This window comes from Streptomyces sp. NPDC056486, from assembly GCF_042795295.1.
GTDB lineage: Bacteria > Actinomycetota > Actinomycetes > Streptomycetales > Streptomycetaceae > Streptomyces.
The window spans coordinates 1-57,671 of sequence record NZ_JBHTSF010000027.1 but is presented as its reverse complement, the minus strand read 5'-3'; the positions used below and the strand labels follow the sequence as shown (position 1 = coordinate 57,671).

Annotated in this window: 39 protein-coding genes, 3 pseudogenes and 2 CRISPR repeat arrays (1 of these 44 running past the window's edge); of the genes and pseudogenes, 21 read left to right on the top strand and 21 right to left on the bottom strand. The window is 67.5% G+C overall.

Features of this window, described 5'->3' with window-relative positions:
* A protein-coding gene (gene trxA / locus ACFQ7F_RS14130; RefSeq protein ID WP_383270170.1) for a thioredoxin crosses the window boundary here: on the bottom strand, window positions 1-60 show its beginning. 330 nt of this gene lie to the left of the window's left edge; the window shows 60 of its 390 coding nt (coding positions 1-60); it begins with the start codon at window positions 58-60; its stop codon lies beyond the left edge, outside the window.
* A gap of 142 nt (window positions 61-202) precedes the next feature.
* Between trxA and ACFQ7F_RS14125 the strand changes: the two genes are divergently transcribed.
* Window positions 203-1,630, top strand: a complete 1,428-nt coding sequence (locus tag ACFQ7F_RS14125) for a dihydrolipoyl dehydrogenase family protein (RefSeq protein WP_383270168.1) — start codon at window positions 203-205, stop codon at window positions 1,628-1,630.
* A gap of 117 nt (window positions 1,631-1,747) precedes the next feature.
* On the opposite strand, the gene ACFQ7F_RS14120 is transcribed toward ACFQ7F_RS14125, so the two are convergent.
* Entirely contained in the window at window positions 1,748-3,751 is a 2,004-nt protein-coding gene (locus tag ACFQ7F_RS14120) for a heavy metal translocating P-type ATPase (RefSeq protein WP_383270166.1), read from the bottom strand.
* Window positions 3,752-3,854: 103 nt separating this feature from the next.
* Between ACFQ7F_RS14120 and ACFQ7F_RS14115 the strand changes: the two genes are divergently transcribed.
* From ACFQ7F_RS14115 to crcB (ACFQ7F_RS14105), 3 genes are read left to right on the top strand one after another with little or no spacing between them, the layout of a single operon-like run.
* Complete coding sequence (locus ACFQ7F_RS14115; protein WP_383270165.1) at window positions 3,855-4,220, top strand: ArsR/SmtB family transcription factor; 366 nt, start codon at window positions 3,855-3,857, stop codon at window positions 4,218-4,220.
* A 51-nt stretch (window positions 4,221-4,271) separates the two neighbouring features.
* Entirely contained in the window at window positions 4,272-4,679 is a 408-nt protein-coding gene (crcB, locus tag ACFQ7F_RS14110; protein WP_383270163.1) for a fluoride efflux transporter CrcB, read from the top strand.
* A 22-nt stretch (window positions 4,680-4,701) separates the two neighbouring features.
* On the top strand, window positions 4,702-5,076 hold the full coding sequence (gene crcB / locus ACFQ7F_RS14105) for a fluoride efflux transporter CrcB (RefSeq protein ID WP_383270162.1): 375 nt from the start codon (window positions 4,702-4,704) through the stop codon (window positions 5,074-5,076).
* A gap of 101 nt (window positions 5,077-5,177) precedes the next feature.
* On the opposite strand, the gene ACFQ7F_RS14100 is transcribed toward crcB (ACFQ7F_RS14105), so the two are convergent.
* Window positions 5,178-5,525 carry a tetratricopeptide repeat protein gene (locus ACFQ7F_RS14100; RefSeq protein WP_383270160.1) on the bottom strand — a complete coding sequence of 116 codons (348 nt, stop codon included), beginning with the start codon at window positions 5,523-5,525 and terminating at the stop codon, window positions 5,178-5,180.
* Between the two features lie 176 nt (window positions 5,526-5,701).
* Between ACFQ7F_RS14100 and ACFQ7F_RS14095 the strand changes: the two genes are divergently transcribed.
* The 3 genes from ACFQ7F_RS14095 to ACFQ7F_RS14085 all read left to right on the top strand — a co-directional run bounded on the left by ACFQ7F_RS14095 (window position 5,702) and on the right by ACFQ7F_RS14085 (window position 9,330).
* The gene (locus ACFQ7F_RS14095) at window positions 5,702-6,667 is read left to right on the top strand and encodes a pirin family protein (protein ID WP_383270158.1); all 966 of its coding nucleotides are present in this window, start codon (window positions 5,702-5,704) and stop codon (window positions 6,665-6,667) included.
* A 1,204-nt stretch (window positions 6,668-7,871) separates the two neighbouring features.
* Window positions 7,872-8,951: an IS110 family transposase gene (locus tag ACFQ7F_RS14090; RefSeq protein ID WP_383270156.1), complete on the top strand. Its 1,080-nt coding sequence runs from the start codon at window positions 7,872-7,874 to the stop codon at window positions 8,949-8,951.
* 187 nt (window positions 8,952-9,138) lie between these two features.
* A complete protein-coding gene (locus ACFQ7F_RS14085; protein WP_383270155.1) occupies window positions 9,139-9,330 on the top strand; it encodes a hypothetical protein in 192 nt (63 codons plus the stop codon).
* A 16-nt stretch (window positions 9,331-9,346) separates the two neighbouring features.
* Here the strand turns inward: ACFQ7F_RS14085 and ACFQ7F_RS14080 are convergent.
* A pseudogene (locus ACFQ7F_RS14080) lies at window positions 9,347-9,560 on the bottom strand (IS110 family transposase); the annotation flags it as partial.
* 707 nt (window positions 9,561-10,267) lie between these two features.
* Window positions 10,268-10,972: direct repeats of the CRISPR family, unit length 24 nt; unit sequence CGGAACACCCCCACGCTGGTGGGG.
* 5,682 nt (window positions 10,973-16,654) lie between these two features.
* Window positions 16,655-16,984 carry a hypothetical protein gene (locus ACFQ7F_RS14075; protein ID WP_383270153.1) on the bottom strand — a complete coding sequence of 110 codons (330 nt, stop codon included), beginning with the start codon at window positions 16,982-16,984 and terminating at the stop codon, window positions 16,655-16,657.
* Window positions 16,985-17,709: 725 nt separating this feature from the next.
* Window positions 17,710-21,326: a CRISPR direct-repeat array (repeat unit 29 nt; unit sequence CGGAACACCCCCACGCCGGTGGGGAGGAC).
* Between the two features lie 582 nt (window positions 21,327-21,908).
* Between ACFQ7F_RS14075 and ACFQ7F_RS14070 the strand changes: the two genes are divergently transcribed.
* From ACFQ7F_RS14070 to ACFQ7F_RS14035, 8 genes are all read left to right on the top strand, one after another.
* Window positions 21,909-24,635: a CRISPR-associated endonuclease Cas3'' gene (locus ACFQ7F_RS14070; protein ID WP_383270152.1), complete on the top strand. Its 2,727-nt coding sequence runs from the start codon at window positions 21,909-21,911 to the stop codon at window positions 24,633-24,635.
* Window positions 24,636-24,700: 65 nt separating this feature from the next.
* On the top strand, window positions 24,701-26,311 hold the full coding sequence (gene casA, locus ACFQ7F_RS14065) for a type I-E CRISPR-associated protein Cse1/CasA (RefSeq protein WP_383270150.1): 1,611 nt from the start codon (window positions 24,701-24,703) through the stop codon (window positions 26,309-26,311).
* Window positions 26,312-26,339: 28 nt separating this feature from the next.
* A complete protein-coding gene (gene casB / locus ACFQ7F_RS14060; RefSeq protein WP_383270149.1) occupies window positions 26,340-27,023 on the top strand; it encodes a type I-E CRISPR-associated protein Cse2/CasB in 684 nt (227 codons plus the stop codon).
* 25 nt (window positions 27,024-27,048) lie between these two features.
* Window positions 27,049-28,224 (top strand): type I-E CRISPR-associated protein Cas7/Cse4/CasC, encoded by a 1,176-nt coding sequence (gene cas7e / locus ACFQ7F_RS14055; protein ID WP_383270148.1) that lies wholly within the window; start codon window positions 27,049-27,051, stop codon window positions 28,222-28,224.
* Complete coding sequence (cas5e, locus tag ACFQ7F_RS14050; protein WP_383270147.1) at window positions 28,221-29,045, top strand: type I-E CRISPR-associated protein Cas5/CasD; 825 nt, start codon at window positions 28,221-28,223, stop codon at window positions 29,043-29,045. The genes cas7e and cas5e overlap by 4 nt, the downstream gene beginning before the upstream one ends.
* Window positions 29,042-29,716, top strand: coding sequence for a type I-E CRISPR-associated protein Cas6/Cse3/CasE (gene cas6e / locus ACFQ7F_RS14045; RefSeq protein WP_383270145.1), 675 nt, complete (start codon window positions 29,042-29,044; stop codon window positions 29,714-29,716). Before cas5e ends, cas6e begins: the two co-directional genes overlap by 4 nt.
* 638 nt (window positions 29,717-30,354) lie before the next feature.
* A complete protein-coding gene (locus ACFQ7F_RS14040) occupies window positions 30,355-30,924 on the top strand; it encodes an SMI1/KNR4 family protein (protein ID WP_383270143.1) in 570 nt (189 codons plus the stop codon).
* Window positions 30,925-31,536: 612 nt separating this feature from the next.
* Window positions 31,537-33,864, top strand: coding sequence for a hypothetical protein (locus ACFQ7F_RS14035; protein ID WP_383270141.1), 2,328 nt, complete (start codon window positions 31,537-31,539; stop codon window positions 33,862-33,864).
* Between the two features lie 292 nt (window positions 33,865-34,156).
* Here the strand turns inward: ACFQ7F_RS14035 and ACFQ7F_RS14030 are convergent, their stop codons facing one another.
* Together ACFQ7F_RS14030 and ACFQ7F_RS14025 are read right to left on the bottom strand one after the other, a co-directional pair.
* Complete coding sequence (locus tag ACFQ7F_RS14030) at window positions 34,157-34,678, bottom strand: potassium channel family protein (RefSeq protein WP_383270139.1); 522 nt, start codon at window positions 34,676-34,678, stop codon at window positions 34,157-34,159.
* 128 nt (window positions 34,679-34,806) lie between these two features.
* Window positions 34,807-34,992 (bottom strand): hypothetical protein, encoded by a 186-nt coding sequence (locus ACFQ7F_RS14025; protein ID WP_383270138.1) that lies wholly within the window; start codon window positions 34,990-34,992, stop codon window positions 34,807-34,809.
* A 77-nt stretch (window positions 34,993-35,069) separates the two neighbouring features.
* On the opposite strand from ACFQ7F_RS14025, the gene ACFQ7F_RS14020 reads away from it, so the two are divergent.
* Complete coding sequence (locus ACFQ7F_RS14020; RefSeq protein ID WP_383270136.1) at window positions 35,070-35,714, top strand: SMI1/KNR4 family protein; 645 nt, start codon at window positions 35,070-35,072, stop codon at window positions 35,712-35,714.
* Between the two features lie 48 nt (window positions 35,715-35,762).
* Here the strand turns inward: ACFQ7F_RS14020 and ACFQ7F_RS14015 are convergent, their stop codons facing one another.
* Window positions 35,763-37,430, bottom strand: a complete 1,668-nt coding sequence (locus ACFQ7F_RS14015; RefSeq protein WP_383270134.1) for a hypothetical protein — start codon at window positions 37,428-37,430, stop codon at window positions 35,763-35,765.
* Window positions 37,431-38,151: 721 nt separating this feature from the next.
* On the opposite strand from ACFQ7F_RS14015, the pseudogene ACFQ7F_RS14010 reads away from it, so the two are divergent.
* From ACFQ7F_RS14010 to ACFQ7F_RS14000, 3 genes and pseudogenes are all read left to right on the top strand, one after another.
* Window positions 38,152-38,253, top strand: a pseudogene (locus tag ACFQ7F_RS14010) (DDE endonuclease); the annotation flags it as partial.
* Window positions 38,254-38,383: 130 nt separating this feature from the next.
* Window positions 38,384-39,976, top strand: coding sequence for a hypothetical protein (locus tag ACFQ7F_RS14005; protein WP_383270132.1), 1,593 nt, complete (start codon window positions 38,384-38,386; stop codon window positions 39,974-39,976).
* A gap of 161 nt (window positions 39,977-40,137) precedes the next feature.
* The gene (locus ACFQ7F_RS14000; RefSeq protein ID WP_383270130.1) at window positions 40,138-40,311 is read left to right on the top strand and encodes a hypothetical protein; all 174 of its coding nucleotides are present in this window, start codon (window positions 40,138-40,140) and stop codon (window positions 40,309-40,311) included.
* Between the two features lie 98 nt (window positions 40,312-40,409).
* Here the strand turns inward: ACFQ7F_RS14000 and ACFQ7F_RS13995 are convergent, their stop codons facing one another.
* Genes ACFQ7F_RS13995 through ACFQ7F_RS13980 form a run of 4 tightly spaced genes read right to left on the bottom strand, consistent with a single transcriptional unit; the run spans window position 40,410 to window position 48,222 of the window.
* Complete coding sequence (locus ACFQ7F_RS13995; RefSeq protein WP_383270128.1) at window positions 40,410-41,465, bottom strand: Wadjet anti-phage system protein JetD domain-containing protein; 1,056 nt, start codon at window positions 41,463-41,465, stop codon at window positions 40,410-40,412.
* Window positions 41,462-45,919: a hypothetical protein gene (locus ACFQ7F_RS13990; protein WP_383270126.1), complete on the bottom strand. Its 4,458-nt coding sequence runs from the start codon at window positions 45,917-45,919 to the stop codon at window positions 41,462-41,464. Before ACFQ7F_RS13990 ends, ACFQ7F_RS13995 begins: the two co-directional genes overlap by 4 nt.
* Before the next feature lie 24 nt (window positions 45,920-45,943).
* Window positions 45,944-46,762, bottom strand: coding sequence for a hypothetical protein (locus ACFQ7F_RS13985; RefSeq protein WP_383270124.1), 819 nt, complete (start codon window positions 46,760-46,762; stop codon window positions 45,944-45,946).
* Window positions 46,759-48,222, bottom strand: coding sequence for a hypothetical protein (locus ACFQ7F_RS13980; RefSeq protein ID WP_383270122.1), 1,464 nt, complete (start codon window positions 48,220-48,222; stop codon window positions 46,759-46,761). The genes ACFQ7F_RS13985 and ACFQ7F_RS13980 overlap by 4 nt, the downstream gene beginning before the upstream one ends.
* Before the next feature lie 228 nt (window positions 48,223-48,450).
* Here ACFQ7F_RS13980 and ACFQ7F_RS13975 point away from each other — a divergent pair.
* A pseudogene (locus ACFQ7F_RS13975) lies at window positions 48,451-48,663 on the top strand (IS30 family transposase); the annotation flags it as partial.
* A 437-nt stretch (window positions 48,664-49,100) separates the two neighbouring features.
* A complete protein-coding gene (locus ACFQ7F_RS13970) occupies window positions 49,101-49,997 on the top strand; it encodes a DUF5655 domain-containing protein (protein WP_383270121.1) in 897 nt (298 codons plus the stop codon).
* Between the two features lie 172 nt (window positions 49,998-50,169).
* Here the strand turns inward: ACFQ7F_RS13970 and ACFQ7F_RS13965 are convergent, their stop codons facing one another.
* From ACFQ7F_RS13965 to ACFQ7F_RS13925, 9 genes are all read right to left on the bottom strand, one after another.
* The gene (locus ACFQ7F_RS13965; RefSeq protein ID WP_383270119.1) at window positions 50,170-51,543 is read right to left on the bottom strand and encodes a DUF317 domain-containing protein; all 1,374 of its coding nucleotides are present in this window, start codon (window positions 51,541-51,543) and stop codon (window positions 50,170-50,172) included.
* 29 nt (window positions 51,544-51,572) lie between these two features.
* Window positions 51,573-52,691: a DnaB-like helicase N-terminal domain-containing protein gene (locus ACFQ7F_RS13960; RefSeq protein ID WP_383270118.1), complete on the bottom strand. Its 1,119-nt coding sequence runs from the start codon at window positions 52,689-52,691 to the stop codon at window positions 51,573-51,575.
* Window positions 52,691-53,962: a DNA cytosine methyltransferase gene (locus ACFQ7F_RS13955; protein WP_383270117.1), complete on the bottom strand. Its 1,272-nt coding sequence runs from the start codon at window positions 53,960-53,962 to the stop codon at window positions 52,691-52,693. The genes ACFQ7F_RS13960 and ACFQ7F_RS13955 overlap by 1 nt, the downstream gene beginning before the upstream one ends.
* The gene (locus tag ACFQ7F_RS13950) at window positions 53,959-54,720 is read right to left on the bottom strand and encodes a hypothetical protein (protein ID WP_383270115.1); all 762 of its coding nucleotides are present in this window, start codon (window positions 54,718-54,720) and stop codon (window positions 53,959-53,961) included. Before ACFQ7F_RS13950 ends, ACFQ7F_RS13955 begins: the two co-directional genes overlap by 4 nt.
* A gap of 151 nt (window positions 54,721-54,871) precedes the next feature.
* Complete coding sequence (locus ACFQ7F_RS13945; RefSeq protein WP_383270114.1) at window positions 54,872-55,366, bottom strand: hypothetical protein; 495 nt, start codon at window positions 55,364-55,366, stop codon at window positions 54,872-54,874.
* Window positions 55,359-55,790, bottom strand: coding sequence for a tryptophan synthase subunit alpha (locus tag ACFQ7F_RS13940; protein WP_383270197.1), 432 nt, complete (start codon window positions 55,788-55,790; stop codon window positions 55,359-55,361). Before ACFQ7F_RS13940 ends, ACFQ7F_RS13945 begins: the two co-directional genes overlap by 8 nt.
* The gene (locus ACFQ7F_RS13935; RefSeq protein WP_383270112.1) at window positions 55,790-56,095 is read right to left on the bottom strand and encodes a tryptophan synthase subunit alpha; all 306 of its coding nucleotides are present in this window, start codon (window positions 56,093-56,095) and stop codon (window positions 55,790-55,792) included. Before ACFQ7F_RS13935 ends, ACFQ7F_RS13940 begins: the two co-directional genes overlap by 1 nt.
* A 94-nt stretch (window positions 56,096-56,189) precedes the next feature.
* A complete protein-coding gene (locus ACFQ7F_RS13930; RefSeq protein WP_383270111.1) occupies window positions 56,190-56,534 on the bottom strand; it encodes a hypothetical protein in 345 nt (114 codons plus the stop codon).
* Window positions 56,535-56,547: 13 nt separating this feature from the next.
* Window positions 56,548-57,150: a hypothetical protein gene (locus ACFQ7F_RS13925; RefSeq protein ID WP_383270109.1), complete on the bottom strand. Its 603-nt coding sequence runs from the start codon at window positions 57,148-57,150 to the stop codon at window positions 56,548-56,550.
* Window positions 57,151-57,671: the final 521 nt, after the last annotated feature.

The following is a 57,671-nucleotide window of genomic DNA, read 5'->3' as shown; positions in this document are numbered from 1 at the left end:
GTTGTCCGTGACCGTCTGGTCGAAGTTTTCCTTGGTGAGCTCCACAGTCGTGCTGGTCATGGTGTTTCCCTCTTCCTGCTGTCAGTCGAAGCCGTTGTGCACAACGGCTCGGGCGGCAGACGTATTCCACGCGCTCACCCAAGCTCGTTCCGCGCGCGTACCCATGTGGCCACGCCGCACACCTGCGACCACACTGTCTTTCATGACGGATTCGAAGACGTACGACGTAGTGGTGCTCGGTGCGGGTCCCGTGGGGGAGAACGTCGCGGACCGGGCCCGCGCGGGTGGTCTGAGCGTGGCGATCGTGGAGAGTGAACTCGTCGGGGGCGAATGCTCGTACTGGGCGTGCATGCCCAGCAAGGCGCTGCTGCGCCCGGTCATCGCCCGGGCGGACGCCCGCAAGGTGCCCGGACTGCGCCAGTCGGTGCAGGGACCCCTCGACGCGGCAGCGGTTCTCGCGCACCGGGACGACTACACCTCGCACTGGAAGGACGACGGCCAGGTCAGCTGGCTGGAGTCGATCGGCGTAACCCTGTACCGCGGCCACGGCCGCATCGCCGGAGCACGCCAGGTGACCGTCACGGGCTCCGACGGAACCGAGCAGGCGCTCACCGCCCGTCACGCGGTCGCGGTGTGCACAGGAACCCGCGCCGCACTGCCCGGCCTGCCGGGCATCGCCGACGTGAAGCCGTGGACGAGCCGTGAGGCCACCAGCGCGGACCATGTGCCCGGCCGGCTCGCGGTGGTCGGCGGCGGTGTCGTCGCCGTGGAGATGGCCACCGCCTGGCAGGCGCTCGGCTCGCAGGTCACGCTGCTCGTGCGCGGCGACGGTCTGCTGCCGCGCATGGAGCCGTTCGCCGGGGAGCTTGTCGCCAAGGCGCTGCGGGAAGCGGGCGCGGAGGTCCGCACCGGCGTCTCGGTCACCGCCGTACAGAGGGAGAACGGCACGGTCACGGCCACCCTGACCGGTGGCGACACCCTCGAAGCCGACGAGATTCTCTTCGCCACGGGCCGCGCCCCGCGCACCGACGACCTCGGGCTGGAGACGATCGGCCTGGAGCCGGGCTCGTGGCTGTCGGTCGACGAGAGCCTGCGGGTGCGGGGCAGCACCTGGCTCTACGCGGTGGGCGACGCCAACCACCGCGCGCTCCTCACCCACCAGGGCAAGTACCAGGCCCGCATCGCGGGCGCCGCGATCGCCGCCCGCGCCCAGGACGTCCCCCTTCTGGAGACCGACCGGTGGGGCGCGCACTCCGCCACCGCCGACCTCGACGCCGTACCCCAGGTGGTCTTCACCGACCCGGAGGCGTCATCGGCGGGCCTCACCCTTGCGGAGGCGGAATCCGCGGGCCACCGCGTGCGCGCCGTGGACTACGACATGTCGGGCGTGGCGGGCGCGGGCCTCTACGCGGACGGCTACGAGGGCCGCGCCCGCATGATCGTCGACCTCGACCGGGAGGTCCTGCTCGGCGTGACCTTCGTGGGCCCCGGCGTCGGCGAGCTCATCCACTCGGCGACGGTGGCGATCGCGGGCGAGGTGCCGATCGACCGGTTGTGGCACGCGGTCCCGGCCTATCCCACGATCAGCGAGGTGTGGCTGCGGCTCCTCGAGACCTATCGCGGGGCGTAGCCGGTACGGCGCTCGGCGGCGCCCTGCCACAAGACACCGGGGTCCATCACCCATTGTGGTGATGGACCCCGGTGTCTTGTGGAGCCAGTGTCCGAAGGCCGCGGAGTGGCCGCCCGCTCAGACCCCCGCGTCCCGCCACGCCGCGTCCCGCAGCAGCCGCAGCCCGTTGAGCCCCACGATCACGGTGGAGCCCTCGTGGCCGAGCACGCCGAGGGGCAGCGGCAGGCTGCCGACGAGGTCCCAGGTGACCAGGACGGCGATGAACGCCCCGGCGATCACCAGGTTCTGCACCACGAGTCCGCGGGCGCGCCGGGACAGGGCGATCACCTTCGGTACGGTGGCGAGTTCGTCCCGCACGATGACGGCGTCCGCGGTCTCCAGGGCCAGGTCGGAACCGGCCCGGCCCATCGCGATGCCGGTGTGGGCCGCGGCGAGGGCGGGCGCGTCGTTGACGCCGTCCCCGATGACCAGGACCCTGCGTCCTGCGCCCTCCGCCTCGCGCACCGCCGCGACCTTGTCCTGCGGAAGCAGCCCGGCCCGTACGTCATCGATGCCGACCTCCGTCGCGAGCCGGACCGCGGCCTGCGCGTTGTCGCCGGTGAGCAGCATCGGAGCCCTGCCGGTCAAGGACTCCAGGGCGGTGACGGTCGCCGCGGCGTCCGGGCGGAGGCGGTCGGCGATGCCGAGAACGCCCACGGGGATCCCGTCGCGCAGCACGAGCACGGCGGTCTGGCCGCCGTCGCCCAACTGCTGTGCGTATGCGAGGACATCCGCGCTCGCCGTGTCACGGGCTTCGCTGCCGGGCGGGGTGCCGAGCAGCCGTGCCGGAGCCCCCACCTCGACGGTGGCGCCCCCGACCGTGGCGCTCACCCCGACACCCGGCGCCGAGGCGAAGTCCGTCACCGGAGCGATGTCCATGCCGCGAGCGCGCGCCGCGCCCACGACAGCGCGGGCCAGGGGGTGTTCGCTGCGGTGCTCGGCGGCTGCCGCGAGCGCGAGGAGGGTGTCGTCGCTCAGGCCGCTGCCGGGAAGTGCGTGGACGGCGGTCACCCGCGGAGTTCCCTCGGTCAGGGTGCCCGTCTTGTCGAGGGCGACCGCGTCGACCTGCCCCAGGCGCTCCATCACGACGGCGGACTTGACCAGGACGCCGTGCCGCCCCGCGTTCGCGATCGCCGAAAGGAGCGGCGGCATGGTGGCGAGCACCACCGCGCACGGCGAGGCAACGATCATGAACGTCATCGCCCGCAGCAGGGCCCCGGTCAGGTCGTCGCCGAGCGCCAGCGGCACGGTGAACACGGCGAGCGTCGCGACGACCATGCCGAGCGAGTACCGCTGCTCGACCTTCTCGATGAACAGCTGCGTCGGCGCCTTGGTCCGTGACGCCTCCTCGACCATCGCCACGATCCGCGCGATCACCGAGTCCGCCGCGTCACGCCCGACCCGCACCCGCAGCGCACCCGCCCCGTTCAGCGTCCCCGCGAACACCTCGGCCCCGGCCTCCTTGGCGACCGGCAACGGCTCCCCGGTGATCGTCGCCTGATCGACGTCACTGGAGCCATCGAGCACCTCGCCGTCGGCTCCGACACGCTCACCAGGCCGTACGAGGACGATGTCACCGACCCTCAACTCGGCCGTGTCGACCGTCTCTTCACCGCCTCCGTCACCGTCCCCTTCGGCCAGCCGCGTGGCCGTGGTGGGCGCGAGGTCGAGGAGGCCGCGTACCGAGTCGGCGGTACGGGCGGTGGCAAGGGCCTCGAGCGCGCCGGACGTGGCGAAGATGACGATGAGCAGCGCCCCGTCCATCACCTGCCCGATCGAGGCGGCGCCGATAGCCGCGACGATCATCAGCAGGTCCACGTCCAAGGTCTTCTCGCGCAGCGCACTCAGCCCGGCGAGCGCGGGTTCCCAGCCTCCGGCGACGTACGCGACGGCGTACAGCGCACCCCACGTCCAGGAAGCTGCCCCCGCCAGCTGGAGCGGCAGCGCGACAAGGAACGCGGCCGTTGCCGTCGCCGCCCAGCGGGCCTCGGTAAGGGCGAGCAGGCGGGTGCGGCGGCGTGGAGCCGACGCGGGGCCGGTGGAGGGCCTCTGGTCGGAGCGGGGGAGCAGGGCAGTGGGCATGGCGAAGGAACCCTTCACGGGCTGGGAAGCGGCAACGCCCACACCGTACAGGAATGAATGAACAGATTTTCATGCGTCATGACGGCATCGCTAGGATGACGCCATGGGCCACGGAGTCGACGACAAGAGCAGTGCCACCACGCGTGAACGCCTGGACAGCGTGGGGGCCGCCGATGTCGCCGCCACCCTCCAGGCCCTGGCGACGCCCTCACGGCTGCTGATCCTCGCCCGCCTGCAGGAGGGCCCCTGCGCGGCCGGAGACCTGGCCGAGGCGGTCGGCATGGAGCAGTCGGCCTGCTCCCACCAGTTGCGCCTGCTGCGCAACCTCGGCCTGATCACCGGCGAACGGCACGGCCGCTCCGTCATCTACGCCCTCTACGACCACCACGTCGCCGAACTCCTCGACCAGGCACTCTTCCACGTCGAGCACCTGCGCCTCGGTCTGCGGGACACACCGGCGGGCGGCTAGCCTGAGGGCGATCTTCAGCGGCGGTCTCTTGATTCCGTACAGGTGATTCAGGTGAGGGAGTACGGCGTGTGGCCCGTGGTGGCGGTCGTGGCCGTCGGCGGCGCGATCGGCGCGTCCGCCCGCTACGGCGCGTCCCTGATCTGGCCCACCGCCCCCGACGTCTTTCCGGCGGCGACGCTCCTCGTGAACGTCATCGGATGCGCCGTCATGGGCGTCTTCATGGTGATCATCACCGAGGTGCGGACGCCGCACCGCCTTTTGCGGCCCTTCTTCGGCACCGGCGTGCTCGGCGGCTTCACCACGTTCTCCACCTACGCGGTGGACATCGAGCGCCTGGTGGAAGGCGGCCACGTCCGCACGGGCCTGGCCTATCTCGGACTGACGCTGCTCACGGCCCTCGCGGCGGTGTGGAGCGCGGCGTGGGCGACGCGCCGGGTCGTGGCGTGGAGGCGACCGTGACCGGCCGGAACAGGGAGAGCCGGTGAACTGGATCTGTGTGATCGCGGGCGCGATGATCGGCGCCCCGCTGCGGTTCCTCACCGACCGTGCCGTGCAGGCCAGGCATGACACCGTCTTCCCGTGGGGGACGTTCACGGTCAACGTGGCGGGCAGCCTGATCCTCGGCGTGCTCACCGGCGCGACCGTCGCGGGCGCCGCCTCCTCCCACACCCAGCTGTTCCTCGGCACCGGCCTGTGCGGCGCCCTGACGACGTACTCGACCTTCTCGTACGAGACGCTGCGGCTCTCCGAGGGCGGTGCCCGGTTCTACGCGGCGGCCAATGTCGTGGCCAGTGTGGTCGCGGCGCTCGGGGCGGTCTTCGTGGGTGTCGCGTTGGCGGATGCGGTGTGGGTGTGACGGGCTGGGCCCGGAGATACGGCCAGGGCGCCGATGGCCGCTGCCATCGGCGCCCTGGGAGAGCGTGACCGGTCCATCTGCTGCCGGTCCCGGCCCGGGGATCAGGCCTCCGCGAAGTCCCCCGAGAGGGCCGCGGCCATCCGCAGGTGCGGGGCCGCGTCCGCGTCACGCCCCTGCCGCTCGAGCGTGCGGCCGAGGAGCAGCCGGGCGTACTGCTCGACGGGGTCGAGCTCGATGACCGCCCGCAACTCGGTCTCCGCTCGCCGCAGTTGCGCCGAGTGGTAGTAGGCACGGGCAAGGAGCAGACGCGGGGCGACCTGCTCGGGCACCTCGTCGGCCAGGGCGTCGAGGATGCGCGCCGCCGTGGCGTACTCCTTGGCGTCGAAGAACTGCCGCGCGCGCTCCCAGCGCTCCGCCGCGGTTCCGTGGTCGTAGTACGTCGTGTCCACTGTTGCCTCCTTCGAGCGCTCCAACGACCCCAGATAGTTAAAAATTCCACTAACCACTTCCGCCGACCGTTCCGCTGCCCCTTTCCACCGCTACGGCACTGGTGCGGCGGTTCCTCCGGAATGAGCCGGAGCGCGTGCCCTGACGGCAGGTGCTCCACGGGTCTAGGTTGTGCGGCATGAGCAATCTTGATCGCGAGCCGGTCCCGTCCCTGTGCGGCGGGCGCGGGTTCGTCGTCGCCGAACCGGTCCGGGAACTCCTCAGCCCCAAAAAGGTCAAGCTCGGCGAGTCCACGGAGGTCCGCCGCCTGCTGCCCAACCTGGGTCGCCGCATGGTCGGTGCCTGGTGCTTCGTTGATCACTACGGCCCGGACGACATCGCCGACGAACCCGGCATGCAGGTGGGCCCCCACCCGCACATGGGCCTGCAGACGGTCAGTTGGCTGCACGACGGCGAGGTCCTGCACCGTGACTCCACGGGCAGCCTCCAGACGATCCGCCCCCGCGAACTGGGCCTGATGACCTCGGGCAGAGCGATCTCGCACTCCGAGGAGAGCCCCAGATCGCACGCCCGCCTCCTGCACGGCGCCCAGTTGTGGGTGGCACTGCCCGACGTCCACCGCAACACCGACCCGCGCTTCGAGCACCACGCCGAGCTGCCCCTGGTCACGGCCCCCGGTCTGACGGCGACCCTCATCCTGGGCACGGTCGACGGCACCACCTCGCCCGGCACGACCTACACCCCGATCGTCGGCGCCGACCTCACCCTGACCCGCGACGCCGACGTACGCCTCCCGCTGAACCCCGACTTCGAGTACGCCGTTCTGTGCATGTCCGGCGAGACCCGGGTGGACGGCGTCCCCGTACTGCCGGGCTCGATGCTGTACCTGGGCTGCGGACGCACCGAACTGCCGCTGCACGCCGAGTCGGACGCGGGCCTGATGCTCCTTGGCGGTGAGCCGTTCGACGAGGAGCTGGTCATGTGGTGGAACTTCATCGGGCGGTCGAACGATGATATCGCACAGGCCCGTTCGGACTGGATGACCGGGGCCCGGTTCGGTGAGGTGAAGGGGTATGACGGAGATCCGCTGCCCGCCCCGGAGATGCCGACGGGACCGCTGAAACCGCGGGGTCGTGTGCGCTGAGCTGGGCGAATGTCTGCCCGGCTCGAGATCCGAAGGGATCTGGGCGCAGGGCGGCGACTAGGGGGCCACGATGTTGTGCAGCGCCTGGAGCCGGGTGCTGCAGAGGGGTTTCTCGGTCCAGGGTTTGATCTTCTGTGGCAGAGCTTGGCAGACCGAATGCTGACCCAATGCTGACCTTTCTGACGGGCCGTCAGGTCCGTTGGCTTGCAGGTAGGACGCACCTAGTTGCCCCTGCCGGTGATGAACCGCCGACCTGAATGCTGACCCCTGGTGGAGGTGAGATCATTTAAGCGCGCGGAGAGCTGGTGGTGCGCTGCGCCACTGGCCAGCTCTTTGTGGGGGTACGACAACCTCAGCGGTTCCAGGCGCTAATCGGCGTGCTGCATGAAGTTGAGGGCTGCCCCGCTTTCATTGCAGTCTTCGTCTCACGCGTGGCGTGGCGGAGTATCTGGTCGTCGGACTTGCGGTCATCTCTGTTCCGCGTTCTGGCGTGCGTGCCCGCTTTGTGTGGCACGGGGGACATGGGTGGCGACCTGGAACGTTCGGACGGTAACGCATTGCTTGCTCGCTGCGCGGGACAGTCCGACGGAGTGAACTTCGGGGCGCCAGCAGTACCGCCGCCTGAACCGGGAGTGATCGTCCGGCCGTTGGGCTACCCCGTCGCTTCGCGTTCCCTCTCCTCGGGTCGACGCAAGGATGCAGGGCTGTTGCGTGCAACGGTTGCAGGAGGGGGAAATCCGGCGTGTGATTGTCCGCTCCCGTAAGCGCTACGCGGCTCGGGGGTCCTTCCCCTTGGTGAGGGCCAGCCAGTGGCACGGACAAGCCTGCCGGCATTCACGCGGGGCGCGTTGAAATGCGCTGAAGGAACTTCTGCGGCGCCTGGTGGCATGCTGAGATTGGAGCGGTCGCCCTCGGGAAGCATGACGTCTAGCACTGCTCCTGCACCGCGGACTGGCTCCTGACGGTTTTGACCAAGGTGTCCTAACGATCCTGTGTCGACTCGGGCCGAGGCAGTGGGCTCGGACGCTGGTCCGGGCGAGCGTGTCTAGAGCTCTGCTATGCGGGCGTTCTCTGCACAGTGTCATCTGCGACCGCTTTCCGGGCCAGCGGCGAGGCTTGTGCGTGGGCCGACGGGGGTGAATGAACGATCGAACCGTCAGACTTTCACCAAGCCGCGGACCACGCTGCTAATGCAGGTGAGGTGGTGCTCGGGGTCGATTCGCATCGTGACGTCCACGTGGCGGCAGTGGTGTCGATGCTGGGGCAAGCCCTGGCTACTGAGCGCTTTCCTACCACGGCAAGTGGCTATCGGGACCTTGTCGAGTGGGCCTGTGGATGGGGTGTGGTCCACCGGGCGGGGGTGGAGAGTTCCGGAAACTACGGGGCGGCGCTGTCTCGGCATCTGCTGTCTGCAGGCATAGAGGTTGTGGAGGCTCCTGGCCCGGGTCGCTCGGCCCGGCGCCGGCGCAGCAAGTCGGATGAGGGCGACGCAGTCGCTGCTGCCCGCTCCGTGCTCAGTGGCCGCGCGCAGTTCCCGGTCAACACAGGCAAAGGGCCTATCGAGATCGCACGCATGTATGTGATGGCCAAGGACTCTGCCGCACGTGCCAAACGGCAAGCAATGAACCAGCTGCGAGCCATCCTGGTTACCGCAGACCCAGTCCTGCGCGAGGAGTTGCGGAGTCTGAAGCGCCGAGCGCTCATCCTGGCCTGCCTGCAGTTACGCGAAGGCGACGAGGAGACGGATCCGCTGGTACGGGCAACCCGATTCACGTTACGCGTGTTAGCTGAGCGCATCGAGCAACTGAGGGTGCAGGCTCTACTGCTGGAACAGCGCCTGGAAGGCGTGATCGTAACGCACTATCCTCGCCTACTCGAGGCGCTCGGAGTCGGCCCCCATAGCGCGGCAGTGCTGCTGATGGTCCTGGGAGACAACAGCGCGCGCATGCGAGGTGAGGCGTCCTTCGCGGCCTTGTGCGGGGCAAGCCCCGTCGAGTACTCATCGGGCAGCCGGCAGCACCGCCGGCTCAACCGCGGCGGCCACCGGCAGGCGAACGCTGCGCTTCATCGCATCGTGCTGTCACGGTTGCGCTGGGACTCACGGACTCAGACGTATTACGAGCGACGCGTGACCGAGGGGAGGACCCGGCGGGAGATCATCCGCTGCTTGAAGCGGTACGTGGCTCGCGAGATCTACCGCCTGATCAGCGCCAGCCGCAAGGAATTGAACGGAACTGCCTCGCGGGGTGCACTCCTTGCGGAGCACCCAGCGCTGACCAGGTGATCTTCTGGGGGGTGCCCCTATCTGTTTGGTCAAGGTGATGCGGGCTGCTGGTGGGTGAGGATGGGCGCATGACGACCTGGTTCCGTACCTACTACGAGGACGAAGATCTGTGGCTGTACTTCGAGGCCGATGACGAGGCTGGGCGGCGCGTCACGTTGAGGTTCGGGGAAAGGAATCAGGGCCGGTGATGGCTGCCTCTTTGGAAGAGGTGCTGCACTTGCGTGATCATGCCGATCGCGCGGCCATGGGCAGCTATGAACGGCACTACGGCGTCCTGGCCGAGGCCGTACTGGATGGCTGGCAGGACCCGCCGCAGGCATCCGAGATCTCTGCGGAGGAGTTCGAGCTCTTTGTGGGGCGAGGCCAGGCGAATTCTTGATTCTCCAGGCTGATCTGGCGGGCTGAGGTTCGTAGAAGGTGCCGTCGCGGAGCATCGCGAAGAGGACGTCTGCCCGCCGTCTGGCGAGGCAGAGCAGGGCCTGGGCGTGGTGCTTGCCCTGGCTTCTTGTCGTAGTAGGCCCGGGAGGCAGAGTCGCCCAGGGCCGCGAACGCGGAGACAGTTCGCTCCCGAGTCTTCACCAGGGCCTCGCGGGCCGGAACACCCCCACGCCGGTGGGGACGACACGGACCGTGTCATGCCGAGCATCACGGTGGTCGGACCACCCCCACGCCGATGGGGAGGGCCGCTACGCCTCCACGTTGAGGCGGGTCGCGCCGGGACACCCCCACGCCGATGGGGAGGACTGCGGCGTGCTCTCGATGTCAACGGCCGTGGCCGGAACACCCCCACGCCGGTGGGGAGGACTCCGAGGTCGAACTCACCCCGTTCCGCGTCCACGGAACACCCCCACGCTGGTGAGGAGGATGGGTGGCCCCAGATGTACTGACCATCGGCAGTCGGAACACCCCCACGCCGGTGGGGAGGACATTTCTCAACGCGCCGGATCACTCCAACTCGCCGGAACACCCCCACTCCCGTGGGGAGGACCAGTACCGTTCGGCGTTCCCCTTCGGCTCGACCGAACACCCCCACGCCGATGGGAAACCCAACTCCAGGACCACACTGCGGTCCTGCGTGTCGACCTTCCCCAAGCAGGTGGGGAGGACCGGCTCACTTGCCTCCGGCCGTTTCGATGGCCGGAACCACCACCCGGTGGCCAGGACACACCCGCCCCCAGGACTGGGTTGAGGAGGGAACACCCCCACGCCGGTGGGGAGGACGCCAACTCCACTGGGGAGGGCCACTGGAAGCTCGGAACACCCCCTCACGTCGGCGGGGAGGACTGGACGTCGCTCTACCCGGACGGGCACTTCCACGGAACACCCTCAAGCTGGTGGGGAGGACCGAACGTGATCGCGCAATGGCTACGCGCTGCGCGGAACACCCCCACGCTCGTGGGGAGGACGACCGTCGTCCGGTCCTTGCGGAGCGGGACGGGGGAACACCCCACGCTGGTGGGGAGGACGCCGTGTAGGTCAGGCAGTGGTGCAGAGGCATGCCGGAACACCCTCACGTCGGTGGGGAGGACCACGACGTCGGCTCGTGCCCTGAGCGCGCCACCGGAACACCCCCACGTTCGGTGGGGAGGACGTCGTCCGGGGGGTGCTCCAGGACGGGCGGGGCGGAACACTCCCACGCCGGTGGGGAGGACATCGCACGGGCCCGCAGCATCGCACGCGGGAACGGAACACCCCCACGCTGGTGGGGCTGGCGGGGAGGACTACGGCGTCACCGGTCACACGTCTGAGCAGTGCGGAACACCCCCACGCTGGTGGGGAGGACGTGACCTGCTCCAGGTCAATGCCCACCTCAGGTGGAACACCCCCACGCTGGTGGGAGGACGAAGAGGCTGAGCAGCGCCGTGTTGAAGAGGTCGGAACACCCCCACGCCGGTGGGGAGGACGGACTCCTCCAGGCGTGAGGGACCCACTCCCGCGGCACACCCCCACGTCGGTGGGGAGGACAACGCGGGCTTCAATCCCTTGTCGTACAGCCACGGAACACCCCCACTCGGTGGGGAAGACCTACGGCTCGGAGGCTTCCTGACCTTGGCCAACGCCCCCCCACGTCGGTAGGGAGGACTGGGAACGCATCAAGGAGCGCAACGCGTCCACCGGAACACCCCCACGACGGCGGGGAGGATGGCCTGCTCGTACGAGACGGCGATGGCGGCGGCGGAGCAACCCCCACGGAGGCGGGGAGGACCACCAGGCCGAAGCTCCCGCCGTCCCCGCCGATGGGACACCCCCATGCCGGTGGGGAGGACGTAGAACCTGGCCGGATCGCGATCCCTGAGGACGGAACACCCCCCCCACGTCGGTGGGGACGACGCCGTGTAGGTCAGGCAGTGGTGCAGGCACGCCGGAACACCCTCACGTCGGTGGGGAGGACACGATGCCCAGGCCGCGGCTGTCCGCGGTCCACGGAACGCCCCCACGCGGGTGGGGAGGACGCATACCGCAGGAGTACCACGTCCCCGATGGGCGGAACACCCCCACGCTGGTGGTGGGGGGACTGGCTGCGCGCCAACTTCCCGGACCTGGTCATCGGAACACCCCCACGCTGGTGGGGTGGACCGTCCGAAGTCGTCGGACAGGAAACTCGACTTCGGAACACCCCCACGCCGGTGGGGAGGACGCCAACTCCACTGGGGAGGGCCACTGGAAGGTCGGAACACCCCCTCACGTCGGTGGGGAGGACTGGACGTCGCTCTACCCGGACGGGCACTTCCACGGAACACCCGCACGCCGGTGGGGAGGACGTGGTGCCCGTCTTCCTCAACCCGGCCCGGAGCGGAACACCCTCAAGCTGGTGGGGAGGACCGAACGTGATCGCGCAATGGCTACGCGCTGCGCGGAACACCCCCACGCTAGTGGGGAGGACTCAGTCTCGGTGAATCCGTTCATCTCCTGGCACGGAACACCCCCACGCCGGTGGGGAGGACGAGGGAAGCGACGCGGCCACCGTCTACGACGCCGGAACACCCCCACGCCGGTGGGGAGGACGAGGGAAGCGACGCGGCCACCGTCTACGACGCCGGAACACCCCCACGCCGGTGGGGAGGACCCCGCCGTGCCCGCACAGGATTGATGTCCGCACGGAACACCCCCACGCCGGTGGGGAGGACAACCGGATCCAGTCCTTCGTACGCGCCTTCGTCGGAACACCCCCACGCCGGTGGGGAGGACAAGCCTCGGACCACAGGGCGTCGCCGGGCTGGCGGAACACCCCCACGCAGGTGGGGAGGACGAGTCCGTCACCGGCAACGCGTCCGGCCGCACCGGAACACCCCCACGCAGGTAGGCTGGACCCGAAGGCGGTCACCGACTCGATCCACAACTACGGAACACCCCCACACACGTGGGGAGGACTGCGGCGCCGAACGGATCAGCGTCGTCTCCTACGGAACACCCCCACGCAGGTGGGGAGGACTCACCAGGGTGGTACGGCGGAGCTGTCTGGATCGGAACACCCCCACACTGGTGGGGAGGACGAAGTCGAAGCGACGAACGCCGAGTTCGAGGCCGGAGCTCCCCCACGCCGGCGAGGAGGACTGCAGGGCAGGGTTCCACTTGCGGCGGGCGGCCGGAACACTCTATGTCGGTGGGAGGAGGGCTCCGCGCGGCGCCGTCCTCTCCAGCCTTCTGACGGGCGGAACACCCCCACACTGGTGGGGAACATCGGCTACCTGTTCGTCGACGATATCCACAACGGAGCACCCCCCCACGCCGGTGGGGAAGGCGAGGGCTGGAGCGACGCCGTTGCCTCCCGGACCGGAACACCCCCACGCCGGTGGGAGGACGCGGCCTCAGTGAGGCCGATCTTGCCGTCCACCGGAACACCCCCACGCCGGTGGGGAAGACGCCAGGATGTAGCCGGTTCTCTGCCGAAGATCGGCACACCCCCACGCCGGTGGGGAGGACAGGTCGATCACAGAGACCATGTCCCGGTCGCCCGGAACACCCCCGCGTTGGCGGGGAAGACGGGGTGCACGGCCCGGACCTATGGGCGACGGACGGAGCATCCCCACGCTGCGGGGAGGGCTCCGTCACCATGATCGGTGTCGTCCAGGATCAGCGGAACACCCCACGCCGGTGCGGGGTGGGGGGGGGACCAGCGTTTGGCCGGGCGCGGGTGAAATGAACTTTTCATGCAGCGGCGAAACGGAAACGCGAATCTGTCAGAGTGAGAATCTGTCACTGAATCCGGTGGCGTGGGACTGAAAGTGGAGACTCCACAAAACCAAATCCCTACAGTGGCAGTTGGTGGAGCATCCAGCGTGCGCAGCACGCCACGCTGTGGTCCACACAACGCAGCGGCCCGGCCTGGATGGCCGGACCGCCGCTACACAGTGATCAGTCGCCGGGCTCGCAGCCGGTCAACGGTGGATGAACTGGAGCATTTCCAGCTGGAACTGGAGGAGCGCCACCACCAGAGACCAGAGCTGCCAGTCCGGCGGCTCTTCCATCGGATCCACGGATCGTTCTCCTGGTGCTGTTGTCACCGCGGCTGGCTTGCCGAGGAACCGCGTGCCGGCCCTCGAGGAGCCGACAGGCCACACAGGTAACACGCCGTGGGATCGACTCTAGAGCCACCAGTGGCCTGCTCACGTCGATGCGCAAAAAGTTCAGCCCGGAGAGGTAATTCGGCATCACCTCGGCGCGATTGACTGGACAGCAGGAAGGGGAGGCATGGCCCCTTCCGGCCGCCCGTGCGTGATCACATGGCGCAGCGCCGTGGTGGGGAGGGACCCTCTGCGAGCCTCGAGTCAGTCGTCGTGGACGCTGGTCGTGGCTGAACTACAAGCCGATCTGCGCCGACCGGGCACACGCGTCCAAGGTGCTCGCCGGCTACGACAACAACCGGGCCCAGGCCCGGGAGATCGCGCAGACCCTTGACGGGGATTCCGCGCGCGAGCGCCGCGACCGAGCATGTGCATGGAGACGCTCGTCGCGCCTGTCCTAGGCCGCGAGCAGAACATCGTGGTGCCCGGCCCGCACAGACCGCCGGCGATGCACCCCCGACGTCAGCCCCACCGGCGAACGCGCCCAGCAACTGCTGCGCGACCGAGCGCAGGCGGAACTCTTGTCCATGCGGATACAGCAGTGCGAAGGCACGGCGGTCTCCCTGGGCGAGGGCGTATACCGGCTTGCGTGGGAGTCCGGCGAGCAGCACCCCACCGTACCGTCACCGACCTCGGCTTCTACTTCCCCGTACTCCCCGAGGACGGGGAGTACGGGGACGGCCCGGTCCGGGTGCACTTCGCGTGGGAGTGCCCGGGAACACCGCCCGCGGGATGTGGCCCGGCTGCGGCGCATCACCTACGAATTCGAGTGGATCCACGGTGGCGGGCCTGGATGAGTCAGGGCGCCGCTCGGTCCGCCCCCTGCCCCGCCCGCGCCGGGTGTGGAACGGCGAACCGTCCTTCCGTACCTGCCATATGACCGACGCGACCTGGACCCCCACGCTGGTGGGGAGGACGAGCACCGGCCGCCGTCACCGGGCATGCAGTGCGGAACACCCCCACGCTGGTGGGGAGGACGTCGTCGTCGACGTCGACCACCACCGTGATGCCGGAACACCCCCACGCTGGTGGGGAGGACCTGCCCCAGTCCCGTGACCGACTGGTGTGGTGCGGAACACCCCCACGTCGGAGGGGAGGACGGCGTCACCGAACCCGTCGAACTCGCCTTCGCCGGAACACCCCCACGCCAGTGGGGAGGACGCAGGCCGCTACGCCGCGATGTGCGGGCACACCGGAACACCCCCACGCCGGTGGGGAGGACGGCGCTCGGCTGGCGGCGCGGCGCCGGTATGCCGGAACACCCCCACGCTGGTGGGGAGGACGGCACCGTGGATGACCTGTACCTGTACCAGGACGGAACACCCCCACGCCGGTCGGGAGGACCCCATCAGGGCGGACAGCCGTGCGGCGATCACCGGAACACCCTCACGCCGGTGGGGAGGACCCAATACGCGCTGTGACCTGGCGGTTAGCCAGCGGAACACCCCCACGCGGGTGGGGAGGACGTGTTGACCCGCACGGAGCCCGGGGAGCACTTCGGATCACCCCCGCGCTGGTGGGGAGGACGCCAGCAGCGCCCGCGCCGAGTCCATGGCGACCGGAACAGCCCCACGCCGGAGGGGAGAACGGCATCGGACCCGGGCACGTCGCCACGTGCGGCGGAACACTCCCGCGCTTGTGGGGAGGACACATTCCCGCCCCCGATGTTCAGCGGCGACGACGGAACGCCCTCACGCCGGTGGGGAGGACGTACCCATCACCCCGGCCGGGGTGATGTAGAGCGGAACGCCCCCACCTCGGCGGGGAAGACAGAGGCGTCCACCAGCTGACGACGATCGGCAACGGAACACCCCCACTTCCGGCGGAGAGGACAGACATCCAGGTCCGGGACAACGGAACACTCCCACGTTGGCGGCGGACTCCAGTGCCCGCGCCAAGCCACGTAATCGGTGGAACAACCCCCCGTCGGGGGAGCACTCGAAGGACTCACGAGCACGCTTGCGCTGTGCCGGAACGCCCCCACGCCGGTGGGGAGGACGCCAACTCCACTGGGGAGGGCCACTGGAAGGTCGGAACACCCCCTCACGTCGGTGGGGAGGACTGGACGTCGCTCTACCCGGACGGGCACTTCCACGGAACACCCGCACGCCGGTGGGGAAGGCTCGACGAGGCAGGAGATCAGTGCGACCCAGGACGGAACACGACCCCACGCCGGTGGGGAGAACGAGATCGGCCGCGGCTGTGGGTCCGACGTCGACGGAACACCCCCACGCTGGTGGGGAAGACTGGGCGTGCTGACAGCACTGCGGACACTGGTTCGGATACCCCCACGCCGGTGGGGAGGACAGCGTCAACGCGGCGTTGAGCGAGGCCGATGACGGAACACCGCCACGCTGGAGCGGGGAGGACCTGGATGACCCGCGTGGATGGCGCCACTCGGTCGGAACACCCCCACGCCGGTGGATAAGACAGTTGCAACACCTCGAACTCGCGGGCGGTCAGTGGAACACCCCCACGCTGGTGGGGAGGACGCCGGGGCCAGCTTCTCCAGGGCCTTCTGGAACGGAACACCCCCACGCCGGTCGGGAGGACCCCATCAGGGCGGACAGCCGTGCGGCGATCACCGGAACACCCCCACGCCGGTGGGGAGGACGCCGCGACGTTCGGGACCACTACCGGTGCGATCGGAACACCCCCACGCCGGTGGGGAGGACCCACCGACCCCCCTCCCTCCGCCGCTAGCCGTCGGAACACCCCCACGCCGGTGGGGAGGACTTCGGCTTCAGTCGGAGGGCGGGCGCTGACAGCGGAACACCCCCACGCCGGTGGGGAGGACCGTCGCTCCGTGGGCCGGGTGCCTTTTCTATGCGGAACACCCCCCACGCCGGTGGGGAGGACGACCAGGACCAGCAGGCCCAGTGCGCGGAGGTAGGACACCACCGCGGCGGCGGGGAGGACGGTCACGCCTGCTCGGGGTCGTCGGCCGGGTTCGGAACACCCCCACGGCGGTGGGGAGGACCTATCGGCGCGGTGGCCATATCTCCAGGCTGCAGCAGGCGCGACTGCCGGACATGTCGATTTCTCCCGAGGAGTGGCAAGCCCGCCGCTTACGCGTGGACGGAAGAACGGGCGACAGATGGCGGTGACCACCCATCGCCCGCACTCATCCCCCGGCGGCTAGTTCAGCTTGCGCCCCATGTGCTTGGACGCCCGCTCTCTGTCCTTCGTGTGCCACCACTCGAAAAGGTGGGTACGCACGAGCATCGCGAGGTAGCTGACAGCTCTATCATCGAGGTCGCCGCTGACCATGCTCGCCTCCTGCCCCGAGAAGGGTAGAGAGACCCGCCAGTGATCGCCGCCAACCTGCACGTCAACTTCGACAACCAAAGACGGCTGGATTTCAGCAACGCGCAGTTCAAGAATCTCGATAGAATTCCCAGCGCCCTGACTTTGGATCCCGATAAGCTCGCTTTGAAGCCTCTCTTGGACTAGCTCCACCGTAGCCATGCTTTCCCCTTTTAACAAGCAGCGTGCGCGCTGCGGGGAGTGTACTCAACACTGGCTGTGATGATCCCCTGGGGCGTGAGTCCGCCGGGCCTCCCGCCGAGCGGGCCAGCGTTGTAGACCACCTTGAAGTTCTTCCTGGGGTTGGGTGAGCACCCTGTACCGGGCTTGTATCGGTAGACCACGCCAGGAGAGGTCGTGTAGCCCTTCCACAGAGTGTCGCTGATTTTGGTCTTAAAGGAGCTGCTCCACCTGCCGCGCGCGACTATGTGGTTGTACCCCCACGTACCCTTGCCGCAGCGGAGTGGGATCTTCGAAGGGCCGCGATTGAAGTTGTACGCGACCTTCGAGTAGTGCCGGTTAGTGCACTTATTCGCTCGCACCTCTACGGCCTGGGATGCACGGTGATGGATGTCTGCCTGAGCGCTCGAAATGGGCGCCAGAACAAGAGAGCCGAGTGCCCCTGCAGTGACGAGAAAGGGTATGGCTATTTTGCGCACTGAACTCACGAGTTCCCCCACGTTTGATTGGTCTATTTGATCTTCCATGGGGCTCATGGCGGCGTGCAAGTGAATTTGATGTGGGCATCGTCACAGTGCGAGTTCAAGCAACAACTGAGAGTAGTTGATTGCTGTATTAATGCGGCTGCCGCCATTCGAGAAGGCTGAGCTCGGCATCCGGACTACAGCGCGGGCAGGCATCGGCCCGGCCCTTAGCAGGCACGCGGAACACCCCCGCGTCGGCGGGGAGGACGGCCACGACGACGAACTCGCGGTCAACTCCTACGGAACACCCCCGCGGCGGCGGGGAGGACGCCGGTGACGATTTTCCGCAAGCCGTGCATGACGGAACACCACCACGCCGGTGGGGAGGACGCGGCACGCAGCAGCACGTGGTGGGCGGGCACCGGAACACCCCCACGCCGGTGGGGAGGAGCCGTGCGCCTTGCCGAGGGTGGTGAGCGTGCTCGGAACACCCCCACGCCAGTGGGGAAGACGTGGTGGCGCACGAGATCGGCCGTGGCTGCGGCGGAACACCCCCACGCCGGTGGGGAGGACGAGTCCGGGAATCCTCTCGGCCCCGGTCACCGCGGAACACCCCCACGCCGGTGGGGAAGACGCGTGCTCGCGCTCGCGGCGGTCCGCCTCCTTCGGAACACCCCCACGCCGGTGGGGAGGGCCCCGAATCCGAGTGGACCGAGGACATCCGCGCCGGAACACCCCCCCCACGCCGGTGGGGAGGACCAGAACCTGGCACTGCGCGCGGCGGCCACGTTCGGAACACCCCCACGCCGGTGGGGAGGACCCCGCCCAGGCCCCCTGGTCGTGGGACGCCTACGGAACACCCCCACGCCGGTGGGGAGGACGCCAACCTCCTGGAAGGCACCTACGACGGGAGCGGAACACCCCCACGCCGGTGGGGAGGACGGCGCCACACCACACCCTGGAATGCTCGGGCTCGGAACACCCCCACGCCGGTGGGGAGGACCACGTCTTCGAAGAGAAGCACGGCAGGCCCACCGGAACACCCCCACGCCGGTAGGGAGGACTCGGACGAGATGTCCGCCACCCACCAGGCCCCTCGGAACACCCCCACGCTGGTGGGGAGGACTGCGCCGCGGTGTCGTTCTGCGCGGCGAGCTGCGGAAGACCCCCACGCTGGTGGGGAGGACCAATGGCGCCAGCCGGACTCGCCCATCCACAACGGAACACCCCCACGCTGGTGGGGAGGACCTGATGCGCAACGGCGATTGATACCTGGGCTACGGAACACCCCCACGCCGGTGGGGAGGACGCGATGTGGAACCAGATTCCGGAGCGCTCACCCGGAACACCCTCACGCTGGTGGGGAGGACACCTCCACGTTCAGCGCGAAGGCGTCGCTCTGCGGAACACCCCCAGGCCGGTGGGGAGGACCGGATATCCGAGAGCTGCCGCGCCGCGTCCATCGGAACACCCCCACGCGGGTGGGGAGGACAACAGGGTGGCGCTGCTCCCACTCGGCCACACCGGAACACCCCCACGCCGGTGGGGAGGACCCTTGGTACCTCCAGCGCATGGCGGCCCTGGACGGAACACCCCCACACCGGTGGGGAGGACCTTGAAGCGGTCCGGGGGAGTCGGTGGAAGGCGGAACACCCCACGCTGGTGAGGAGGACCTTGGCTGGCCTTATCGGTGATCTCGACGGCCTTACCCGCCTCCGGATCACCCTCACGTCGGTGGGGAGGATCTGATCAACAACCCACGGGGCCGCCAGGTCGTGGGAACACCCCCACGCCGGTGGGGAAGACTGGGTCGGTGAGCGTGGCCCCGAGCTCGTCCGCGGAACACTCCCACGCTGGTGGTGAGGACCCGTCGTAGAGACCGACGAAGTTGAAGCTGGGCGGATCACCCCCACGCTGGTGGGGAGGACGCGAGCATGCCCAGGGACATGCCGGTGATGACCGGATCACCCCACGCTGGTGGGGAGGACCACCCGCGCGGCCTCTGCTCCGTGAGTAGCGCCGGAACACCCCCACACCGGTGGGGAGGGCATGGTCCTCGACGAGGCCATCGCGATCAAGAACGGAACACCCCCACGCGGGTGCGGAGGACGCCCGGGAAGCCGCCAAGGTCGCCCACGACGTCGGAACACCCCCACGCTGGTGGGGAGGACACGAAGCAGCCGTTGAAGCACAGGTCGGGGTACGGAACACCCCCACGCTGGTGGGGAGGACACGCCCCCGGGGGGTCGCGCCCGTGACAGCCCGCGGAACACCCCCACGCTGGTGGGGAGGACGCCGGGATCAGACCCGGCTCGACGGCTGCTCCGGAACACCCCCACGCCGGTGGGGAGGACAGCCCCATGGCGTCGGCACCGGTCAAGCCCGCCGGAACACCCCCACGCCGGTGGTGAAGCAGGACATGACCGAGAAGCGGAACACCCCCACGCTGGTGGGGAAGACATCCTGCGCCTCGCCGTCCGGTTGGCCGCCGACGGAACACCCCCACGCTGGTGGGGAGGACTGGCGCTCCGCGACGGGCTGGAACCTGATGGGCGGAACACCCCCACGCTGGTGGGGAGGACTACATCTCCGGCACGAGCGAGACGTGGCAGACCGGAACACCCCCACGCCGGTGGGGAGGACGACGACAGCTTCGTCCTGAACTTCCAGCAGGACGGAACACCCCCACGGCGGTGGGGAGGACTCATCGATCTTGCGGGGGAATCCCGGTGCCAGCGGAACACCCCCACGCTGGTGGGGAGGACGTGGAGTTCGAACGCACCGGTTCGACCTACATCGGAACACCCCCACGCCGGTGGGGAGGATGAGCCGATCTTCGATCCCGTGAAGTGGCAGGCCGGAAGACCCCCGCGTCGGTGGGGAAGACGCGCCCAGGCAGGCCCGGCCCGAGCCGGGCCGCGGCACACTCCCACGTTGGTGGGGACGACCAGGCGACCCTCACCCTGCAGCGGGCGGACGCCGGAACACCCCACGCCGGTGGGGAGGACGCCCTGACCGCCTTCGGCCGCGCCGCCAGCAGCGGAACACCCCCACGCTGGTGGGGAGGACCGCGATCACCCACCCGAGCCAGATCATCATGCCGGAACACCCCCCCACGCTGGTGGGGAGGACGTCAGCGTCTCGCCTGGCGTCCGCGCCGAAATCGGAACACCCCCACGCCGGTGGGGAGGACGAGTCCGCACGGTTCGCGTGTGCACGCGAACGGGGAACACCCCCGCCGGTGGGGAGGACCGCTGGCGGGAAGTGCCGCGTACGCTCTGGGTCGGAACACCCCCACGCCGGTGGGGAGGACGGGATGTAGTCATCCTTGACTGTAAGAACAGGCGGAACACCCCCACGCCGGTGGGGAGGACAAGGTCGAGGAGGCCCCGGCCGAGGCCGGCACCGGAACACCCCCACGCCGGTGGGGAGGACGTGTCGCGCATGTCCGCCTGCACGTAGTCGGTCGGAACACCCCCGCGCTGGTGGGGAGGACGAGCGTACCCAGCCCGGCCCCGTAGACGAAGGCGGAACACCCCCACGCCGGTGGGGAGGACCCTGCGCGGCGGCCCATGATCAGCAGGATTTCCGGAACACCCGCACTCTGGTGAGGAGAGCGAAAAGGATCTGCCCGGCGGCGTCACAATCCGCGGAACACCCCCACGCTGGTGGGGAGGACCACAACGAGGGCGGCCATTCGATCCACAACCATGGAACACCCCACGCCGGTGGGGAAGACCACGTCGTTGTACGGCTCTCTGCTGTTGTCGACGGAACACTCCCACGCCGGTCGAGAGGACTCGACGGGCTCGTCGACCGTGAGGTCGAGCCGCGGAACAACCCACGCTGGTGGGGAGGGCGGCCGGTCTCGGGGATTCGGCCGGTGTCCTGCGGAATGTCTCCGCCTGGTGATCGCAGTGGGGAAACGGGTCTGGTTCTGGTCACCGCACGTTGTTCGTTTGCCCGGGCGTATCCCGCGGGCATCGCCGTCATGAAAAGGGGGTGACGGACCCCTGGGATCCGTCACCGTTGGCTCAGATGAGCCAGCTGACGAGTTCGTTGATCAGGGCACGGAGTACCGCGCTGACCACTACGCGTGAGACCTCGAGGAGGACCTCGCGTCGCAGGACGAACTTGTGCAGGAACCGGGACACTGTATCTCCAGGCGCGCCACACAGCCGAGGTTGCGCCACGTCCCTCGGGAGGGTCGTGCGTTCGTCTCGATGTGCCGTCGGCTGGAGAGCCAATGAGGTTCCGCGCACCTCCCAGAGAGGCGTACAGCAGTAAGTATCCTACGGGCAGAACGAGTTGGAGTACCTGCGGTAGACCGGATTCCCCTCCGTCGGCCTTCAAGGGGGCGCGGCAAGACGACGAGGAGTCGCCGGTCAGGCTCTTCCTGCTGCGTCCTTCTGACCTACCCCGAACCCGCGACAAGGAGCGCCATGTCCCTGGACTCCCGCCTCTGGGGCAAGGCTGCCCGGCTGGGTGAGAACGCCCGCGGTACACACAACACGCACCCCCTGATCTGTCACCTACTGGACACGGCAGCCGTCGCTGAGATCGTCTGGGACGAACTGCTGACCGAGCACCAGCGGAGCATGGTGGCAGGGGCGCTGCAGGTTCCGGAGGCGCAGGCGCGGGCGCTCGCGGCGTTCTGGGCGGGGCTGCATGACATCGGGAAGATCAGTGTGCCGTTCCAACTGCACCGGGACGGACCGAAGTACGAGGGCGGGAAGCTGCTGGCGCAGGAGCTGAGCGGTGAGCCGGGGTACGGATTTGGTGCCGGCGCCGCGCAGGATGGGCAGTCGCACGAAGCAGCAGCGCACTGGTGGCTGGTGGGCGTCTTTGAGGAGATCGGCTATCCGTCGTCGAGACGGCGTCCGCAGTCCCAGCTCAGTCATGCGGTGGCCCAGCTGCTCGGTGGGCACGGTGGCCGGTATCACCCGGTGGTCTATGACAAGGACTCAAGGTGCCCCGTCGCCCGTCATCCTGGTCTGGGCGCGGGCAGCTGGGAGGCGCAACGGCGGGTCCACTTCGACGAGGTGCGCAGAGTCACCGGGGCGAAGCCGGTTTCGCACGGGCGGATGACGCCGGGGGCGGCTGTTGTCCTGACGGGGCTGGTGACCTTGTCGGACTGGCTGGCCAGTATCGAAGAAGAGATCCGGACCCGGCTCAGGGAAGAGGGATGGGCCGGAACTCCCGAAGATCTGGACGCCTACTGGCAGATTGCCCGCACGGCAGCTGTCCGTCTGGTGCAGCAGACGGACCTGCTGGGTACGGGGTTCGCCCGGCCGCCGCACCCGGCGCAGGATGCGGGCGAGACTGGTCTCGGGGCAGGTATCGCACGTCAGTTGCCTGATCTGGTGACCGGGCACGGGCCGGGCATGGTGGTCGTGACGGCGCCGCCGTCCGAGGAGCGTACGGAAGCGGCGCTTCGTGCAGCGGCGGTTCTGGGGCATGCAGCGAACGCGCGAGGGCTCTTCTACGCGCTGCCGACCGGTGCAGCGGCCGACAGCCACATGGCGCAGGTGCATGCTTTCGCGAAGAAGGCCCTGACCGGCCCCTGGCGCTCGCTCCTGCTCCACAGCTCCTCCCGGTTGAAGCCGGCGGAAGCCGCGGAGCAGTGGGCGCATGCCCACGCGAGTGACGGAGTCAGCGCGGAGCCTGGTGAGGAGTGGGCCCCGGCAGCGAACAGCTGGCTCAACTCCCATCACCGTGCGCTCCTGGCGCCGCTGGGCACGGGAACGGTGGACGAACTCCTGCAGGCTGTCATGCCGGTGAAGTTCAACGTGATGAGGCTCTTCGCCTTTTCCGGCAAGGTCGTCGTGGTGGATGAAGCCCATGCCCGCGGCGCCTGGGGGCAGAAGCTGATGCTGCGGTTCCTGGAGTGGGCCGCTGCGCTGCGCATCCCGGTGGTCCTGGCCGCGACGGCCGCGGACCAGTCGGTGGACGCGATGCTGGCGGCCTACCGCCGGGGCGCAGGAGGGGACAGAGAGCCGCTGATGCAGCCGCGTCGGCCCCCGGGGTGGTCGTTCGTGGATGCTCAGACCGGAGGCGGACACCTGCCCCGGCAGCCGGCCGGAGCCGTTCGTGCTGGCACGCTGAGCATCACGGTCGTCGACGGTGCGCCCTACGACGAGATCCGGGCGGCTGTCGCGCCGATGGCCGCGACCGGCACCGGAAGGGCCGTCGTCTACCGGTCGACGCCGACGGAGGCCATCCGCACGTTCCGCCAGCTCACCCGGGACCTGCCCGGCCTCGATGCGATCCTGGTCCACGAACAGATGCCCAACAAGGACCGATGGCAGCGTCTGGCAGCCTGCCGAAGTGCCTTCTCTCCCGACGGCGCAGTCTCTAGGCCCTCGGTGCTGGTGACGACGCCGGTGCTGGAACATGTCCGGGGCCTGCAGTTCGACCTCGTCCTATCCGGGCCGGCACCACTCGCCAACCTGCTGGCCCGTGCGGCGCAGAGCACGGGGGGCCGGTCACGGCTTGTGGTGCTCGGTGCGGACCACGGGTGCGAACTGGACGACGCCGCGCTGGTGCGGCGCACTGACCTGCTCCTGGGGACCGGCAGGAGGGTTTCTTGGCCCGAAGAACTGCCCCTGCTGCTGGATGAGGTGTACGCCGACGACCTCGTCGCCAGGCTGGAGGAGTCCGCGGCCCATGAGCTGCGGCAGCTCGACAACCGGCGCACGGTCCGCGAACGCAGGGCCAGCGGGACAGCGGGTTGGCTGGATGTACCCGGACCGGGGGAACTCGGCGGCGACCTCGGCCTGCTCAGCCGCGACCACCCCGGCATGGAGCCGGAGCTGCTCTCCTTCGTGCTCGGCGAGGAGATGGTGCACGTGGTGTGCCTGTACCCCGGGCGCAACCAGCAGGGGCAGACGGTGCATCTCCTGGAAGACGGCGTCCTCAAGAAGAAGCTCGAACTGGATTCCAAGAGGAGACCGAGGCCGGGCCAGCTCGTCCCCTACCTGATACCGGTACCGAAGCGCCTGGTCGAGGGTGTGGAGGGCGATGCCAACAATGCCTGGAGGGGCATGCCGGCCCTCAAGAACGTCCTGCGCCTGAACCTGGAACCGGAGGACGGTAAGTGGGTGCACACCAGCGCGAAGCACCGATTCCACGTGGGTGAACTCGGCCTGACCATTGATCAGTTGTCGTAACGGCCCCCGCGGCCCCCGTGCGTCCTTCTAAAATTCGGTGGATGTCCGACCACGGGGGGAGGGGCGTGACCACGCCTGCGTCCAATCTGATCGACCAGCCATGGATTCCGGTCGCCTGGGCGGTCGGGTACTCGGGCCCCCCGGAAGTGGGCCTGCGGGGCCTGTTTCTGCACGCCCGAGAGATTCGTACCCTCCTGATCGCGGAAGCTCCGGCTCACTCGGCGCTGCTGCGCCTGCTGTACGCGCTCACCGCCCGGATCACCGGCCTGGACGAGGCCGGGCCCGGAAGCTGGGGCGACCGGCGGGAGGAAATCCTTGAGCAGGGCCTTCCGGAGCAGAGCATCGAACTTCCCGACGGCCGCAAGGCCGGCATCGAAGGCTACTTCGACCAGTGGAGCCACCGCTTCGACCTGTTCGACCGCGATCGTCCCTGGCTCCAGGACCCCCGCCTGCCTGCCCAATGCGACAGGAACAGCACGGCCGGGGTCCACAAGCTGGTCATGAGCCGGGCAGCGGGTAACAATCTTTCCTGGTTCGGGCACTGGAGCCATGACAATCCCGTCCTCCCCAACCTTTCGCAGGCGGCACTGGCGCTGCTGACCTGGCATTACTGGGGAGCCCCCGGCGCCCTCTCGAGGCGTGCGGTCGGCCAGGTGTGCCACCACTATGCGAAGGCTTCACCCCTGCGGGCCGCGCTGTCCTATCACCCGGATTGCGACAACCTTCTGCTGACGCTGCTGGCCGGCTTGACCCCGCCCGACGGCGACGTCAGCCGGCAGAGCGACCTGTGCCCCTGGGAGCGCGACGACCTCCCGGACCCGCTCGAGCCGATGCCTACGCCGCAGGGCCCTTGCTCCCGGCTCACCGCCTGCTCACAGCACGCCCTCTACCTCGTCCCCGCCCCGGACGGCGCGCGTACCGCCGACGCGTACATCACCTGGGCTTACGATGCCGAGCGGATCCGGCCACAAGACGACTACCTGATCTGGGACATCGGCAAGGACGGGGAGACCTTCCCCCGGCCCGCGCGCTCCTCCCGTTCTCTGTGGCGCGACGTCGACGCCCTGCTACTCAAGCAGCTGGATGACGCAAGCCCCATCCAGCCGAAGGTCATGGACCATGCCTTCGACGTCAGCGAGTACCTGCGGATCCGCGCGCTCGGCTTCGAACAGGACGCCAGCCAGGCGGCCAACCACCAGTACGTCGACTCCGCGACCCCGGTCCTCCTTTCCCGGGTGGAGGAGGACGTGGTCAGTGCCGAGCGGCCCGTACGCCAGCTGCGCGAACTGGGCGAGCTCTTCGGGGAGCGGCTGGAGCAGGCGACCAGGGAAGCCTGGCTGAAGTACACGGATGACAAGAAGAACGATCCGGGGGCCTGGCTGGACGCGGTCGCGGCACGCTACTGGCCGGCGGCCGAGGACGAGTTCTGGTCGCACTTCCGGCAGTTGACCCGCTCCGGCGCCGCCGTGGACGCTGGCTTCGACTTCGAGGCCGCATGCCGCGCCTTCGGGCGGCACGCGCTTAACGCCTACGAGACGGTGACCGGCTCGGTGACACGCACCCCGCGGGGCGCGAAGGCCGCCACCGGGGCGAAGGCGATCATCCTCGCCGCGCTGAAAGACCCGCACAAGGCGATGGCGCAAGCGAAGACGAAAAGGGCGGCCACACAGTCGTGAGAGTCGCCCGCCGACCCAAGGACAGCATGTGACCTCACAAGCCCCTGAAACGAGCAAGCGGCACCGGAACCGTGCCGCGTATGCCGCATTCGCCCAGCACATCGAACGCCTGTGCCGCACGGACCCCGGTGCTCGTGCCGCGCTGCGCGCCGGCCTGCGCCGCGACCTGGACCACCCGCGCACCCGCGCCATGCACCGGCTGCTCACGCCGCGACTGCCGGAAGGCTGCGACGACAAGACAGCGCAGGCCCACTACACGGTGGCCTCGCTGATCGCCGCCCAGCCCCGGCACGCCTTCGCGCGCGACCAGGACGACGACCAGGAATTGGACGCGGACACCGCCGACGAACAAGGAGCGCAAAACAAGCAGGTCCGTCCGGACGGACAACCAAACGAGAAGGCTGCCCCGCCCGATCCTGCCCCGTACGGGTCCTCGTTCGGAGCCACCCTGGGACAAGCCGTCATCGCCAAGGGCGCCTCCATGCGGCTGAGCGCAGCAGAAAGCCGCATCAACCTCCTGACACGGCAGAGCTTGCGCGGCATCCACCTGCACCTCCCCGGTGCGGTGAACCAGGTGCGCGCCGCCGACGCCTCCATCGATTGGGGACAGCTGCTGGCAGACCTCGTCGACTGGCCCTACCAGTCCGGGCGGATCAGCCGCCGCTGGCTGCAGGACTTCTACCGGATCACCGCCCGCGCCGACCAGGACTGACCCCCTCACCCACAGGAGATCCCCGATGGACCTCACGCCACGCTTCATCGACATCCACGTCGTCCAACCCGTTCCTTACGCGAACCTGAACCGGGACGACACCAATTCGGTGAAGACCATGCTCTACGGCGACGCCCTGCGTACCCGTATCTCCAGCCAGTCCTGGAAGCGGGCCATCCGCGAGCACTTCCAGGCCACGCTCGGTGACAGCGCGCTGCGCACACGCCGTATCGGCGAGCGGGTCGCCGAGTTGCTCCGTGACCGTGGGTGGGACAAGACGCTTGCCGACCGTGCGGGTGCGCATGTTGCGGCGGGAAGCAGCATCAAGTGGGAGGTGGCCAAGGGGAGAGACAAGCAGCCCATCACGAACAAGGTCCTGACAAACGCGCTCGTCTACCTCCCCGAAGACGCTGTCAAGGAACTCGCTGATATCGCCGAAGCCCACAAGGACGCGCTCACGACCGACTTCACCGGCAAGGGTAAGAGCAAGCCCGAGAGCGCCCTGAAAGGGAAAATCGACAAGGTCCTTCTCAAGAAGAACGGCGTCATCAACCTCTTCGGCCGCATGCTCGCCGAGGTCGACCAGGCCGGTGTCGACGGTGCCGTCCAGGTCGCGCACGCCTTCACCACGCACACCACTGAGATCGAACTCGACTACTTCGCAGCCGTCGACGATGTCACCGCGGCGAAGGGTGATGAAACGGGCAGCGGCCACATGGGCACTGCCGAGTTCAGCACCGGCACCTTCTACCGGTTCGCCACCATCGATCTCAAGGAACTCATCACAAATTTGAGCGACGACAGCGACATCGGCCTCGAGGCCGCCCGCGAGCTCGCCGGCCAGTTCCTGCTCTCCTTCATCGAATCCCTGCCACAGGCGAAGAAGAACTCCACCGCCCCGCACACGCTCCCGCACCTGGTCCACGTGGCGGTCCGCTCCGACCGGCCGCTGTCGTTCGCCGCAGCCTTCGAGGAACCCGTACGCTCAGCCGAACACGGCGGCTACGTCGGGCGCTCCGTGGAAGGCATCGACGCGTACGCCAAGGCCGCGAACACCCTCCTCGGCCCCGACCGCGTCCTGCACGCGGCACACGCTGCCCTCCATTTCGACAAACTGGCGCACCTCGGCGAGCGTCACTCGTCCTTCGAAGCTCTCGTCACCGCCGCCGTCGACGTTGCTCTCGCCGAGGCCCCGCAGTGACAGAAAAGCCCGCCTGCGGGCTGCTGTTGCGCCTGGCAGGCCCACTCCAGTCCTGGGGCACGCACAGCAAGTACCTGCGGCGTGACACAGCCCGATTCCCCACCCGGTCCGGCGTCGTGGGCATGCTCGCCGCAGGGCTGGGGCGAGTGCGCCAGGCGCCCGTAGACGACCTCACGGAACTGTCGATGACGGTACGTGTCGACCGACCCGGTGTCGTGCTGTCCGACTTCCACACCGTCGGCGGTGGACTGCCTGCCGACGAGACGGTGATCACCGTCGATGGAAAACGCCGCACCGAGGGTAAGGGCACTCTGGTATCCAAGCGCCAGTACCTGGCCGACGCTGCCTTCACCCTCGCGCTCACCTCCGACGACGAAGAGCTGCTCCACGCGTGCGCCGCTGCCCTGCGTGACCCGCACTGGCCTCTCTTTCTCGGCCGCCGGTCCTGCCCGCCGGAAGGCCCGATCCTCCTGGGAATCGTGGAAGATCCGCTGCGCCACCTGGTACAGCTGCCCCTGGCAGCCAAGAGGCCGCGCAGCGGCCCGCAGCCGATCGAGTTCTACGGCGACAGACCGCTCGGTGTGCTCCCCGTGGACTCTGACGCCGCAGACAGGGGTGATGGTGACCACCACAGCGGCGAAGTCACCGACGAACCGGTGTCGTTCGCACCACTGGCACGCCAATACCAGCCCCGGCCGCTGTACCGGCGTGCCGTGTACCTGCCGGATGCCACGTACGAAGGCTTCGGTACTAGGTATCTGGAGAAGCTCCAGAGCTACATCAATACCCATTTCGCCAAGTCGGAGAGGAAAACCCGGTGACTTTGTGGCTGACCCGCATCGTGCCCTCACCCAGTTCTGACGATGCCCGTCGGGACCTCGGCGGCAGCGACCAAGGCATCCGATTGCACCAACGCATGTTGCAGATGTTTCCCGACGGGGTTGAAGGCTCGGCCAGGGCCGCATTCGGAGTATTGTTCCGTGCCGACGAGACCCCAGGTGGACCGCAGATCCTTCTGCAGAGCCAGATGGCGCCCGACCCCTCACGCCTGCCAGACGCGTACGGAAACGTCGAAACGTGTTCCCTCGATAGCTTGTTGTCGAATCTGCACAAGGGGATAATCGCCAACTACCGCTGTGTGGCCAATCCTGTGCGCAAGCCAAGGGCCACCTCACGGGAGGCATACAAGCTCCCGCCGGTCGTGGCCTTGAGCGGCAATGCCGCAGTTGAATGGTGGGAACGCCAGTCCACCACAGCTGGATTGGAACCCTTGCACATCAACGCCCACCCGCTCGCCACGATACGCGGCCACCGAGGTCTTAACGGCCGCGCCGCAAAGCAGCGAATTCAGATTTCCCGCACACAATTCGACGGGACGGCACGGGTCCTCGACGCCGACCTACTTCGCGAGAAGATCGCTGCGGGTATCGGGCGGGGCAAGGCATACGGATGTGGGCTGCTGACACTTGCGCCAATGCGGCAGCGGTCGTGAACATCGGACTCGAAGGACCGGATAACGCATGACCAGCCCCGGCCGATCCCACGCTGGTGGGGAGGACCTGCGACCGTCCGGCCATCATCCACCACCGATCGGAACACCCCCACGCTGGTGGGGAGGACCACCACAGGATCGCGCAGATATGGGCGATCAGCGGAACACCCCCACGCTGGTGGGGAGGACGTGGGGCCGTCGGCGGTGCGGATGGCGGACAGCATGCTCCCCGCCGACGCGGGGGTGTTCCGCTGTCCGCGGGCTACTACTACCCAATCACCAGGACTTCCCCACGACCACGTTCTGTTGACGTCATGCAGGGCGGAAGCGTGGCGGAGTTCCGCTTCAACTTCGACAACAGCGTCGCCCACTACCGAGATCCCACCATCTACCGACCCCGCTTCGTGTCCTTCACTCTGACAGCGAAGAGCCTCAGAGAGGCCAGGAGCAAGGTCACGTACGAGACGCAACCCAAGCAGCCACTTACACCTTGCCGAGAACAACAACGCCCCGTGGCAGGGGTGTTCACAAACCCGTGCCCGTAGCATGCGTCTGATGATTTCCTAGGTGGTGGCGGTCCTGCCCGCTACAGCGGGGCCGCCACCACATGTCGGCCTGTCGGCGAGCGGAGGACACGCGTGTCGGTGGATGAGTCGTGGGAGAAGATCGAGGGCTGGCTGGACCAGTACGCTCCGCAGGGACAGCCTCTGCCGGGGCCGTGCACCCGCTCCGAACTGGACGGCCTCTACAGCGCGCTCGGCGTGCGGCTTCCCGAGGATGTTGAGCAATCGCTGCTACGGCACAATGGGTCGGGGCTCACCGACGTCATCCCGTCCACGTTCGCGCTCTACAGCGTCAAGCAAATCGCCGACGATCATCTTGGAACGCTCAAGTACAAGCTGAAAAACGATCACTACGGCTTGGACGACAGCCGCTTGATCGTGCCGATCGGCGCGCTGGGCGAGATGCAGCTCGTCGTCGACACCCAGACGGGGCGTCTGGGGTCATGGGACATCGAGGAGACCGGCTACCGCTGGTTCGAGGGCCCAGGGTGGGCATCCCTTTCGGCCGTCCTCAAAGTCACGGGAGACGCCCTGGCGTCCCCGCCCCCGTGGATCGCAGTCATGGGTGACGGTGATGAGTGGCGGGCCATCGATATGGACACCGACTTCCCGGGCACGCTGGTCTGGGCCGACGTGAGGGGTTAGGCGCGTCGTTTACCCAGCAGGGCGCTGGCGTACGTCACCTGAGCGGCGATGTATCGGGCAGCCAGCACGCGCGCCCGGCACGCGTTTGGCCCGGTACCCAGGACGGGCACGGGCCGAACGTGCTCACGTCTGCTTCAAGAGTCAGGGCCCGGTCCTGCAGGTTGAGGCCCCTGCGGACCGCCTCCGCACCTTCACGTGGCAGAACGGTCACCGGCTTCCCGAAGGCGCGGGCGGACCTCCCGTTATTGCCGGGAGCTAACGAAGCGGTACTTGATGCGTGGGAAAGCGTGGATGCCCGCCTGACCCTCGTCGCGTAGTCAGTGGGTGAAGGGTTCTGGTCGGGGCCCGGCCCGGCTCGTTGTGGACACCCGTATGTGCGAAGGCGAGTTGACGTTTGCGGCACCCGACCATGTGGTCTTCCCGCTCACCGGCTCTTTGACCGCCCTGACCTGCCGACACCCGTCGTGTCTGGCGGACTTGGGTGTCAGGCGAGGCGCACACCTATCGACTCGGCCTGACCGTTCTAGGCATGCTTGCCTAGAATTTGGCGGACGCACCCCAAGGCCATGCGCAGGCCACCCCACGGGCCGCACCGAACTCCGAGGCAGAGCGATGTCGACGACCCAGCAGATCCTGGACCACCGCCGCGTACAGACGGCCGTCATCGGCCACAAGAACTCCGACCACCCGGTCATCCTCCCTATGGATGCTCACGAGTTGGATCTCTGGCGCCAGGCACACCCCGCCTACAGCTACTGGTGTGGGCATCAACTCGGCGGGTGTGGAGGGGAATTAAGCGGCCGCCGTTACACCGAGAAGGTCTGCCACTTCGCCCACCACCCCAGCGCTCCCGTCTGCCACCGCACCGCCAACGGCGACTCCAGCGCGGACCACCTCTTCATCAAACGCGGCATGCGAAGGCTGCTAAGCAAGCAGAACTTACGTGGTGACGTACAGATCCGGGACCTAGGGACCGGGCCCGGCGACGCTGTTGACGTCCACCTTCCGCATACCAGCCGTATCATCCGCTTCCAGCTGAACCACTGCGACTATCCCGCCTGGCGGCGCCATGATGACGCCCTGCGTCCGCAAGGAGCCGGCGGGGTCGACTGGGTCTTCAAAACGGATGGCCCGGCCACCCGCGAACTCCTCGACCGCGATGCCTATTTCCTGCGAGTGCGCCTCGAAACAGTTGGCGGGGAGCGCCGCGTCCACATCGGTACGGAGGCCCGGGATCACAGCGTCATCTGGACTCCGTTGGGCGATTGCACTCTCACGTCCACCGGGCTGTCCACGCCGCGCGTCGAAACCATCCGCACATCACGCCCGCGACTGAAGCTCCCCTCGTTCCCCCTCGCGGGTGGACTCGTCTTCAGGCCGGCCGACGAGTGCGAGGCCCTCAAGGACACGCTCTTCGCCGCCCCGGACCGCCGTCTCATCACCGCCGACGTACGGCCGGTCGACAGTCCCGTGGTCCGAGCCGCACTCTCCCTTCCCGCCGACGGCGACCCCCCATCGGCCGACCACGTGTACGGTGTGCCCGACTCCACTCGGATGCTGGTCCTGGAGGACGGCCAGGGCTGGGTTGTCGAGGTGAACCGCTACCGGCGCCTCAACGCCGGGGAGGCCGAGCTGACCGGGCTTTGGACACCGCCGCGGGGAGCGCCGCCCTCACCTGTGACCGCCGAGCCCGATCCCGCCCCGGTCATGCCCGCGCACTCGACGGGCAAGGCACGCTTTCTCACCCACGCCGACATGGTCATGGAACTCCGCACGGCCCTGGCCGGCTTCGCCCGGCTGGGTGTGACCACCACCTGGGAAGACCTTGCCTATCGCCTCGGCATTACGGCCTCGCAGCTCTCCGATGCCGAACGCCGCGATCTCCTGGTGGATGTGGACTCACCACTGTCCGATTACCTGCCGGTGCGCTCGGCCCTCGTCCTCGACGGTGACGGTCCGCTGCCCTACCTCGGCGAGATCCTGCAGCGACTCGGCGTTCCGTATGCCAAGAGCTCCACGCGCCTCCGACAGTGGGCCGCGGTCGAGCGTGAGCGTGCCTACGCGGCATTCGGTCAACCGTCCCGGGCCATGGAGCCCCGGCTAGACCTGACTCCCGCACGGCCGGTGCCGGAGAACCTCGTCAAGAAGGCGTTCAGCGGAAGCACGGCCCTTTTAACAAGGCGTGACGACCCGCGCGTCAGCGAGTTGCTCACCGCCCTTCGCCGCCTCAAACGTCATCCGGTCCAGGCCGTACGCCAACAGATCAACACGGCCGTGCACGGGGCGTCTGTCTGGCTCGGCCAGCAGCCCACCGGAGGGAAACCCGAGTGGATCAAGGCGGCTGGGCAAAGTCGTGACCATCACATCCGTGTGCTGGAACAGGCGCTGATCGCTCATCGGACGTCGACACCCACCAGTTCTGCACCCACGGCGCAGCGGAAGCAGAAGAAGGGGCAGAATTCGAGCCTCAGAAAGCTCCAGGACGAGTTTCTGGCTCGGTTCGAGGCACAGCAAAATGCCGCGAAGGCGCAGCCGAGGACATCCGTGCCTCCCCAGTCATCGTCTGCACCGCACAACACGACGCCGCGCCCGCTGGATCAGCTCACCCGTGAGCTGATCCGCGTCGCGGCTCAGGGGCAGACCATCTCCATGGCAGAACTGGAGGACAGCGGGATCACCCCCGCCGGCCTGCGCAAGTGGCTGGCCCGGATCGACCGCGGGCTTACTGCTGATACGCCGATGCTGTCTGCCCTGGTAACCACGCAGGCGGGTGGCCCAGTCCCATTCTTCCGGGCAGTCCTCACGCAACTCGGGCTGGCCGTGCCGCAGACAGACGAGGCTCTGATGGTCATCTGGCACCGAGAGCAGGAGCGCGCGCATGCGGCGTATGCGAACCATCCCCGTGAACTGCCGCCGCGCCTTGTCCCATTGGTTGGGTAGGCCGTTCCTACGGGTACGCCCTCGACCAACGCGAAGTCCTGCAAGGACGTGAACAACTTGTCCCCGGACCACCTGCCAACTCCGCGAGCGCCCCGTCCTTCTCACCGCCCAGCTCTCCCCCCGAGTTCCATACCTAGAGCAACGCGCTCCAATCTCATTGGCAACGGCAAGCGAGCCAGATCAGAAACAACTTCTGCGCGACAGGGGGCCTGAGATCGGGGAGACGTACGCGCGGGTGTTTCCCCGCCGGCTGGTAGTCCTCGGCAAGTCAGGCACTGGTGAGAGCGCGAGTTCACTTCTTCCGGGGCCGCAACACGCGGCGGCGGATGTACCGGGTGGGTGTCGTGGCCCCCACGGTGAGGAAGACGAAGCTGTACAGGACCTGGAGCAGCGTCAGCACCCGCGCTGTCTGGCCGATGGGGTTCACGTCCCCGTATCCGACCGTGGCCAGGGTGATCACAGTGAAGAGCAGCGCGTCCACCCGGGTCTGCAGCCCGTGGAACTCCTGTTCTTGTCGCGCCAGGACATAGTAAGAGGCCGAAAACAGCAGGATCGTCAGGCACATCAGCCCGGCGATTGCCCAGGCCGGACGGGTGCCGCCCCGGCCGATCATGACGAACTGGACCTGCGCGAGCAGACCCGCCGCCACCAGGGCGAGACCACATCCAAGGACCAAACAGCTCAGGACAGGCCGGTGCGGTCCAAAAGCATGCAGCGGCAGCACGAAGTACGCCGTCACCATGCTCGCGGCCGAGGCCGCCAGAGCTGCCGGGCGTCGCCAGCCCAGCGCGGCCTCCGTCGAGCTGGTGGTCACATACGCCTCCAGCGGGGTCAGGACGGGCTGCGGGGCAGGCCCCAGACGACTTGCTTCGCGCGGAGGCCGCGCACCAGCCCACGGGTCTGGGCGGAAACGTTTTCGTCGGGAACCTCCTCCGAGGCGAGCTACTCGTCGGCAGCCAGGTTCGCGCCCTCTGCTTCTTTGCCTGGGGTGGCCGATGCCGCGCTCGGGTTCGGCGCGTCTGCTTCGGTGGACTCTGCGTCGGGGGCGCCATGGCCCTGCTCTTCGTCGTCCCCCAACGGCTTGGCGCCCTTGAGGAGTGCTTTGATGGCCAATCCGTATCTGGTCACAGCGAGCACAGTGGAGCACGGCCGAACCTTGCGTCCCGAACTGAGAACGTGAGCAGTTGGCGGGTAGCGTGTTGAGTATGGATGGTCATACGGCACGCGAGCAGGGTATTGAGTGGCGGCAGATAGACGACGCCTGGCAGCGTATTGAGTCCTGGCTTGAGCGGCGCGCTCCGGCGACACTGGAGAACTTGTTGCCTGGGGCTTCCGAGGCGGAAATCGAGGGACTGCAGGAGTCTTTGGGCGTGCGTCTGCCCATCGGTCTGAGGGCGTTGTGGAGTCGGCGGGCGGGTGTGGGACCGGAACCGACACCTGGATTTATGCCGGGCCGGTGTGTGCTGATGCCGTTCGAGGTCGTCCGTCGCACGTATCAGCAGCAGATGCTGCTGCGACAGAGCGACGAAGAGGCGCAGCGGGGGGCGGGTGACGCAGAAGAGATCACGGTGTGGCGTCCCTCCTGGATCCCCTTTGCTGCGATCGGTGCGGATGCTTTGGCTGGTCTGTGTTTGGACGCTGAGACCGGCAGGATCTGGTACTGGAATGAGTACGCGGAGCGCAGCGTCAAGTTTGAGTCACTGACGGACTACATGGAGGAGATGGCTGACGTCCTCGAAGTCCCGTCGCTCGCAGAAGAGGCGCGGGTTGGCCTGATGAACGGGTTCTTGGTGTGGGGGGCGCCGCGCGATGATGCCGAGCGTGCGGTGTGGGAGCCGTTGGCCGGGTGATGCGTGTGGGGTGAGTGTTCGCACCCACCCCACACACGTCACGAAGATCTAGCCGATCTTCTTCCACGCGCAGGTGCTGCTGGTGGTGGTGCAGTGTTCGAAGCCAGGGTTACTGAGGTAGAAGGCGTCCTTGTCGAGCATGCGCCAGGCAGGAGCCGGAAATTTGTGGAAGGCCCCACTGTTTTGATCGCCGGGGATCGTGGCACGACCGCACTTCTCGGCGTTGGAGGGGCCGGTCTTGTCCTTGCGCGTGTCGGCGAAAAGGCCGAAGGAGCTCCCCGAGGGGTCCGCGTAGAGCTGAGCGCACTTGTCCCCTGAGTCGACCTGGTACTTGTTGCCGGTGTCGGGGTAGCCGCCACTCTCGTGGGTTGAGGCCATGGCGAACTCGTCGCAGGTCGGCGAACCCATCGAGGCGTCCATGGGATGTTTCTTCCATGCGTCCGGGCAGACCACGTTGCGGCTGTCGTCACTGGTCCACTTGTTGCCGTCCGCGTTGGTCTTGGTGGTGTCCGGGCCGAGGTAGTGCATGGGCGCGTCGCCGGTACCGGGGCGTCCGGTCATACGGTTCTGCATGAACCAGTAGTAGGCGCCAGCTGCCGGGTACTTGTTGGTGTCCATCGTGTAGGTCGGGGTGTAGTACGGAAGTACACACCCGGGTGTGCTGCTGGCCGTGCTGAGATCGTCGCAGCGGACCTTGAGTTCGTTGCCACTGGTGCCGAAGCCGGCGTTCGCGGCGAGGTCAAGATCGACATCGACAGCGCCGACCATGTCCCAGGTCAGGTCGATAGTCTCCTTGCCGGTGCCCGTCCACTTCGTGGTGGTGCTGGCAACCTGCGTCTGGCCGACCTCGCTGTCCAGCCAGTACCCCCTCTCGGCCTCCCCCGTCTTGTAGTCTTTCCAGGCCACCGGGGTACTGGTGCAGTGGTCACAGACCGTTCCTGCGTTCCAGGTGAGGCGGACGCCAAGAAGCTGCGGGTCGATGGAGGTGGGAGTGACGAACAACTGCTGGTCGAACTCCGCGAAGTCGCTGCCGCCGGACGACTTGTTCGGGTAAGTCTTCAGCCGCTGCTGGAAGTTGAACGTCGCCACGCCAAAGGGAGGCTTGTCCGGTTCTCCGCCGGAAGTGAAGATCAAGCTGGCGCTGCCGACATTATTTAGACAGGCGTCGGTGCGGTTGATGTAGTCGTGGCCCGAGGGCTTGTCGGAGCACCACGACACGAGGTCCGGAACCTCTGCCGTGGGGGAGAGCAAAGACTTCTGCTTCTTCTCGGATGCCGGGTGGAACTTGAGGCACACCTGGCGGCCTTGCGCGTCAGCCTTCGAGCAGTTCGTTCCCCCGGCCTTGCGGATCGCCAACGCGCCGGGGTCGCTGCGGAAGATCTCTTGTGCCTTCTGGGCCACCGGATCGATGTTTGAACTCGCCTGCGGAGCAGGGAAGGTCGCGTAGGGCGCGATGCGGAACTTGGCCCACGGGGACCATTTGGTCTCATACAAAGAGCCGTCGAACGCGGACGTGTGGAAGGTGTAGGTGACTCCCGGCTTCAGCTTGCCGGCGGGGACAGTGACCTCGGCCGTGCTTCCGGAAGCTACAGCAGGGGAGACGAGCACTCCGTACTCATCATCCTTCAACTTGACTTGTGTCTTCGCATTGCCGTTGGCGTCAGTCGTCCAGACCTCAAAAGTCTGGGTGCTCTTGTCGCCGTCCGCGTCGGTCACAGTATTGCGGAGGACCGTCTGGGGGCTGGTGACGTTCCACACGTCGCTGGCTTGCTTGAACTCCGGTCCAGCCTTTGGAGTCTTACCGGAAACTGGCCTGCTGCCTGCAGTCACAGTTCGGGACTCGGGTCCTGCTGCGGGGCGGCTGGAAGGTGCCGCATTGGGATCGATGCTTGCCTCGGTTCCGGCGGCGAGTGCCGGACTGGACCCGAGAAGAAGAGCGAGGGCGGCGCCTATGGCTGCCCTTCGTACTAATTTTGACATCTGTCTGTGCCTCAACCCATGTCTCCTCACGTGTAGGTGAGTTGTGTGGTCCATGCCAAGACCGTTTCTATGCGGGTTGAGAGCGCTCGAGCAATGCCACTAAACGCCCAATTCGCCTATCGCTGCTGTGTGTTAGCTGTGATCGATGTCATGGTTGCATGTAGTCATGTGAATTTTCTGTGGAATATTTGAACACAAAGTGTGTACCCCGCCGTCTATTGCAGAGCATGCAACGGAACTCCGCTGTGTGCCGATCTGCCCGTACAGCAGCACTTCCCAGAAGTTGCCGTGGTGAGCGGAGACCTCCTCGATCTGCTCGTACGTGGAAAGCGGGGGATAGGCGGAGAGCAGCTGACGCTGTCCGGCATGCGGAGGCAGGGTGCTGTGGCGTCAGGTCGGGGAGTGACAGCCGATGGCTGGGTTGTACTCGGGCTCTCCGCTTTCGAGCACGCGAAGTATCATCACCGCCATCCGGCGCGGCTTACGCCAGCTCCAGTACCGCCACGAAGTCCTCGACGGCTGCCTCACCGGCACCGGCCTCCGACACCAGCCACCATGACGACATCACGAATTGAAGGTCAGTAGCTACGTCGATGAAGTGCTGAGCTCTATCGCATACCGTGCGCAGGACGAGGCCAGCGCTGTGTGGTGGCGAGTCGCCAGCGGCAACGCTTGCCAGGCGGGCGCTGATGCTGCTCATGGTCGCCGGGCAGATCGCATGGTGCTGGCCTATCGGTGCGATGATCGAAATCGTCTGCCATCCAGCCAACTTGACGCGTATCGTCTGTGGGATGCGATTCAATTCTTCAAGCGATCGCCGCCGCAGGCCAGGTTTTGCATGGCCCGATGACGCCAGCGATGATGCACGCGAGTTGTTCGAACCCCGACCGCCACTGCGAAAACTGGTGGTTCAGGTGGATCACGAGATTTTGGTGGACGATTCCTCATCGTGGTCCAAAGAGGCATTGCTGTCAGGGTTGCTAACCCACCCGTACGTTCAGGTGGTGAGGTACGCGGACGGCGGTCCGCCGCCCTCTGCTGCGCGGATTACCTCTCCATGGAGTGGAGAACACGCGCCAGGATGGGCCGTGCTGCACCAGAGGCATGAGGACGGCGAGGTACGGGGATTTACCACGGGAGATGAGCAGAGCGTTTCGGAGCATGCAATCTATGGAAACTCCGCACTCATAGCCCGCAATGACAGAAATCACCCAGCCTACGGCAGCTTGGCGCCCGATGAGGCACTTAAGCGACGAGAGGCAGACGTGCTCGGCGCGAGAGTTGCAGAGGAAATTTCTGCGGATCTCTATATAACGCGCCGTGACTACCTTTCTGGTGAAGCGAAATATAGAGCTAAGAACGTGTTGTTATGCACGCCAGGGGAAGCCCTTCCGCTATTGGGCCTGTACCTGCGGCGGCAAGGGGTCTTCATCTACTTCCGAGGCGTCGACGGAAAGTTTCAATATCGCTGTAGTCGGCGACTCTACTTCTTTACGGGTGCCTTGGAGTTGCTGCCGTCGATGTGGCGATGGTCGACTGCTTTCGGGCAGTACGCTATTGCGGCTAATGATGACACCCTTCCGGCCCTTAGTAGTTCGCTCGTTCAGCGGGTAGAGCGAGCATTGCAATCGAGAGATGAGCTGTTCACTGCGCTCAACATGCATGGGAATCGCGATTCTACGGATGATGCCCTGCGCAGTCTCGACACGGCCCTAATTTTCCTAATGGGCGCTCTTGATGCATCGGCGCGTGCCGTTCATCGAGTGCTCGGTATTTCCGTGACTCCGCGGAATGCTGGATGGCAGAGCCGCAATTGGCTGGATCGAGTGGCGATTTCGGCCCCGAAACTCGCAGCAATTTTTGACGAAGGCTCGGAAGCGCAACACTTGCTTGAGATTCTGCGAAAATTCCGCAATTCTGTACACGGTGAAGCTCTAAGTCCTCTCACCGTCAAGGAAGGGAGTGACCCTGAACGAATCCTAGTCAGCCTGCCTCGGGAGGATTTGCAGGCTATCTTGAATTCTATGGATGCTCTTGGTGGGCGAGATGCGTGGGGGGTGGAATCACACTGGGATAATCGCATGCACGCCGAGCCAGGGGCGCTCCTCGGGGAAACACTCGAACGAGTCGTCGCCGTATTGAACAGGATCATGCAAGAGACTCCTGTTGAGAGCCTGCCGGACGTGCATGTCACGCCAGCTCAGTGCACGCCTCCAAATGATCCGAGTGGTAGATATTCCGACATGAAGCGAGAGGGAATTCGCTGGCAATTGGGATTCTAGTCGATAATAGCGAAAGCGGCATATTGGGCCGCCTGGCCGCTAAATATAATTCGTGCTCAACGAGTCGACTATTAGCAGCCGTCTCGTACGTGGGATCTGTGTACCGGAACCGCGGGCGCCGGTCTGCCCAGGGCCGGTCTGTCGGCGAGCGGAGGACACGAGTGTCGGTGGATGAGTCGTGGGAGAAGATCGAACGCTGGCTGGACCAGTACGCTCCGCAAGAACAGCCTCTGCCGGGGCCGTGCACCAGCTCCGAGCTGGATGGCCTCTACAGCGCGCTCGGTGGTTTTGGCCCCGGCCAGCGCGCAGGAGGCGACATCGAAGTGATCAAGTGAACCTCTCCATGTTGCGGCGAGAATCCTCTTCTTGGTCCCGCACCCGTGGGAACGTGCGTCGGTAAATTCGGGTGCTGCCGGCAAGGAGAGGTTGCTCATCAGCGCCAGTCTGGCGCGATGCTGAGTTCGTTACGGTTGGTTGCTTCCTGGGCGAGACGTTGCCCCTTGGTCAGCAGGGCGTGCGCTGCCAGCCGGTGTTCTTCGGGGAGCCAAGCCGTCAGGCTGTGGGCCCGTTCGCTGGCGATGTTGTCGCCGGCGGTGGGTTCATGGGCGAGCAGCAGCCGATACAGGGCAGCGGCCGGTTCGATGGCTGGCAGTCCATGTTGTGCGCCGTTGATGGAGGCTCTGGCCGGTATGGCGATGCCTTCGGCGTCCAGGTCGCCGTAGTAGACGATGCGGTGGATGTCGGGAAGCTCGGTAATGTGCTCTACGGATGCTTCAAAGGCTCTTCCGGAGCCGAAGGCGATGTATCGGATGCGGCCGGGGGCGGGCTTGAGCAGGTCGCGGAGGGTGGCGTAGGTATCGCTGTTTTCCACTACGAGCATGGTGTCGCCGTTGCCGAGCCTGCGGTGGGCCAGCGGGGGAGGTTCGCGGTAGGTGGCGAGCTGTTCGAGGGTCAGTCTGCCGGGGGCGAATAGGGCTCCGGTGATCAGCATGTCGAGGCGCTTTTCGTTGCGGAAGATCTCGTAGGAGCGCTCGCGTAGGGGGAGGGCAGCGCGTCGGTCTGGACGGCTGTGGGTGTCTCGGAACCAGCGGTTGAAGGCGCGGAGGTCCTGGGTCTGGGAGGCGGTCAGCCGGGTTTTGTAGGCCCAGTCGAGCTCTGGTCGCCATGACACTTGCTGCCGCGGGGATGATCTCACTGGTGGCGCGCTGGGTATCCGGACTTGTTCGGGAAGGGCTGGGCGGCCGGCGTCCCATTTTGCGCGGGAGGTGGGGAGGCCGATGATGCCGTGTTCGGCGATCTCGTACAGCAGTGTGGCGAGGGTGCTGCGTGCCTTCTCCCCGTTGGCGGCGCCTGGCAGAGCCGCGTGGAATGCCGCGATGAGCGTGGCCCGGCTGACCGTCACGCGATCGGCGCGGGCCTGGAGCGCGGCACTGAGTTGTGCCGCTGCGGGGGATAGCGGCGCCTCGGCCTGGTCTGCGGGTGAGGTCATTGAGTGTCACCCTGCTTCCTGTACAGGCGGGCGGCGGTGAGAACGCCGGCAGGTTCGGGGGTCTGCTGGTCGGGGGTGATGCGAGGGGCAGGAATGAGGGCGTTGCGTACCTGTTCCTCGAGTCGGATGAGGGAGAGGCCGCTGCGGGCCTCGGCGTCGTTGCGGAGCTGGATGCGCATGGGGAAGCGTGAGGTGACGTCCTCGTCGCTCAGCCCGGTGGTGTAGACCAGCTGGATTCCCAGTGCGGCGGCCATCTGCATCTGGATGTCGACGAGGTAGCCGGCGTTGGCCCGGCCGATGGGGTTGTCGAGCAGGAGCAGTCCGCCGTTTCGGGTGCGGCTGCGAGGGCCGGGTGATGTGCGCAGGGCGGCGAGCGCGCAGTACAGGAGGATGGCGCCGGTCAGTTCCTGGCCGCCGGAGAAGACACGGCTCATCTCTTCGACGGGGACGCGGTCCAGGCGCTGGGCGGCGTTGGGCTTCATGACCTCGGCGGTAAACCCGCGGGGTACTGCTGCTACTAGGCAACGCATGACGACGTCGATGCCTTTGAGCTTGCGCGTGCGCGGGTTGCCTGCCAATGCATCGACAGTCTCGTGCATCTGGGCGGTGAGAGCAGCCAGGTCCGGCTTCTTGTAGCGGATGGTGAGGAACTTCTGCCCGGACCAGGGAGCGTCTCCCTCGGGGAAGGCGGAGAAGCGGCTGGCCTGGTCGAGGCGCTGCAGGAGGTCAGTGACGTGGCCGCTGAGCTGTGAGGCGAGAGCCTCACGCGCTTTGGCCATGCTCTCCAGGTCTGAGTTCAGGGCTGCGATGCGAGAAGTCAGTGCACCGGTCCAGGTGGCAGCCATGGCGGGAATGTTACGGCTGTCCAGGGCGGAGATCTGAGTGCGCAGCGGGATGTCGAGTCGTTCGAAACGGACATCGGCGGGTACCTCCTTGAGCCGGCTCACGCCTCCCGCCAGCTGCCGCTCTGTTCGACGGGCAGCGTCCCGGCACGTGGTGTGCGCGGCTGTTGTCTGGCGAGCGGCGAATTCGGCTGCTTCACCCGTGCCGGCATAGGGCGAAGTGGCCGACGGGACAGCGAGGCCGTGGACAGCGGATTCCAGCATCGGCAGTACCCGGTCGAATGCCGCCAACTCCTTGGTAGAACCTGCCTGATCACGGCGGGCACTGTTGTAGACACCGGCCGCGAGACGTTCCTTCGCCTGAGCTGTGTCGAGCTCACTCATCGCTTGGGTCTCCAGCTCATGAGCCTCAGCGACGGTGGCCGGTGTCCAGGCGGCGGCGTCTTCCTCGCTCAGCGAGACTGCCGGGGCAAGGAGCTTGGCGCGCTCCGCAAGACGGCTCGCCTGATCGCGCAGCCGCTGCAGGGCAACGTCGCAAGTTCCGATCTTGACGGTGAGGGCGCGGACAATGGCGTCGCGCTGGACGGCGTCACCAGCCCGCTCATCGCGACTGTGAGTCATGGCCAGCCCCCGTACCTGTTCGGGGACTTCGTTCCATTCTTCCTGGCTGTGGAGCAGGGCTTGCTGTGCTGCCGCGGCCCGCTCGTGCTGGTCCTCGCCGACCTCAACGCCGCGCAGCTCGTCCTGCGCTTGCAGGTAGCGGTGCTGGAGAGCAGGGAGGGGCAGCAGGGGCGGGTTAAGGGTGCCGTGTTCCTGTTGCGCTCGGGACGTACTGGTGATCTCTTCGCGCGAGCGGGCGTATCCGTCGGCAGCTTGCTCGGCCGATTCGATGGCGCGAGCGAGTTGTGGGATCTCCTCACTCGCCAGGTCGATCTGCCCGGCCAGTGATTGGAGTTCGTCTGCGCGAGTGACTCTTTCGCCGCTGAGGGCCGCGAGCCGGTTCTGCGCTTGGTCGGCCGTAGACTCTTCGTCCGCCAAGCGCGTCAGACTGCCTGCGTTTTTCTGCGCGGTTTGGAGATCCTCGGTGCGTTGTTCGCATGTGTCCTCGGCGTTCTCCAGTGCCGCTTCTTGTTCGCCTGCTGCGGTGCGGGCCGCAGCCAGATTGGCCTCTGCCTCCTCTGTTGCGTTCTCCAGCTGCTCCAGGTGGTCAAGCCGCTCGCTCACACCCAGGCCACCGCAAGCGTCATGCCAGTTCGCGATCTGCTGTACAAGGTTCCGTGCAGCGGTGAGGCGCTGTCTGAGCACGTTCGACTCGCGGCTGACCTCGGCGATGCGAGCGTCGACGGCGGCGCGCTCGTGTGCGGCGGCTTCCTCGTCGTGCAGGGCGGGTGAGGGCTCGACGACGAACCGCCCGTCGTCTGGGGCCGTCTGAGTGCTCAGCATCCGTTCCCCGGTGCCCACCGTGACGGCGGCGCAGGGCAGGGGACGAAGGCCCTCCACCATGCTCCGAGCGGCTTCCAAGCCGTCGGTGCCGCCCACGATGATCCCGCCCACCAGGTCGGGGTGCGTTCTGATGACCTGCTGGTGGTCCGCGGTCGGTACATTGTCGCGCATCCACTGCCAGCCGGGCACGGCGTGGGTCCCGTGGGCCGTCAGCTTTCCGCACAGGTCGCGTACCTCTGTGGCGGCAGGGAGCAGGCCCTCGCTCGTGTCGAGGAGAGCCAGTAGGGTCTGATCGTTCTCCAGATCGATGTTCTTGCGGGTCAGTGTCGTCTCGAGGCCGCCGGTGCGACGCTCGGCGAGCTGGTGCAGGGTGTCGGAGTGGTCGCCCAGCCAGCGCAGTGCATCACTGGATTGAAGGTCATCACTGTTGGCTTCCAGCAGCTCGGCGCATAGTGGGTTGCTGCGAATGTCTGCCGCCCGAGCCCGCAGCCGACCGGTCTCGTCATGCGCTGTCGTCGCGGCTGCACGTGTGGACCAGGCTAGCTGTTGCTTGTTGCTCAGCGCCGCGTGGGCTCGCTCCCGTTCGGCTCGGATGCCCTTGCGTGCCTCGTTGGCTTCTCGCAGCAGCTGTTCGCTGTGGCGTACGTCGTCCTGGGCGCGGGCGGCGGCATCGGCGGCACTCTCCTGCGGGGTGAGGAGATCCTGTTCCCGGGCGGCGCTCAGGTGTGATGCGAAGGTGGCGGTCTGCCTTTGCAGAGTGCGGGTTTCCTCCTGCGCGGCGCCCTCGACGGTAAGCAGCTTGTTGCTTCGGCCACGCCACTGCTCAATCTGCTTCTGCGTCTCGGTCGTGGTGTGCGTGTGCCGACGGATCGTGTCACGGGCTTCCTTCTCGGCCCGTGTGTAGCCCGCGCGCAGCGCAGCGGCAGCGGTGTCGAGGGCCTGGACGTAGGGGGCGGCGGTGCGTTCGGCCTGAACGAGAGCCTGCTGGGCGCGGTCGTGGTTATCCAGCGCCTGGGTGTGGCGCAGAGCGATCGGGACGCTCGCCCACGCCACGCTCTCATCCTGCGCCTTCTGTTTGTCCTTCTGGGTTGCCTTCTGCTGCGCGGCGATCTCGTCCAGATCGAGAGCGTGGGAGCACACTTGTACGTGCTGCAGGCGTGATTGGGAGAGTTCACTGGTGCGTTTTGCCGCTTCCAGCGCGCGGTGCGTGTCTTTGAGAGCGATGTTCCTCTCGGACTCGGTGGTGGTGAGTGCGGTGTGGCGTACCCGGACCGCGGCGGTGAGGTGAACGAGGTTCTTCTCGGCGTTCTTGGCTGCACCGGCATGCTCGGTGAGCGTGCCATGGAGGCTGGCTACCTCCTCGCACGCGTGCTGCATCTCCACGGCGAACTGCCGCTCCCTCTCCCACTGGGCGCGTTCGTCGTGTGCGGCAGCATAGCTGTGGAACGCGATGCCCAGTTCCGTGTACCGGTCATCGTCTGTGGCCTTGCGCAGAAGCCATTCGACAAAGGCGTCGGCGGTGTTGGTCGTGAAGGCTGCGGCAGCGTCGCTCTCTTTTGCGTTCATCCGGCGTTGTACGTCGAAGAGTTCGGGCTGCAGGCCGAGGCCGCGCTGGTGCTTTTCCCACTTCTCCTGGCCTTCGAGGATGTGCAGCTCGAGCGCTTCGACGCGTTTCTCCCAGTCGCGCAGTTCGGTGCAGTAGTCCTCGTAGGGGGTCCAGTGTCCGTCGCGGTGGAAGGGAAGCCGGTCGGCGTCCAGCGCTGCGGAGGGATGGAAGCTGTAGAAGCAGCGGTGCAGTTTGCCGTCGTGCTCGGGGGCCAGGACCTGGGCGGTGACCAAGAGGCGCCCGGTGCGGGCGTCGGCCCATTCGAGTACCACGTGGGACGGCTGTGCCATCGAGACAGTGAAGTTGCGCAACGTCTCCAGATCGCTGTGTCGGTAGGGGATGGTGGTGCAGGTGATGCCGGTCAGTAAGACGCCCTTGCCGCCGCCGTTCTGCAGCATGACCAGGCTCGCGGGCGCCGGGCGCTGCACGATGTGCCCGGCAGCAGGGATTAGCGAGGCGGTCTCCACCTCGGCGCCAGCGCCAGAGAAGTCCAGGGGCACCTCCTCATAGCGGGCATCTTGCGGACCAAAGTTTCGCAGCAGAATGCGATTGAGCTCATACATGGAAGAGGTCCTTGGGGTGAGCGTTCAGCTGAACAGGTCCGCTGTCGGCGTGGCGGCGGCCGACGAAAGATGGTCGTCCGGGGACGGCGGGGCGGCGTGGTCGGCTGAACCGCCGGAGGGAAGGGCTGCGACGCCCAGCACAGCTAGTTCCTCCAGCATCTCGCGTGCGGCCTGGTCACGGACCTGTAGCCGGTACTTGACGTTGGTGACGTAGGTGCCGGCGTCTTCGTCGCTGAGCTTGCGTACGAAGCCGTGACTCTCCAGATGAGTGAACGCTTTCTTCACCAGGGCTCGCGTCGAGGACCGCGGGGCCCTATCTGCTTGTGTTTTACCCGTGGCGCTGCGGCGCAAGTAAACCCGCCACAGCCCCTCCAGCCCCGGCTGATCACTGGGCGGATCAATGTCCTCATCGCTCTGGGCAAGATGGCGTTCGATGGCCGAGGACAGGATCCGGACCTCTTCATCGACCTGTTTGACGGAGATCCGGCCGATGTGCTCGTCATCGTCGAGGTCTTCGGGACGGGGAAAGGCCATGGCAGCGATGGTCAGCTGGGCCAGCAGGTACAGGGGACGATCGGCGGTCTGCGGGACGAGGTCAGAGACAGATACCGCGAAGTCGGTCTCCGGGGTGGTGCCAAGGACCAGTCCTGTCAAGGGGTGCACTTCCAGCACTGTCAGCTCGAAGCCCTGGGCGACCTTCCGTACCAGCTGCGCGAAGTCCGGTTCGGTATCGAAGCGTTGGACGAGCCGGGCGTAGTCACCAGAGCGGGCGGGCGCTTTGCGGCGGGCCATGGCAAAGGCGACCATCCGGGCTGCCTCGGCTGCATCCTCGTGGTGGTTCATGCACTCTCCTGGCCAAGCTGGCGGGCGTCAGGGTGACGTGGGGCGGGGAAGGCGGACAGGGGCGCGTTCGCCGACGGTTCCGGCGCCATATCGGCACCCCCGGTGCGGACCAGGAGGAAGTCAGTACCGCCAAAGTGGTCGTCATCCAGGTCTGCGCCGTCGTCGACGGCCACCACGGCAGTCTCACCGGCAGCCAGCTGGCGCACCGGAATGAGCCGGAACAGTTGCTGAACGCGCAGCGTGAGCAGCTCATCGGTGCCGGAGTTCGGCCCCGTCCACGGGCCGGGCTGGCGGGTCGCAGCCAACAGGGTCGAGAGCCGCACCCCCTGCGCGGTGACCGCTGACAGCATCGAGTCCACCGCGTGGTGTTGTTCGTCGTTGAAGGCGGAAGGGTCCTCGATCTGTGACCAGTCGTGCTCGTCTTGAACCGGCACCAGTTCCTCGCCGACGTCGTCGGTGGCCTTGGTGAGCCCTTCAAGGAAGTCGGGCAGGAACATCACCCGAGGTCGCACGGGCCCCAGGACAGCGAGAGTGAACGCCTCCAAAGGGGCCAGGCACGAGCTGAGAGAGAGGCCCAAGGCTGGTTGCAGGAGCTGTTCGTGCAGGTGTACACGCGTGTGGATCGCCGGAGCGACGAACACCTGACGGTCTTGCTGACGCCGGAATTCCGGGCCGACCTTCATCAGCATGTCGATAAGTACCGCATGACGTTGCCAGCACTCGTGAATGAGCGCCTCCAGATCTTCCAGCTGCCTGCGCTTGCGTTCATCGGCGGTGGCTTCCAGCAGCTGGTTGACCCGCTCCTTGAGCATCGTCTCGGCCGCGGACCGGCTGCGCACGTGCTCCAGAGCCTGATCGACCGTGTCCCTGACTTCCGTGTCCCAGTCCACAGCCCGCACATTGCGCTTCATGGCTTCGATGCGTCCGTGGATGTCCTTGGCGTACCGGATGCTCTGGATTCGTGCACTGTGGGCGATCTGCCACGCCTCGCTGATCCGAGAACGCTTAAGCAGAGCCTCCAGTTTGGCTTCGGCGGCGATCTGTTCTGAGGCGATATCGACATCGATCGCATGTACCAGCACGGTGATCGCCGCGTCCGTGGTGATGAGCGCGGCCTGCCCCACGTGATCGGGGACTTCCTTGAGAATCTGGAAAGATGTCTCGCGGGTCTCGAACCCGTTGTCCGTCACATATCCGACATCGTGACGGAAGGTGCGGTCGCGTTCTTCGGTGTTGATCAGGCGCTCGGTCACCCAGCGTGCGACCGCCCGGTACTCCTCCCCGCCCTGGCCCGGCAACTGCAGTGCCGCGTACTCAGCAACGTGTTCCACGACCGTCTCCTGTCGCACGGCCGTTCGCATGTCCGTGCGTAGTGTCACGAAGTCGATCGCGGCCAGGGCCAGTTCAGCCATGCGGTACCGGTCCCACCCGCGTTCCTTCTTGGCCTTGCTGTTGTCCAAGGCCAAGAGTGGATGGACCACTGTTAGGGCTCGCATCCGCGAGGTGATGCTTTCGTAGACTGCCGACGGCTCTTCAAAAATCACCAGCTATCGCCCCCCAACTTCATCTCTGGCGCGCTGAGTTCAAGCTAAAACACGGCACTGACAATCACTGCTGAAATCGAACTAGTGGCCTGTTCATGCTTCGGCAATCAGCGGAGGTAATGAAGCCCTGGGGGGCGAGGCGCCCGCCGATTCGTCGACGAGATGGTGATGATCTCCGAGCGTCCTGCCGAGGTGGAGGCCGGGCGGTTCCCGGCCGCTGGGGAGGTGATCTGATCGTCGTCCCTCGAAGCGAGAGCGCGATCGTGACCCTGGTCGAGCCCCCCCACCTGCTACGTGATACTCGGGCATTTGCCCGGCGGGCACACCGCCGAGGGGGTCCGCGACGTGCTTGTGCCGTAGATCCAGACCCTGCCCGGGCATCTGCGCGGCTCGCTCCATCGATCGTGACGTGTTTCCGATGACCCACCACGTGGAGTGCGTCGCGATCCTTGAGCCTGCCGCAAAGAGTGCCTGACCTGCGCTTTCCCCCAGCGTGCGTCATGTGCGCTATGTGCGTTACGGGCACATTTTTGACGCTCAAATGACGCTCCGAGAGGCGTCCTGACGCTCGTTCTGATGGTGCGTCAGGCTGTCTTCTGCCCTGTTCAAACTGGCCTTCGGGCCACCTGGGTGTGCTCGCGCGCCAGGAACTCGGTGCCCAGATTCGCTAGCCGAACCTCCGGAGTGCGGCAGCTCCTGCCCGAGATCGGGGCGGCTTCGGGGACTCGGACAGCCTGGCTGGAAATATCCAGCACCGGCTCGGCGTTGTTGCTCTCTCAGTAGAAGAGGGGGAGGTGTCGGGCCTGAAGCTGTTCCGCATGGAATCGACGAATAGCGGCATGACCGAGGTCATGCCGCGTCTTGCTGACGTCGAGGCGGATGTGCAGGGCCTCGTCGAGGCGCATATGGAGGCGCTGTTGGGCGTCCGGTTTCTGGCGAGCGAGTACAGCACCGGACCGGTCCACGGGGGCCGGATCGACTCGCTCGGCCTGGACGAGAACGGATCGCCGGTCATCGTCGAGTACAAGCGGGGCGTCGATGTCGGCGTCATCCACCAGGGCCTGTTCTACCTGGCGTGGCTGATGGACCACCGGGCCGAGTTCGAGCGCTTGGTCCGCGACCGGATCGGAGCGACGGCCGCGTGCCAGGTTCTGTGGAGCGGGCCGCGCCTGATTTGCATCGCCGGTGACTTCACGCGCTTCGACATACACGCCGTGCGCGAGCATCGGCGCTCGATCGACCTGGTCCGCTACCGGTTCTTCGGCAGCGACCTGCTCGGCCTGGAGACCGTGGCGTCCGTGAGCAGCGGCATGCAGGTGGCCCGCCGGACGCGCCGCAAAGCGGTTGCCAGGGCGGCGGCTGACGTCCAGGGTGCGGCGATGGTGGAACTGGCGGGCGCGGTCGACGAGGTCCTGCTCGGGCTCGGGGACGGCGTGAACCGCGTGGAGCGCAAGCAGTACCGGGCGTATCAGCGGCTGCGGAACTTCGCCTGCCTGTGCCCGCCGCAGCGCAGCAAGCTGCTGGTCTACCTCAAGGTCGACCCGAGGAACGTCGACCTGGTACCGGGTTTCACCCGGGACGTGTCGGGTCTCGGTCACCATGGGACGGGTGATCTGGAGGTGCAGCTTCGTACGCCGAGGGACGTGGAGCGGGCGCAGGATCTGTTCCGGGCGAGCTACGCGGCGGCGTGATCGCCTGCCGGCCTCTTGGCCATGGCCGCTTCGTGGCTGCTCTGTGGTCGTGGGGTGATGCCTTTCGACGTGCGGGTGGGGCGTGGCGGTGGACTATCAATGATGCGCGGGATCGCCAGTTTGGCTAACCGGCGATCCCGCGCTATGTTCCCTCGCTCTTGCGTGCCGATGATCAGCGTGAACGGCTGGCAGCCGCGTTGGCCTCGACCGCCGGGATGGCCGCCGGGCTGGTGAAGAGACTCGTCTTGTGTCCGGTGCCCGCGGTCTGGGGGCGGCGCAGTCCGGTGTCGTGGGCGAGGGTCTCGGAGAGGTCGGCCAGCAGTGAACTCGGGGTGTGCGGGGACGCGGTGACGGTCCAGGTGGGCCGGTCCCGGTCGGGGCCGGCCCAAATGGTCCAGGTGGCCAGGTTCTGGCTCGGGTGGTGCTGGGCGGTGAAGGCGTCGAAGCGGACGCCCGCGTCCCCGGCGGGGGAGGTCCAGCGGATCCAGCGCCCGTCCACGGTGTGCTTCCAGTCGGCGTCGGACAGCGGCCGTGTGGCCGCTGTGACCGTCTTCTCGTCCACCGGGGCACCGATGGTGGTGTCCCAGCCTTCGCCGTCGGCGAGGTGGTTCAGCAGCTCCTCCAGCACCGGGGCGGGGGTGGCGCCGGTCGCGGTGAGGACCCACATACGCTCGGAGACGGGGGTCTCGTAGGCGGCCACCGTCCATGCGGTCTCGTGGGCCGGGGTTTCGTGGACGCGCTCGATGCGCAGGGTCTGGGACTCGTGGATGGCGTGGGTCGTCTCGTCCGACCAGGTCCGCCACCGCTCGAACTCGCGGTGCGCGTCGAGGAAGGTGTCCAGGAGGGCGTCGTGGTCGCCGGCATCGGCTAGGTAGAGGGGGACGGTCTCCGGCCCCGGGCGGGAGGGTTCGGACTTGGCCGCGGTCACGTCGAAGACGGAGGGGGCTTCGATGGCGGCGTGTTCGGTGTCGGTCAGGGGCGCCGGACCGGGGCGCATCTCGGCCGCGTGGACCTTTTCGAAGGCGAGCAGGGCTTGGGCGGGGGAGTCGAAGGTGTCGGCGACCTGGCGCAGGTGGTCCTCGCCGTGCAGGTAGACGGACTTGCCGCCTGGGCCGAGGTAGGTGCCGACCGCGACGGTGGTGTGGCCGTCGTGGGCGTGGGCGTGGATGAGGAGCTGGCCGTGGCGGATGTCGTCGTGGATCTTCTGCGCTTGGTTGGAGACCTCGCGGATCTCGTTGCGGCTGCACCAGGGCATCGGGTAGTTGGCCCAGGTCCATTCCTCGTCCATGGCCTCCCGGAGTTGAGGGGTGATCTCGACGGCGATGCCCTCGGCGATCAGCTGTTTGGCGGCGTCCTCGGCCCAGTAGGGCTCCTCATGATCGATTCGGGCCAGGACCAGGACGTTGGTGGCGGCAACGTTCCAGTCGGCAGCCTCCAGAGCCATGAGAGCGACGCGGGCCTGGCTGCCGGTCAGGACGGCCTGCACGGCGCTGGGATGCGTGGGGTGGGTGTCGAGGCGGACGTGGGCGTCGATTTCGGGATTCACGTGGGGGATGTCGTCTCTTCTGCCGGTGGCTATCGGGTGGCTCGCGTGGCGCGGGCGGTGTGCGCGGCCGTGGTGGTCGGCGGGCCAGCGCGGGCGGGGGGCGCGGGTCGTTGAGGTTGGGTGGGGACCGGTTTGGTGGCGTGCTGCCAGCGGGTGCGGACGGCGGCGATGTCGGCGAGGGCGCGGCGGGCGCCGACGACGAGCTGGAAGGGGGTGTTGGCCGGGTCGGCGGCGTACGCCTCGATGCGTCGGCCAGCCTGATCGGCGGTGGCCAGAAGGGAGCGCTGCAGGGTGCGCTCGCCCCAGTACTCCAGGGAGCCGGTCGGTTCGGCCAGCAGGCAGAGCACGTCGCCGGGTTCGCTTCCGGCGTCTAGGAGGCCACGCTGTTGGGCCTCCCACAGCACGGTGACGGGGTCCACGCCCTCGCGGCGCCGCGCGAGGGCGGTCAGGCAGTGCCACAGGCCGGCGTGCAGGGGCAGGGTCAGGTCGTCGGGGAGCAGCCACCGGACCGAGTCGATGTCGGCAGGGTGGGCGGTGGCGGTCGCGAGTAGCCACTGCTCCTCCTCGACCGCCTCCTTGCGGTCGGGCGTGACGGGCGGTGGCGGGGCCGCGGTGCGGGGCAGCACTCCGGCACGCGGGGGGAAGCGGCTTGCGATGTCGTCCACGAGGGCGCCGAGGGTTTCGGCCTCCGTGAGCACCGTCTGGACGGGGTACGGGAGGGAGGCGTCGTGGACGGTCTGGACGAGGTGTTCGGCGGCCCTCTGTAAGCGGCGGCGGGCATGTTCGGCCTCCACCATGCGTGCGTAGGCCGGTGCGTGCCGAGGCCAGGGACAGACCTGGATGAGGGTATGCAGGTATGAGGCGGTCAGTCCGCGCGCTTGCCCACGTCCCGTGGAGAGCACTTGGTCGAGCCATTTGGTGTTCTTCGCGTGCTCGGCGGGGTCGGGCGGCGGAAGGGTACTGATCGCGGCGTACAGGGCGGTGTGCACGGCGGTGGAGAAGGAGTCGGCGGCGATACCGGTCACGTCGCCGAGACGGTGCGGATCGAGGAGGAGGGCCCCGAGGAGGGCCTGCTCGACGTGGAACACCGGCTGCGGCGGCGCAATCGCATCGAGGTGGTCTTTGTCGGGTTCGGGAGTGCGGGACATCAGGCGGCGAGGGTGAAGTCGTCGGGGTCGAGGGCGACGCCGAGGTGCGGGGCGAGGAGGTGGCCGGCCAGCAGCGGGGGCACGGCGTTGCCGATCTGGCCAAAGACCTGGCCCTTGTTGCCGGCCCAGGGATAGTCGGCGGGGAACGTCTGCAGGATGCCCGCCTCGCGGGCGGTGATCCGGATCGGCTCCGGCACGGCCGGTGAGTCTGTGGATTGCGTGGGCGCCGAGGCCGGGTCGGCGACCCAGGTGCACTCGTTCGCGCGGTGTCCGAAGAAGAGCGTGCCCGCCGGTTCATGGATGGACCGGATGGTGGCGTTGACCTGGTTGTTGCTGCGCAGCGACCAGGCCCAGCGATGGGCCTCGGCGGTGAACGTCGGCGCCGGGGCTCTGGCATCGCGGTTCTCGCGGGTGCGGTGCCGGGCCGCCCGTCCAGCTCCTTCGCGGCGGGACGATGGGACTACTCCGTCCGGGCGGGGCAACCAGGTCCCGCGCGCCCGGGCGTCGGACAGCGTCTTCCGGGAGCCTGAGGGGAAGGGTTCGGGCCCGCCGCCCGGTCCGCCGCCGGCGCAGACGGTGGGGACGGGGCGGTCAGTCGCGCCCCATCCCAGGGCCTCGGCCATGCTCACCCAGCGGTCGCGGCCCGGCCCGAACAGCGATTCCGGCTCGGCGACTTGAGCGTGCGTGGGGGTGGGAGGCTGCGCTGTACGGACCCGGGAGGCGAGGAGGATCGCCCGCCTGCGCGTCTGCGGGACGCCGAAGTCGGCGGCGTTGAGGATCCCGTACCAGACGGAGAAGCCCCAGGACCGGAGGATGGCCGCGTACTGCTTCCACAGCGGCAGCACGTCCGGCACTTCTTCCATGGCGACCCAGTCGGGCTCGCCGACTGTGTTCAGGGCGTACAGGTAGCGCATGGGCTCGGCCGCGAGCAGGGAGCGCTCGTCGCGGCAGGCGGCTAGGAGACGTTCGCGGGTGTCACGGCCGGCAGCGAGGTCCTCGACTGCCGCGTGCACCAGCGGCTGGTCGAGCAGGCCGAGACGTTTGCCGGCCATGCTCCACGCCTGGCACGGAGGCGAGGCGATCACGCCGTGGGTGCGGCCGACGAAGGGCCAGGTCGGATACATCGCCACGTCGGTGCGAAGGGTCAACTGGCCATCAGCCGCACGGGTCTTGCACGCCCACTTGTCCCACTCCAGGCCGATGTCGCGCACGCCGAGGACATGCAGGGCCCTGCTCCAGCCGCCCGGCCCCGCGAAGAGGTCGAGTATCACGTGGCCAGCCCGAAGTCGTCCTGCGTCAGAGCGTCGGCGTCCCCGCGGCACGCCCAGGGCGAGCAGCCGTCTGCGACGCCGGTCTCCAACTCGTCGGCCTCGTCCGCGCCGGTGGGCAGGGCGGCTCGTTCGGCGGCGGTGACGTGGTCGATCGGGGCCTGGCTCAGGGGGACGCGGGAGCGGTGCAGGAATGCCTCGCCGAGCAGTCGGTTGCCCGCTGCGTTGGCACGGGCATTGCCCTGCCGGATGGCGTCGTCGAATTCGACGACGTCCGCCCACTCGGACGGAGAGGTGTCCCTGATATGGCGCCACTGCGCATTTCCGTGGAACGGGCATCCAAGGCAACTCGATTTGGGTGTATCGGCAAGCCCGAGTGACGTCAGGTAGCGGACACAGTCGGCCCTGCTCCAGTTGAGGTCCAGGAGGGGATGTCTGTTGCGCATGTACTTGACGTCGGCGTCCTTGGCGCGGTGGAACTCATCGGTGGAGATTCCCACCCACTGCTCGACGAATACTCCCTTGGGGATGCGTGAGGGGTAGGGGTATCCGAGCAGTTCGCGCACCTTCTGCTTTATCGGTTTCACCTTATATTCGCCGGTGCACTGTCTTCGGGTCGTCCCGGGGCGCCCGTCCTGGTTGAGGATGTGGAGGGGCATGGATGCGAACCGGTGATCCGGGTTCAGGGCGTCGCTGCGAATGTTTCCGGCCGATACGCGTAGTACCGGGATTCCGGCGGGCTTGGCTATCTCCCGTTCCATGCGGTCAAGCTGGGTGTAGACCGCTTCGGGTTCCCAGCCGGTGTCGGCGAAAATCGCGTAGTCGACCCTTGGGAGAATGCCCTCGGCCGAGAGGGCGAGGAGGGTGCTGGATTGAACTCCCGCACCCAGGGAAAGGGCACGGAATTGAGGTTCATCTGAAATAGTCTGTCCTGGGTGTGGGGAATGGGGGCCGCCCACAGCGCGGCTGCGGGATCAGGCGGTCTCGGTGAATGGCGCGATAGAGGGCGGGGATGTGGTCGAGGAGGTCGGTGGCCGACTCGATGAACTGCTGTGGTGATGGACCGATGAGGACGACCCGTCCTGACGTGGCGTCGGCTGCGCGGCGCCGGTTCTCCACGGCGCGGGCGATGGCCGCGGTCAGTTCGGCGCCCGCGTCCTGGGCGGCCTTGGCGATCTGCGCGACTCGTTCGAGGAGCAGCAGATCAGCGGACGAGTGCTGCGGCGTGTGCTCGGCGAGGTCGAGGAACAACCGCCGTGCGCTGCCCGCGAGTTCGTGTGCGTCGGTGATCCGCGCGGTCAGCGTTGCTGTGTGGTCGGCGGCGGGGGTGCGCAGAGTCCGGTGCAGGGCGAGGGCGTCAGCTGTGATCCGGTCGAGGGTCTCGGCTGGGGGGAAGCGGTCAGGCACGGGTCTCCGTGGTGGTGTTCGGCGTCAGGGCCTGGGCGAACGCGGCAGTCAGTGCGGGGGCCTGGCCGGGATCGGTGGCCAGGGCGCGGACGAGGGGGGTGCCGATGACGACGGCGTCCACTAGCGGGGCGACGCGGGCTGCGAGGGCTGGGGTGGAGATCCCCACGCCCGAGACGACGGGCAGGGGGCTCGCGGCGCGCAGGCGCCCGGTGAAGGTGGCGAGCGCCGGGATGTCGAGCGGGCCGTGGTAGCCGGTGGGCGCCGTGCTCGCGGGCGCGTAGAGCCATCCCGACGCCCCGGCGGTCACCTGGGCGAGGTCGGTGTCAGCACGGTGGCGGGGGATCAGGCGCGGGGTGTGGAGGTTCGCGTCCTTCGCTGCGGCCTGCCACCGGGCTGTCTGGTGGTCGGGCAGATCGACGACCATCACGCCGGCGGCACCGGCCTCGGCGAACAGGCGGCCAGGTGTTCGGGATGCTGGCTGACGGGTTCCCAGTAGGTCATGACGACGGTCGGCCGCAGGCTGGCGGTGTGCTCGACCGTGCGGAGGGTGTGGTCGAGGACGTTCCCGCGTCGCAGGGCGCGGCGGTAGGCGGCCTGGATGACGGATCCGTCGAGGTGGGCGTCATGGTGGGCGAGGCCGACCTCGAACAGGCAGGCGCCTGCCTGCGCGATTTGGTCGAGATGACGGCGTTCGACGTGGGGCGGGTGGAGTCCGGCGGGAACGAACACGCCCAGCGCGCAGCGGGGTTGGGTGAGGAGGCTGTGGAGGGAGTCGTCGATGGCCAGAGGGGGGCCTTTCGCGCGGGTGGGCTGTCGCCGTAGGTCAGCGGTGGCGTGCGGCCGGTGAAGCCGGGGAGGCCACGGGAGCGGTGGCGCTCCGGCCGTGAGTGGCGCGCAGGCCGGGCGGGGTGTCCTTGGTGGGCCGGTGACTGAAGGCGGGCGGCGGCTCGTCGCGGGTGGGGAGGCCGTAGAGAGCGGCGTGTAGGGCCTGGGCGTAGGTCGTCACGGGTCCACCTCGCGAGCGGTGGTCGTACTGGGCTGCCGCTAGTCGGCGGACGCCGAAGTGGACGGTCACGTCACGGGGAGCGGCACCGGGGCGGATCTGATCGGCGAGGGCTTGGGCGAGGTCATGCGCGGTCGGGGTGTCGGAGGGCGTGGTATTTCCCATCGGGTGGCGGGGATCAGCGGGAGTGCCGACGTGTCGCAGGTGCGGCCGGTCCGCTCTGGGCGGCAGGTGCGGCTCGGCGGGGCGGGGCCGGGATGGCCTCCGGTGTGGGGATGTTGAGGCCGATCCGTACGCTGAGGCCGTCGGCGTACGCGTGGGTCTCTATACGGGTGACGACGCCGAGCAGGCTGTCTTTCTCCAGCCGGGCCGGCGGTTGGTAGGAGGAGCCGTCGGCCGCGAGGGCGAAGCCGTGCTGCTCCAGCAGGGAGCGGGCTGCGTCGGATCCGGCTGTCGCCGTCACCGTGTCGGCGGTGAACTGGACCTGAAGCTGCGGGGCGGGCAGCGGGCCATCCGGCATCCAGCGCGTCGTCCAGGAGAGGTCGACGAGATCGAGGGTGTGCGCGAGGAGTCCGTACATCGCGGTGCCGGCTCGCTCGTGCGCGTCCTGGGCTGTTCCCGGTGGGAGCAGATAGAGCGTGTGTCCGAGATGCCGGCGGGCGGTGAACCCGGCTTCGGTCAGCAGACGGTCGGCGTCTGGAATACGGCGGTTGAGGACGGCGAAGGTATGCCCGTCGTCGGTGGACCCGATGAACACATCGGGGATGTCTATGAAGGACATGGTTCTCCAGGGAGTGGCTGTGGAGCTCGGAGCGCGATTCGCTTCTCGGTGTTCAGGGGCATCGCTGCGTCGCGGATGATCAATCGCGATGACGTGTGGCGTCACTCGCCGTTGCTGACGCAGCCGGGGCGCGTTGTGCGGGTGTGGAGCGAGCGGGAGAGCAATCCGAACCGGCCGTAGTACTGGCCGAGTTGTCAGGCGCGTACTGGTTGGAGAGTTCGGCGCACGAGTCCCCGGAAGGCTGCCGGTGCGCCCTGCAGCGGCCAGGAGTGGACGGGTGGTCGGCTTCGTCCGGTGCCGGCCGCGATGACAGCGTTCGCCGGCGGAACGATCGGGGCGGCGGTGACATCGATCTGGTGAGAGTGGCAACCTGCCGCCACAGTTGACATGCCACAGAGCAGCAAGTTTGTGGCTGTCCCCGTGGAGGCCCGGCTGGAGAATATGCCAGGTTCACGGACACGGCGTGCCCCTGGTGTGAGGCTGAGTGTCTCCGGCCGCCGCCGCGCGGGTGCGGCGGCGGC

Coding starts and splice junctions, on each gene's coding strand:
- ACFQ7F_RS14075 (WP_383270153.1), bottom strand. CDS start 16,984: ATGGCTACGGTGGAGCTAGTCCAAGAGAGGCTTCAAAGCGAGCTTATC.
- ACFQ7F_RS13950 (WP_383270115.1), bottom strand. CDS start 54,720: ATGGAACGGGAGATAGCCAAGCCCGCCGGAATCCCGGTACTACGCGTA.
- ACFQ7F_RS13925 (WP_383270109.1), bottom strand. CDS start 57,150: ATGTCCTTCATAGACATCCCCGATGTGTTCATCGGGTCCACCGACGAC.
- ACFQ7F_RS13940 (WP_383270197.1), bottom strand. CDS start 55,790: ATGGTCGTCGATCTGCCCGACCACCAGACAGCCCGGTGGCAGGCCGCA.
- ACFQ7F_RS14095 (WP_383270158.1), top strand. CDS start 5,702: ATGAGCAATCTTGATCGCGAGCCGGTCCCGTCCCTGTGCGGCGGGCGC.
- ACFQ7F_RS14125 (WP_383270168.1), top strand. CDS start 203: ATGACGGATTCGAAGACGTACGACGTAGTGGTGCTCGGTGCGGGTCCC.
- ACFQ7F_RS13985 (WP_383270124.1), bottom strand. CDS start 46,762: ATGAACCACCACGAGGATGCAGCCGAGGCAGCCCGGATGGTCGCCTTT.
- ACFQ7F_RS14005 (WP_383270132.1), top strand. CDS start 38,384: ATGCTGCTCATGGTCGCCGGGCAGATCGCATGGTGCTGGCCTATCGGT.
- ACFQ7F_RS14070 (WP_383270152.1), top strand. CDS start 21,909: ATGTCCCTGGACTCCCGCCTCTGGGGCAAGGCTGCCCGGCTGGGTGAG.
- ACFQ7F_RS13995 (WP_383270128.1), bottom strand. CDS start 41,465: ATGACCTCACCCGCAGACCAGGCCGAGGCGCCGCTATCCCCCGCAGCG.
- ACFQ7F_RS14085 (WP_383270155.1), top strand. CDS start 9,139: ATGGCTGCCTCTTTGGAAGAGGTGCTGCACTTGCGTGATCATGCCGAT.
- ACFQ7F_RS13990 (WP_383270126.1), bottom strand. CDS start 45,919: ATGTATGAGCTCAATCGCATTCTGCTGCGAAACTTTGGTCCGCAAGAT.
- cas7e (WP_383270148.1), top strand. CDS start 27,049: ATGGACCTCACGCCACGCTTCATCGACATCCACGTCGTCCAACCCGTT.
- ACFQ7F_RS14035 (WP_383270141.1), top strand. CDS start 31,537: ATGTCGACGACCCAGCAGATCCTGGACCACCGCCGCGTACAGACGGCC.
- ACFQ7F_RS13930 (WP_383270111.1), bottom strand. CDS start 56,534: ATGGGAAATACCACGCCCTCCGACACCCCGACCGCGCATGACCTCGCC.
- ACFQ7F_RS14020 (WP_383270136.1), top strand. CDS start 35,070: ATGGATGGTCATACGGCACGCGAGCAGGGTATTGAGTGGCGGCAGATA.
- ACFQ7F_RS14120 (WP_383270166.1), bottom strand. CDS start 3,751: ATGCCCACTGCCCTGCTCCCCCGCTCCGACCAGAGGCCCTCCACCGGC.
- ACFQ7F_RS13960 (WP_383270118.1), bottom strand. CDS start 52,691: ATGTCCCGCACTCCCGAACCCGACAAAGACCACCTCGATGCGATTGCG.
- ACFQ7F_RS14115 (WP_383270165.1), top strand. CDS start 3,855: ATGGGCCACGGAGTCGACGACAAGAGCAGTGCCACCACGCGTGAACGC.